Source organism: Thermosipho sp. 1074, from assembly GCF_001999655.1.
GTDB lineage: Bacteria > Thermotogota > Thermotogae > Thermotogales > Fervidobacteriaceae > Thermosipho > Thermosipho affectus.
The window spans coordinates 173,014-230,684 of sequence record NZ_LBEX01000003.1; the positions used below are offsets into that span (position 1 = coordinate 173,014).

Sequence of the window (57,671 nt, forward strand, 5' to 3'; positions counted from 1 at the left end):
TGTGCATCATTAACATCAATAGGAAAAGGTGGAATTTTATTTTTTGCAATTTCCTGTTGGATTAGCAAATTTCCAACTTGTGGTCCATTTCCGTGAGTAATCGCAATATCATACTCATCAAGCATATTAACTATATAACTTGCAGTTTCAGAAAGATTTTTTATCATATTTTGTGCAGTGGGTTTTTCTCCTGGCCTATTAACTGCATTCCCACCAATTGCAACAACAGCTAATTTTTTCATTATTTTCCCTCCTTTTGTACACTAATAGCCGCTGCAATAGCAAGTGAATTTTTCTTTGATTCACTTGTATCAGCACGTGAAACTATAACAATAGGTGCCTTTGCCCCCATCACTATACCGGCAATCTTACCATTGGCAAGATAAATTGCAGATTTTCCTAAAAAATTTCCGCTATGTATATCTGGCACAACCAATATATCCGCCTTTCCCGCTACATCACCTGAAACTTTTTTTATTTTAGCCGCAAATTCACTTAAAGCATTATCCAATCCCAACGGTCCATCTACTACACAACCTTTTATTTGACCTCTCTGCGCCATCTTTGCAATAATTGCCGCTTCCATAGTTTCAGGCATATCTGGATTTACAACCTCAACTGCTGCAATAAGGCCTACCTTCGGTTCTTTATATCCCAATTTATGTGCAAGTTCAACAGCATTTTTAATAATTTGAACCTTTTGTTCCAATGTTGGCTTTATTACCATTCCGCCATCTGTAACAAACACAATCCTATCCATGCCCGGTGTCTCTAATAATGCAACGTGAGATAACAAACCATTTCCTCTCAATCCCCATTCTTTGTTTAAAACTGCTTTTAATAAAGTGGAAGTTTTAATAAGGCCTTTCATTAGAATATTGGCATCACCAGATGAAACTAATTTCACTGCTTTTTCCGCTATCTCATTTTCAGATTTTGCATCAACAACTGGCAAATCCATGCCTAATCCATTTAAATTTCTTCTCACAATTTCCTCATTTCCAACCAAAATAGCTTTTATTCCATAATCTTTGACATCTTTTATAGCTTTTAAAGCCTCTATATCCTCTGCACCAGCTAATGAAACAACCGCATCTTTGGTCTTTGCAATATCTACAATTTCTTCAAAACTCTTTAGCATTCCTTCACCTCCCAAGATATTTGACAATTGATGCCATAAATGTCATACTGAGTATTGTATCAAAAACCACCCTATAGTCATCATGCACTAATTTAACTTTCCTTCCATCAATTCTTTTAACAAGTGGCAACATTTCCACCAAATCAGCACGAGCTGTATCTGAAAGTTCAACGACTAATTCTATAGGTTTCTCAAATTTTACAATTTCAAATTCCTCTCTTGGTACCCCTATCATTTGCTTTGTCTTATTCTCAATATCCAAAAGAACTTTTTTCATAGATTTGTGCTTTGCAGAAAATCTTCCCAAAGAAGTTTTTGTCTCCACATAAAACAAATTTTTAAAATTAACCTGTGTTTTTAGTTTATCATCCCCTATAATCATTGCAACAGGTACATTGTAAAGTCCTGCATAAGCAGCGTTAATGATTGCTTCATTCATTATCTTTCCATTTATCCAAATATTATGTATAGAAGATGAAGAATATGTATGATCCATTACTGCATATCTTGTGCCAATTCCAGCATGATAACCAAAAAACACAACTCTATCAAAAGTTTCATCAAGACCTGTCATCATGTAATCCTTTCTCAACCCACCGGATATTATTTCCACATTATCAAATTTCTTTGTAATTTCCCACAACACGTTATCTCCCATGGCGTGAGAATCGGAAATCAACACATAATTATTTCCAACAGCTTCCAAAAATTTTTCTAGTTGTTCCATAAGCAGATGTTGTTTGAATTTAATACCATATTCCACATCAGACCACTGCGTTATCCCCCCTAATCCTTCAAAATCTAATGAGACATAAATTTTCATATTTTTCACCTCCATGTTACAAATTTATTTTATCTTAAATCCCCAAAAAATCTAAGCTTCGCATACTTGTGTAAAAATTAGAAAATCAAAAATTCTCATCAATACTTAATTTTCTTTGTTCTTAAAAAAGAAATTTAATAACCCTGCCACATTGTTTCACATTATTGGGAATTTATTCAGAACATTGACACATTTTTCCCTTGAATTTTTACATTGAGGTATGAGATAATAGATTCTGCCCCACCAAAAAATATTCAAAAATAATCCTTGAGGTGTTTCCTATGAAAAAAGAGATAATAGTTGCACTAAAAGAAAAAATTAGCCGCCAAAATTGGGAAAGTTGGTTCTTGGATTTTGATATTAGGGAAATTAAAGATAAACATGTCATTTTCGAAGTTGGAAATATCTTTATAAAAGATAGGCTAGAAAAAAAGTTTAATAAAATTATTTCAAAAATAGTCAAAGATATTTTGGGAAAAGATAGTACATTTGAAATTACATACAAAGAGGTCAAAAACGTTAAAAGTGAAGCTGGTCCATTAATCAAAAAAAGACCTCTTTTAATCACACCACTTAACCCAAAATATACTTTCGAAAATTTAGTTGTAGGTGAATTTAATAAGTTTGCATACAACGTATTTATTGAAGCAAGCAAAAAACCAGGCTTTTACAACCCAATATTTCTATACAGTGGTGTTGGGCTTGGTAAAACACACCTTGCTCAAGCACTTGGAAATTATCTACTTGAAAGTAACCCAGATATGAAAGTTGCTTATCTTACAAGCGAAGAATTTATGAACGAAATGTTTTCGGCCATAAAAAACGGAAATATTGAAGATTTTAGGGAAAAATACAGAAAAAAAGCGGATATCCTAATAATAGACGATATCCAATTTTTAATAGGAATAAAATCGGCTCAAACAGAACTCTTTCATACATTCAATACTATACACGAAGCTGGAAAACAAATTATAATCTGTTCAGATAGAACCCCTCAAGAATTAAAAGATTTTCATTCAAGAATGATTTCTAGATTTCAAATGGGGTTGCTAGTAAAGATCGAAAAACCAAACAAAGAGGATTTATTTAAAATCGGCAAAAAAATCTGTCAAATGAAACACATAGAAATTGAAGACAAAATTATTGATTATATCAGTAATGTATACGATAATCCCAGACTCATACACGGGGCAATTCTAAAATTAATCGCATATAAAAATCTATACGGAAAACTAAACCTTTCTATTGCCGAAAGTATACTAACAAATGTCTCCAAACCTCCAAAATCATTTGAACAAAGACTCCTTGAAATCTTAGCAGATATTTTTGATTGTTCACCAGAGGATATAATATCATCTAAAAGGACAAAAAATATTTCATACGCAAGAAAAGTAGGAATGTACTACGCCGTCAAAAAATTAAATCTTTCAACTAGAGATGTTGGAACTATCTTTAAAAAGTCACATTCATCTGTAGTACAAAACGTAAAACAAGTGGAAAAATTGATAAATGATGGAAATATTATAGTAAAAAATTACTTAAAACAAATAGATAAAACATCAAAAACCTTTGCACATGGTGAAAGCATGTGATATAATCTTAATAGTAACTTTAATATCAGGAGGTGTCTAGGATGAAAGTTAGAGTAGACGAAGCAACATGTATCGGTTGTGGTGTATGTGAAAATCTTTGTCCAGATGTTTTCAAAATAGGCGACGATATGAAAGCAAAAGTTCTTCAACCAGAAACAGATCTCGAATGCGCAAAAGATGCAGCAGATAGCTGTCCAACATCTGCAATTACAGTTGAAGAGTAGTTAGAAAAAAAAGAAAAAACACCCTCAACTATGAGGGTGTTTTTTTATACTGCTATTTTCCTTCAAATTTAATATAATCGAATTTATTAAAAAAAACTTAAATAAAAGTGAAAAAATTAATTTTATTGTAATTTTTTACAGAATTTATGCTATAATTCTTTGTAGATAAACTTTTAAATTCATGATAGAATTAGAATCCAAAAAACAACAAAGTGGAGGTGCTAATTTGATGAAACGGGCTTTATTTTTTTCTTTTTTAATAATCTTCTCAATAATGGTATTTACGATTAATCTGGAAAAATCAAAGGAGCTGTTCTTGTATTATATCCAAAATTTTGATAATCCCAGCGATGAATTTCTTTTGACTGTCAAAAAATCTATTGACAAAGATTTACCTTTATATAGATTTTACAAAATAGCACTAGTAGGTAGTGTTGAAAAGACAGATGTAACGAAAAAGGTTGGGGATTATCTTAATGTTATATACAAGCAAACAATATCTAAAGATTACAATGAACAGCTTGCACGTGCAATGTTTTTTTCGTACCTTGAATCCTCCCTTGAAAGAAAAAAGTTTGAACCCAGCTTTATTAAATCTTCCCCAAATTTCAATCAATTTTTTAACAAATACCAGTCAAAAGTAATTTTTGCTTCCAGAAACTTCATTTCAGATCTCTTTGCAAAACATTTAGGTGCAAAAATAGATCTCCCTCATGACATCGCCGCACCATATTATACATATGAATTTAAATATACACCAAAATTCAACCAACCTGAGTTTTCAGATGAAATAAAAATTTTGCTTAATAATGAAGAAATAAAGAGTAAATTTAATGAATACCTTGGAGAAATAAAAAAACACCCAGATAGATTATCCTATTACATAAATAGGTACACCAGCCTTATGCAAAGAAACATTATAAAAGATATTTCCAATTTAAAAAATCATTTCTCTGAGTATTTCGCAAAGCTTCCTCCCAAAAAAACAAATTTTTGGTGGATAAGGTGGATCATATATGTTTTAATCATACTAATTTTCTTTAAATCAAGAAAATGGAATTATGTTATTTTAACAATTTCTATTGTTGAAATACTATATTTGTTCTTAGCATTTGATGTACTTTCAAACACAGACGCAACTATATATGGGTTAATAGCCTTCTTTGCACTGATTGCTTCCATATTTATAACACTAAAAAACAAAAAAATATTTGATATTATCATTGTTTCATTATTAGTTCTTTCATTTTTCATTCCAGCGTTTTCTACAAAAGATCTACTCATGAAAAATCAAAAAGATTTTCAGAATTCCATATATTTTGATGAACTTACAAGCGACGTCTTAAAGGATAAATATTCTAGATTTTCAAATATTATTACCAATTTGTTGACAATTGTTAATTCAAGTATTAATAATACAGAAAGTATAGTAAATAGAATAAAAATTAACCTAAACGAAATTGATAAAAACGTAAAAACAGCTGAATACAAAAGCATTGAAAACTTTGATAATAGAATTAAAGATTTTAAAAGCCTAAAAGATGAACTATCAAACTATGTAATTGAAGAAGATATAAACAAAAGCCAATTTAAAAGAGCGGAAAAAGACCTAGAAAAGTTTTCAAACAAAATAGCAAAACTCTCTTCCGAAAAATTTGAAAAATTATTTGTATCAGAACTTAAAAGAAGACTAAATTTAGAAGAAATCGCTCCATCTGTTCGTAAATTAGAAAAAATTATATCAAATACAAAAGACAAAAATAGCTTAAAAATATACTTCTATAAAACAAAATTCGGCATAATAACTTTCGTTCTTATAACAATTGGTCTATTTTTATACACTTTAAAAAACAAAAATTATTTTATTTGGATAATAGCATCGATATTGTCATCAATATTAATGCTTATAACCCCCATTAATTACATTGTCCAATTCGGTGTACCAATGTTGAAACTAAATTATACATTTACTATTCCAACATTATTTATAATTTCCATTTTAATCTTATTTAACTCATTAAAATCTTTACCCAAAAAGGGTTAAACTCTTAAAAGGAGGGATATTTCATGAAGAAATTACTTGTTTTCATTTTAGCAATGTTTTTTGTGGTAAGTGCCTTTTCATTTAAAGCAATTATGGTAACAGACACTGGAGGTCTTGGCGATAAGTCATTTAACGATGGAACTTGGGCAGGTATTCAAAGAGCCGGTAAAGATTTAGGAATAGAAACACAAGTTATTCAATCGTACGAACAAGCAGATTATATCTCAAACCTTACAAAAGCCGCTCAAGAAATACAAAAGGAACCAGATGGTGGTATCGTATATGCTGTAGGATTTATGATGACTGATGCTCTTTTCCAAGTTGCTCAACAATTTCCAGATGTATACTTTGCAGGAATAGACATTGCACCTCCAACAGAAGATGTTCCACCAAATGTAATATGTTTCTTATTCAAAGAACAAGAATCTGCGTTCTTGGTTGGATATATAGCAGCCGCAACTACAAGAACGGGAAAAGTTGGATTTATAGGTGGAATTCCTATTCCTCCTGTTGAAAGATTCAGATACGGTTTTGAAATTGGTGTGAAGGTATACAACGATTTACACGGAAGAAATGTAGAAATTTTAAAGGGTTATACAAATGCATTTAGTGATCCAAAAAAAGGTAAAGACCTTGCACTTTCACAATTTGCAGGAGGCGTAGATATTATATTCCACGCAAGTGGTGCTTGTGGTAATGGTATTATTGAAGCTGCAAAAGAAAAAATGGTATCACTCGTTGGAAAAGAAGATCTCGCAACAATTTTGGATTACGCATACTCAAACGGCGGATATTTTGCAATTGGTGTAGACGTTGATCAAGACTATATGGCACCTGGTATAGTACTTGCAAGTGCGATGAAAGGTGTAGATACAGCATCATATCTCGGTGTAAAATGGGCATACGAAGGAAATTGGATGCCAGGTATACACAAACTTGGTCTTAAAGAAAACGGTGTAAGAATGAGTCCAATGAAATACACAAAAGGGTTAGTTACTAATGATACACTTGCAGAACTTGCATACCTTGTTACACTCATTAAAAATGGCATACTTGTAATCCCAGAAACAGAAGAATCACTTAAATCCTTTAAAACCCCAAAAATAGCATTCCCATTCTAAAAGCTAAGGGGGGCTCTCCCCCTAGCTTTGTTATTTTACCAAGGTAATAAAACTTTGGTAAAGTAACAAAGCAGAAAGGAGGATTACATTGTGTATGCAGTAGAAATGGTAAACATTGTAAAAAGGTTCCCCGGAGTTTTGGCAAATGATCACGTCACCATTAGAATAAAAAAAGGCGAAATACACGCCATTGTCGGTGAAAATGGTGCTGGAAAGTCTACGCTAATGAATCAACTTTACGGATTATATCATCCAGATGAAGGTGATATCTTTATCAACGGACAAAAAGCACAAATCAAAGGGCCAAAAGATGCTATTAAAAACGGGATCGGTATGGTCCACCAGCATTTTATGCTTGTTGATACATTAACCGTTGCAGAAAATATAGTTTTAGGTAGTGAACCTACTAAAGGCATGAACTTTGATTTAACAAAAGCAAAAAAAGATGTAAAAGAACTATCTGAAAAGTATGGATTGCTAGTTGATGTAGACGCAAAAATAGAAGATATTTCCGTAGGAATGCAACAAAGAGTGGAAATTTTAAAAACATTGTACAGAGGAGCAAACATAATAATACTTGATGAACCTACAGCAGTATTAACACCTCAAGAAGTAGAAGAACTATTTGAAATAATGAGAAAGTTAAAAAAAGATGGAAAAACTATTTTGTTTATCTCGCACAAACTTCATGAAGTTATGGAAATAAGTGAAAGAATAACGGTTATGAGACTTGGAAAAGTAACTGGTGAACTTGAAACTTCAAAAACAAATCCACGAGAAATTGCAAGGCATATGGTGGGAAGGGATGTTGTATTAAGAGTTGAAAAAAAACCTCATGAACCAAAAGATGTAGTATTTGAAATAAAAAACCTTGTTGTAAATGACAATAGAGGGTTAACAGCGGTAAATAACGTCTCTTTTTCAATAAGGAAAGGTGAAATTGTAGGAATCGCAGGTGTTGCAGGAAATGGTCAAACCGAACTTGTTGAGGCTATAACAGGTTTAAGAAAAGTTAAAAGTGGTCAAATATTGTTTGAAGGTAAAGATGTTACAGGTGCAACTCCAAAGCAACTTAGGGAATTGGGACTTTCACATATCCCTGAAGATAGATTAAAACATGGAATCATTGAAGAATTTGAAGCATATTACAATGTTATTTTAGGTCAACACTATAAATCCCCATTTTCAAATGGGACATTTTTAAATCACAAAAACATATTTGAATATACAAAAAATCTTATGGAAGAATTCGATGTTCGTCCAAGGAGAATAGAACATTTAGGTGGGAATTTTTCAGGTGGTAACCAACAAAAATTAGTTGTGGGACGTGAAATTAGAATGGATCCAAAGTTTCTTGTAGTTGCACAACCCACCCGTGGTCTTGATGTAGGTGCTATTGAATTCATTCACAATCAAATATTGAATATGAGAGAAAAAGATGTTGGAATTTTGCTAATTTCAATGGAACTTGAGGAAATATTCTCGTTAAGTGATCGCATTTTGGTAATGTATGAGGGAGAAATAATGGGTGAAGTAAAGCCAAAGGAGACTACTGTTGAAGAAGTAGGTTTAATGATGATAGGCCAAAGATTAGAAGAGGTACGGAGGGGATAAGATGAATAAAAAAGTATCAGCAATACTCATTCCAATAATTTCTGTTTTAATTGCATTGTTAATTTCAACGATAATAATACTTCTTATTGGAAAAAATCCTTTAGTTGCATACTCTGCTTTAATTAGAGGATCATTTGGTTCAAAACAAGCAATTGCAGATACAATAATTAAAACCACTCCTCTAATATTAACGGGTCTTGCGGTTGGTTTTGGTTTTAGAGCTGGTGTATTTAACATTGGTGCTGAAGGTCAAATGGTTATGGGAGCGTTAATTGCTGCAACTTTTGCAGGAAATTTTGGGTCACTTCCCCCGATAATCTCCATTCCATTAACAATATTAATTGCGATGTTAGTAGGTGCAGGTTATGCTGCAATAGCTGGTTTTCTTAAGGCAAAAACTGGGGCACACGAGGTAGTTACAACAATAATGTTAAACTGGATAGCCACATACTTTGCTTCTTATATGGTTACAGGTCCTTTGAAAGTTGGATCTGGTACACCTAAAAGTCCGGAAATTGCAGATTCCGCTCAACTTCCTATCTTAATGAAAGTTGGTGCTATTGAACTGAGCGCTGGAATAATCATCGCAGTTGTCGCTGCAATATTTATGTATATTCTTCTAAACAAATCAACAACAGGTTATGAAATAAAAGCTGTAGGTTTTAATCCATATGCAGCAGAATACGGGGGAATCTCCGTTGCAAAGAATATCGTACTTGCAATGGCAATAAGTGGCGCACTTGCAGGTCTTGCAGGCGCAACTGAATTAATGGGAGTACACCATAGATTTCTCGGTGAACTTTCCGGTGGTAAGGGATTTGACGGTATCAGTATCGCATTAATTGGTCAAAATAATCCGATAGGAATAATCTTTGCAGCACTTTTAATAGGTGCATTAAGAACGGGAAGTAATGAAATGCAATTTGTCGGGGTTCCAAAACATATGGTTATGATAATACAAGGTATAGTTATCTTTCTTGTAGCTGCCGATAGAATAGTACGCACTATTATGATCAGAAAGAAGGTGGAAAAATGAGAATATTAGAGGCAATATTTCTAGTATTTGCAAACCCTCTTTTTTATAAAATTACATTAACAGCTTCAACTCCTTTAATATTTGCTTCACTTGGTGGTGTTTACAGTGAAATTACCGGCGTTGTCAACATTGCATTAGAAGGTATTATGCTCCTTGGAGCGTTTACATCTGTAGTATTTACATATTTTACTGGTAGTGTGTGGATTGGAATATTAATGGCAGTAGTCTCTGGTGTTGCCTTTGCATGGTTGCATGCTTGGGGAAGTATTAAATGGGCTGGAAACCAGGTAGTTTTGGGAACTGCATTAATACTAATTGCACAAGGTGTAACCGGATTTTTAATGGTACCAATTTTTGGAAAACCAGGACAAACTGATTTTGTTGGAAAAGTTAAAGAAATAAAGATTCCAGGTCTTTCAGATATACCTTTTATTGGAAAGATATTTGGAGAGTTAAGTCCATTTATATACATAGCGTTCATATCAGTTGCATTTTCATGGTGGCTTATATACAAAACCAAATTGGGACTTAGAATGAGAGCTGTAGGTGAAAACCCAGAAGCTGCAGATACTCTAGGTGTTAATGTCTACGGTATAAGATACTTTGGAGTTTTAATGAGTGGTGTTTGGGCAAGTCTTGCAGGTGCGTATCTTAGTATCGGTGAAGTAGGACATTTTAGAGAATTAATGTCAGGTGGAAGAGGTTTTATTGCACTTGCAGCTATGATTTTGGGAAAATATAATCCAGTTGGTGCAATGCTTGCAAGTTTGTTATTTGGTGCATCAAGTGCTTTTGCTAATCAAATGCAAAGTAGTTCTCTAATCCATGTTTCAGCTACAGTTAAACCATTATTTGATATGATACCATTTGTCCTTACAATAATCGTTGTTGCAGGATTCGTTGGAAAATCACGTCCACCAAAAGCTGATGGAGTACCATATGAAAAAGTATCATAATGAAAAAGTATCAAAAAAAGGCTTCGGATAATCCGAAGCCTTTGATCTATTTATATACAAAATAAAAAAGACGAAGCTTGGGCTTCGTCTTTTTAATTGGCGGGGACGACGGGATTTGAACCCGCGGCCACCGGTGTGACAGACCGGCGTGATAACCAGGCTTCACCACGTCCCCAACTCTGGTAAGGAAATTCTATCACGATATTTTAAACTTGTCAATTATCTTCTATCAAAGGCAAAGCACAATGCTTTGCCTTATCTGGCGGGGACGACGGGATTTGAACCCGCGGCCACCGGTGTGACAGACCGGCGTGATAACCAGGCTTCACCACGTCCCCAACTCATCTTTTTCACAAAGACCATTATTTATTTTGCCATATACTCTTTGTTTTGTCAACATATCTTTTAGTAAAATTTTAGTTAATTTATCCTTCGTTTTTTACTAATTCATTAATCTTTCCTTTATCAAATAAAAACTTTGCTATATATAGAAAAGGAGTGTCAGCAGCTGCTACTATCCATTTGAAAAAATATGTTGTCCACAAAATACTCCAAAACACATTTAACTCATAAACACCCCAAAACGCTATAAAACAAAACACAAAACTATCAATAAGCTGTGAAATCATTGTTGATAAATTATTTCTTATCCATAGATATTTTGTTTGAGGAAATTTCTTTTTCCATATATGAAAGGCCCAGATATCGTGCATTTGCGAAAGCCAATATGCAGAAAGTGATGCAATAACTATTCTTGGCATAAAAGAAAAAATAGTAACCAACGCTTCCTGTGAAAAATCAGATGCATCTGGTTTAAACAACAATGCAATTTGCATCATTATTGTCATGGTAATTAAACTCAAAAAACCAACCAAAACTGCCTTTCTTGCTTCCTTTTTCCCATAATTTTCGGAAAGGATATCAGTAACCAAAAATGTAGTTCCGTAAACTATATTCCCCAATGTTGCAACAAATCCAAATAACTCTACCGTCTTAATAACTTGGATATTTGCAATAATAGTTGCCAAAGTAGTCCAAATAAACAATCCAGTCTTACCAAAATACTTGTAAAAAATTAATATACCGGAAAAGTTAGCAACCATCAATACTATCCAAAGGATTTCGTTACTCACCAAAATACCTCCTTATTCTAATATTTCTATCCCAAAACCAGCCATTCCAATTCCCACATGTGTCGAAATTACCTTTCCAGTACTCGACTTATCAAAATAAACTACTTGGTATCTTTCTTTTATTAATTTGTACATTTCATCAACATGTTCTCCTCCATTGCAATGTATACCCGTTAAACCAATCTTTTTTCCTATTTTTACTCCTTCTTCCTCCATCTTAGTCAAAATCATATTATAAGCCTTTTTATACCCTCTAACCTTATCAAAAGGTATTAATTCACCCTCATCATTAATATAAATACCAACTTTTATCTTCAGTAAATTCCCGACAAATCCAGAAAATCTACTAACTCTTCCACCTTTAACCAATGAATTAAAATCAGATACAAAAAAGATCGCATGAAACTTCTTCTTTTTTCTTGCATCAATAATTTTCTTTTCAACTTCTTCTAAATCCAGACCAGCATCTAGCAACTCCCTTGCATATCTTGCCATGTTGGAAATAATTGAAGATGCCATTCTTGTATCTATAACCTTTATTGGTATATCAAATTCTTGAGATGCAAGTAATGCTGAATTGTATGTACCTGATATTTTTGTAGATATTGTTAAAACCAAAATCCCTTCATATCCTTCTTCTATAGCTCTCATATATGCATTTTGAAACTGCACAATTGATGGCTGAGATGTTTTTGGCAATTCTTGTGCGTTTAAAAGTTTTTCGTAAAATTTTTCCAATTCTTTTTCATTTCTTGTATCATCTGGTTCGCTTTCACCACTTATCCAATTAATATGTAGCGGTACAATTTCAATATCATACTTTTCAAGCCAACTTTCCGGAATATCAGATGTACTATCTAAGATAATCTTTGTCTTCATATTTACCCCTCCTCTAAAATCTTTCTATGCAATTCTTTAATATTTCTAACCTTTAATATTTTATCACCTTTAATATTTTCATCATAAGGAATTATAAATCTTTCAAATCCAGCTTTTTTCGCATTTTCAATTCTTTTTGCCAAATCCCGTACTTTTCTAACACTACCATCCAAACCTACCTCTCCAATAACCACCATTTTACCCAAATACTTATTAAATAACGAAGATAGTATAGAAGCAGCAATTGCAAGATCACTTGCCGGATCTGTAATTTTAATACCACCTGATACATTTAAATAAATATCATGTGCATCTATTGGCAAATTTAAATGTTTTGAAATTACTGCACTTAATATTATCAACTTTCTTACATCAACTCCATGTGAAATCCTTCTTGAAGTAGCTATTTTATCTCTTGATACAAGACTTTGAATCTGAACCAAAATAGGTTTTGTTCCCTCATACAAACAAGAAATAATATTTCCCGGCATTTCACTCTCTTCGATAAAAACCTTATTTTTCAATTCTTCAAGCCCCGTACTCTTCATTTGAAAAACGGCTATTTCCCCACTAGGTCCAAATCTATTTTTTAAAACTCTTAATATACGAAAATCCGTTGTTTTTTCCCCCTCAAAATAAATAACGGTATCCACTATATGCTCAACTAATTTAGGACCAGCTATATTACCTTCTTTGTTTACATGCGCAATCAATAAAACGGAAATTTTTCTTTCCTTTGAGTACTTTCTGATTTTCTCTACAACGGTCCTTAACTGCAAAATTCCACCTGGAACACCTTCAACTTTATTTGAAAAAATAGTTTGTATAGAATCAAACACGATAAATATAGGAGAAATTTTTTCTATATTCACAAAAATAGATTCTAGTTCATTATCAGTAGTAACATACAAACTTTCATTTTTCACATTTAATCTTTTAGATCTTAGGGCAATTTGTTCTATGCTTTCTTCACCACTAACATACAAAACCTTTCCAACTTTTGAAATTAAATAACTAATTTGAAGTGCAAGCGTACTTTTTCCAACACCAGGCTCCCCACCTAAGAGAATAACTTGTCCTGGTACAATTCCCCCACCAAACAATCCATCCAATTCTTCTTTACTTGTTTTAATCCTTTCAATCTTCAAAATATTTAAATCATCACTAAGCAAAAAAATGCGGGACCCTTTCCCCGCATTTATTTTCTCTTTCACTTCAAATTCCTTTGCACTATCCCAAGCATTACAAACGGGACATCTACCAAACCATTTTGGTGATTCATACCCACAACTGTCGCAAACATATACTTTTTTGGCTTTACTCATTCTTTACCTTTACCTTCTTTTCTCTCTTTTTCTTAAATACAATTTTTCCTCTTTCATATGAACATAAAATAATGTCATTTTCTTTAAATTTTCCCTTTAACAATTCCTCTGATAGAGGATCCTCTATATATCTTTGAATAGTTCTCTTCAAAGGTCTTGCACCATATGCCGGTTCATATCCTTCCTGTACCAAAAAGTCTTTTGCACTTTTTGTTAATTCAAGTTTCAATCCTTTTGATTCTAACCTACTTCTAATATCTTTCAACAAAATATCTATAATTTCTCTAATGTGCTTTTCAGTTAGCTTGTGGAATACTACAATTTCATCTATTCTATTTAAAAATTCCGGTCTAAATGTTTTCTTTACTTCTTCAATAACCTTGGATTTCATTTCACTAAATTCCGCATTTAAATCTTCACTGTCGACAAATCCTAAAGATTTTTTACCTGAAACTATTTGGGCTCCTCCAATATTACTAGTCATTATAATTATTGCGTTTCTAAAATCTACGATGTGCCCCTGAGAATCTGTTAGTCTTCCATCATCCATTATTTGCAGTAACAAATTAAATACATCTGGATGTGCTTTCTCAATCTCGTCAAATAAAATAACCGAAAATGGTCTTCTTCTTACCTTCTCCGTAAGAGTACCTCCTTCTTCGTAACCCACATAACCAGGAGGCGCACCTATTAACCTAGAAACTGAGAACTTTTCCATATACTCACTCATATCAAACCTTATTAACGCCTTTTCATCCCCAAACAAATATTCAGCTAACGTCTTTGCAAGTTCAGTTTTTCCTACCCCAGTAGGTCCAAGAAACAAGAAAACGCCAACTGGTCTTCTTGGATCTTTCAAACCACTGCGAGCACGTCTTATAGATCTAGCAATTGCCTTTACAGCTTCATCTTGACCTACCACTCTATTGTGAAGTGCTTCTTCAAGCTTTAATAACTTTTCGCTTTCTTCTTCTTCAAGTTTCTTTAAAGGAATACCTGTCCAATTTGCCACAACCTCTTCAATATCTTGAACATCTACTACTATGACACTGGTTTCTACTTTTTCCTTCCACTCTTCGTACTTTCTAGTATACTCTGATTTCAATTGCTGTTCTTCCTCTTTTAATTTTGCCGCTTCCTCGTAATTTTGGTTTGCCACTGCTATTTCCTTTTGAAGTTTAATATTCTCAATTTTATTTTTATAAATATACAAATCATTCGGCATAACAAACGCCTTTAACCTTGCACGTGCTCCCGCTTCATCTATAACATCTATAGCCTTATCAGGCAAGAAGTGATCACTAATATATCTTTGTGATAAATACACCGCCGCTTCTAGTGCTTCATCAGTGTATTTTACTTTGTGATGCAACTCATATTTTGGCTTTAACCCTCTTAATATTTCAATTGTCATCTGTGCAGATGGTTCTTGAACGTAAATCTTTTGAAATCTTCTTTCAAGAGCCGCATCTTTTTCAATAAACATTCTGTACTCATCTGGAGTAGTTGCCCCGATACACTTTACCTCACCTCTTGCAAGTGCAGGTTTTAATATATTTGCCGCATCAACGGCCCCTTCTGCAGAGCCTGCACCTACAATCATATGAATCTCATCTATAAACAATATTATATCCTTTTCATTTTTCAAAACTTGCAAAAGTTTTTTCATCCTCTTTTCAAACTCACCACGATATTTTGTACCTGCAACAAGAGATGCCACATCCAAAGAAAAAATAGTTTTTCCCTTTAAAGGTTCTGGAACCTCACCTGCAACTATTCTTTGAGCAAGTCCCTCAACAATTGCCGATTTTCCAACACCTGGTTCTCCAATCAATACGGGATTGTTTTTCTTCCTCCTAACAAGTACTTGCATAACCCTCTCAATTTCCAAATCTCTACCTATTACCGGATCAAGTTCTCCTTTCAACGCCAAAGCTGTAAGATTAACACCAAACCCTTCAAGTTGTCTTGTTCTTTTAACAATTTCATTTTCCAAATCCAAATAATCTGATTCCTCATCCGTCATATTTCCAGATAACTCCCTTCTTAATTGTTGAATATTAATTCCCATTTTTCTTAAAATATGCACCGCTATACCTTCTCCTTCTTTTAAAATACCCAAAAAGAGATGAAAAGGTCTTATCTTATCATCACCCATATCTTTTGCTTCTTCATAAGCTATCTCGGTAACTCTCTTTGCTCTAGGAGTCATCTGAGGAGACATTATAAATCCCCTCATTCCCATACCAACTATTGAAATTATTTCATTTCTAATCTTTGAATAAGAAATTCCATATCCTTCTAATATTTTCCTTAATCTTTTATCATTCAATTTTAAAATTGCAAGCAACAAATGTTCCGTCCCAACATATGAATGTCCTAATTCTTTTGCTTCTTCTTGAGCTGTTACAAAAACCTCGGCGGACTCTTCCGAAAACTTATCAAACATATATTTCACCTTCCTTTCTGTCCGCACCTTATTTAAATTATACCTTAAATAAACGAAAATATCAATTTTTATTAATTTGATAATATATTTTCAATAAATACCTTATCGTACTCAAAATCATAGTCTGAAAAAATGGATTTTCCCAAAACAATTACTTCTCCATTCCCAATTACTTCTTTTGCAGCAAGTACAATTTTTTTCACAACTTTTGCATCACCATTTCCATCACTATCTTCATTATACGCCGTATCTGAAGAAATTAATACTATGGCATTATCACCTACTATTAAAGAACAAGGACTATAAAATCTTACACCATTTACCAAGATTTTATACTTTGCTCCATAGTTATTAACATCATCGAGAACTTGATCATCATTAAATCTTATACTTGAACCCAAATATTCTAAAATTTCGTTTAAAGTTCCAGTATTTCCACCATTTCTAAAATCACTCTTTGAAGTTATAATAACTTTTCCACCGTTTTGAATAAACATTTTTATGTTATAAATCTCATCTTGTGTATAGCTTTTACCATTTTGAATTATTAAAATATCACCACTTTTATTAATCTTTTGGATATATTCTACTTCAAAACCTTTCTCCTTTAAAAAAGATTCAAATTTTGTCAATTTTTCTTTCCCATAATCATTTCCATGCCCAATATCTATTAAAACCCTTTTAGAAACATTCGAAAAAACACCAAAATATTTATCTAAATCCTCTAAGTTCATTACCGTAGCATTTAAAAGTTTTCTGTATATTTCAAAATAATTTTCATCGCTTCCCTTTATTAAAATTATCTTCCCTTTAAATTCCTTTAAAGCTTTTAGTTCTGGACTTAAAAGATCTTTTGAAAAATCGAATCCGTCAATTTTGGGCGTAGAAATAATCAATATATCAACATTTTCAAGATTATTCAAAAATCTCTTTGGGTATAAAACCTTGTATCCATTTCTTCTAAGTATTTCTGCAAATTTTTTCAAATAATCCAAATGATCATTTTCATGCAAAGTATCTATTACAACAGTCTTTTTATAACTTTTTATAAATACTTTAAGTGATTGAACAAAGATCCCATCCACATAAAACTCTACTTTATTGCTTCCAGATGATAATTCTAAATCTAAAATTTTATGTCTATTCTCATAAGCATTTAGTAAAACATCTTCAGAATACAATAATTTATTATTCACCTTGATTCCCAAATGTACATCCTTTTCTTTAGGAATTATATTGTAAATATCAAAAGATAATTTTCCATTAAAATAATTACAATTGTTTACGTAGACATCGCTACTCTTTTGAAAAAATATTGGTGCAGTTACAATTTCATCACCATCAGACTGTTTTACATAAACATAATACCATTCATAACCATCTGGTATCTTAATTTTAACATCCGTTGCATAATCATTTAAATTTGGAAATGCACTAACGATTGTGCCACTTTGTGATACAATCGCAAAATAAGTTAATATATCATCATCTTTATACTTGAAATGTAAAATCGCTTCATCTGGGCTTTCTACAATATCTCCCATAATATAATTTTTATAACTAAACGAAAGCTTCACGTTTTTATCCTCAGTACCAAATGTGTGTCTACTCCAAAGTGCTCCCATTACATCTTCATATGTTAAAGTATTCGAAATAATACCTGTTCTTCCTTCATTTGCACTTCCCCAATTTGCCTTGTGATTATCTTGACCAACAGTTGCACCTAAATGCCATCCCTTATTTAACGCCAAATTATAATTTTTTAACATTTCATTACTAATAACATCTCCTTGTTTCCAATTTCCATTTCCCACTTCAATTAAATTCATATATTTATCCGCTTCTGGATAATATTCAAAATCATTAAAGTTCCCGAAAATCTTGATAGGATGGTTAAACTGCCCTAACTTCTTGTGCTTGATTATCCACTTGTAAAAATCTTCTGCAGAAGGCACATTATTTCTGTCAACCCATTCTAAAGATTCATAAACATTAATATGGCCTATTCCAGAAGTCCATTCAAAACCTTGTAGTGCAATAAACTTTCCTTCTATTGTTGCATTTTCAGCCGCTTTTTTCGTTAAAAAAGGTTTAGTCTTCCCATCTATTAACTGAGTAAAATAATACGCATGATCAGTTACAGCCTGAACATCAACATAACTTTTCGCATAATTATACGCATCTTCAGGCAATAACTTTCCATCTGAATAAGAAGTATGTGCATGTAAATTACCGTAATATATATTTGCAAATGAAAAAAACGTAGCTAAAACCAAAAACAATACTACTATCTTTTTCATAGTCTCACCTCAAAATTTTATTTTTCCTTGCCAAATAATTATAACCTAATTTTGGAATGTAAAAAAAAAAATTATGCTACAATATTGTAAAGGGGGGATAATATGTGGCTTATCTTAAGTGATTCACATGATAATTTAACAAAGGCAAAGGAAATAGAGAAGATTATTTCCAAATATTCAATTGAAGCAGTCTTTCACTGTGGCGATTTTGTTGCACCATTTATACTACCGTACTTTTTAAAAGAACAATTTTACGGTGTTTTTGGGAATAACGATGGGGAAAAATTACTGTTATCTCAAAAGTCAAATTATAGAATAAAACCAGGACCATATGAAATAACACTTAATAATTTTAAAATATTGATAATGCACGAGCCATACGCGTTAAATGCGGCAAAAAATAGCGATTTATATGATTTTGTATTCTTTGGCCATACTCATGAATTACTAGCGGAAAAACACAACAACACACTTATAATCAATCCCGGCGAATCATCTGGTTGGCTCACAGGAAAGGCAACTGCTGTTATTTTAGAACCTTTGACAAAAAAATATGAAATTCTAAACATTTGAGATACTAAAATACAAATGCTTTAAAATTGATAAAATAATTTTTCAAGATTAAATTCACTTATGAAAAGAAATCTTTTAATTTTTTAAATTTTGAAAACAACAAATTAAGTTTTAAAGAAAAAATAATACAGATTAATGAAAAGTGATATAATTTAGAAAGGCCAATATATAGGAGGTGAAAAGGTAATGAGTAGTGATAGTTTCAGTTGCAGTTACTCAGACGAACCTTTGCCACGACCACCGTAAAAAATATATAGAGGAGGTAATAAAAATGGTAAAATTTTACACCACAAAAGAAAACAAAATTGTGGAAGTTGAAAAATTTGTTGAGAACTCTCTAATCAAAGTTATTGATCCTTCCGCTGATGAAATTCATATGCTTTCAAGTTTATTGCAATTTGACCCGGATTTTGTATACGACTCACTTGATGATGACGAAAGGGCACGTATTGAAGTAGATGAAGATACCGTATTAATAATCCTAAAAATTCCTAAAAAGTTCGATAGTAGCTCAAAGATTCCTTATCGAACTGTATCAGTTGGTATAATTATTGGAAAAAATTATACCATTTTTTCCTCAAAAGAACCCGTAGAATTTATAGAACATATGATCAAAAATAGTAAATTTGATATCAACAAAAAGAGCCGCATGATCTTTCAAATTTTTCTCATAAATGCGAAGGTTTTTCTTGCATATTTAAAGGAAATAAATAAAACCATTAGCATTATTGAAGAAGAATTACATAGATCAATGAAAAATAAAGAGCTTGAAGAAATGATGTACCTTGAAAAAAGTTTAGTATATTTTACTACTTCACTAAGATCAAATGAAATAATGATGGAAAAATTACTTAGGGGAAATATTATAAAAATTTATGAAGAGGATAAAGATGTTTTAGAAGATGCCATTATCGAAAACAGGCAAGCAATAGAGGTTTCAAATATATACAGTGACATTTTGGCAGGGATGATGGATTCATATGCCTCTGTTATTTCAAATAATTTAAATATCGTCATGAAAATATTAACAGTTGTTACTATATTAATGCAGATTCCGACAATAATAACTAGTTTCTACGGCATGAACGTGAAATTACCAATCCAGCATAATTCCTTGGCTTATTTATATATAATCATATGGTCCATTGGAACTGTGGCACTCACACTTGTTTGGTTTAAAAAGAAAAAATGGTTATAATCTCCTTTCAGCCAAGCTGAAAGGAGATTAATTGAAAAACTTTGCCATGGTTTCTACAACATAATCAATATCCTCTCTTTTTATCCAATAATGTGTAACAAACCTAAACACTCCGTCCTCTGGCGGATTTATTTTTATGTTGTTTTTTAAAAGATACTCAATAAATTCATTTGTGGAAAAATTCTTATCGATCTTGAAAAATACCATGTTTATTTCAACCTTTTCGACAATTTCTATAAAGGCAAAATTACTCAACCTTTTTGCCAAATATCTTGCATTTTCATGATCTTCTTCCAATCTAAAACGCATTTTTTCTAATGCAACAATGCCCGCCGCAGCTAATATTCCCACTTGCCGCATACCACCGCCCATTATTTTACGCTTTTTTCTCGCCCTTTCAATAAACTCCTTGTTTCCAACCAAAAGTGAACCAACAGGTGCACATAACCCTTTTGAAAGACAGATATTTATAGAATCAGCATATTTTGCAATTTCTTTTGGTTCCACCTTTAGAAAGGTTGACGCATTAAACAATCTTGCTCCATCTAGATGAATAGGAATATTTCCTGCTATTTCTCTTATTTTTTTAAAGTTATCCAAAGGTATTACATTCCCATTTGAATGGGCATTTTCAAGACAAATCAATCCTGTTCTGGGATAGTGTATATCTTCAACTTTCCTTATCTTACTCTCTAAAACTTCAGGAATCATCGCACCTTTTTTTGTCTCAACTGTTCTTAGCTGCACACCTGCAATTACAGCAGCAGCACCTGCTTCATGCTGGACTATATGATAGTTGTCACCGATAATAACCTCATCTCCTCTTTGACAATGGGTAAACAAAGCAAGTTGATTTGCAAAAGTACCACTTGGAACAAACAAGGAAGCTTCTTTTCCCAATATATCTGCACATAACTTTTCAAGCTTGTTTACCGTTGGATCATCCATATATACATCATCTCCAACTTCTGCGTATGCCATTGCCTTTCTCATCTCTTCTGTAGGTTTTGTTACTGTATCACTTCTTAAATCTATGTACATTAGAACACCTCCTTATCAAAAAAGGCCGAGGATTTCCTCGGCCATATAAACATTTAATTTAAAATTATTCTCCTTCCAATGGGGTACCTTTTGATGCCTCATCAAGAACAGAATTCAACGCTTTGAAGAAGTCTACTCCTTGTTTTCCCAATTTTCCCACTGTTTGACTTACAAGTGCTTGAGATTCAAGGATTGATAACAGATTTGTTGGATCGTAGAAATACAAAACGTGTAATTCAACAATATTTCCCTTTCTTACTTCCCAACTTGCATATTTTAAAGCTCCACTCACAATAGCATTCGCCATAACCTTAGTAATTCCTTTATAAGCACTAACGGCTGCCTCAACAAGCTGTTGACTTGCTTTTTCTTCGTTGTTATTTGTCTGTACACTTTGTAATTGTCCTTCAACAACTTTTCTAAAGGTTTCAACTTTTGCATTTAAAAATTCCGCAATTTTACCTAAAGCTTGCGTCCTTGCTGCATTCTCTGCAATTGACATATTTACTCCGCCACCAACATTTACTCCTTCAAAAAGGAAAAGTCTCCCTTCACGTGCAAGTTGCGCAACTTTTGCTTCGTACGAATAACTTACTTGCACATTTTCTGCTTCTTTAGGTAATTTCCATATCCTAATCCCTTGCGCTTCAATATACCTATCCTTTGGTAATAAAAAGAATATAGCTCCAACAACCAACGCAGCAGCTAAAACACCCACACCTATCCACAATAACATGTTGTTTTCCATGGTATCACCTCCTCAGGAAATATTATAACATTAAGTTATTTAATTACAAAATTATATCCATATTTTAATTGCTCATTTTCCATCAAATGTTTTTGTACATACTGCCCACAATTACTACCTATTTTATTTTCCTCCAACTCTCCAATACTTATTATAACATCATACCCATTACTCTTTAGTTTATCCACAAAATATTTGTGATTAACTGGCATAAAAGTCTCAAGATCAATATCTGACTCTAATCCATTCTTTGTAGCAGAATAAGTGGGATTTACAGGCGTGATTTTTATTAAAAACTTATCCTTATCAAAATACTTAATTATCACATCTGGATCAACTATATTCTGCTTTGCAAGTGCAAAATTCAATGTGACTTTTCTATCTTTTTCCTTCACAAACATTTCTCCATATTCTGCAATTTTTCCAAAATCCCACTTTCTAATGGGAATAATTTTATCGCGTTGTTTTAAATCTGTCGAATGAATAGAAAACTGCAACTGAAAACGACCTCTATAGTGTTTTTCTTTTAATCTAAATAATCTTTCAAAAAATTCATCAGTCCCCACTGGTGCAACTGTTGAAATAGATGGCATTAATCCAGGTGCGTTTAAAATACCAGGAAGTTCTTCTAAGACATCCAATACACCTTCATTTAAAGCGGGCTCTCCCATCCTTGCAAATTGAATTTTAAATTTTTTAACGGGCACATTTCTACCATACCTTGTATCTACCAAAAATAATATTTGCTCAATTATTTCTTCCTTTGACAACTTTCCATTGTAAAATCCCCCAGCATCGCACATTAAACAACCCACTGGACAACCGTTCAACGTGGAAACTATCAACACCCACTTTTCATCCCTTGGTATTGGAGGTTGTATAGATTCCACAAATTCCACAATGTTTCCCTTTGAAGTCTTTGCAAGGTATACATATGCAACTTTTTCATTACCAAATCTCTTTAATATTTTCAACACCCATCCCTCCTCAAAATCTTCATTCCTACCATAATACCATCACCTACTGCAATTGATGCTTGTCTGTAATTTGGATGCGCAACATCACCTATCAGATGGACATTCTTTGCTCTTAAAAAAGATAAATCTATCTTTCGCCCTATAGCAAGTAAAAGTGCATCAAAACGATAAATATTTTCTTTTGTCCTTATTTTAATAAAGTCATTAAAATTTAAAACTTCTTCAATTTTTTCACCCAAACGCATCTTAATTTTAAGAGATTTTGCTATATTATAAAGTCTTGGCAATGCCTTAATTTTTTTACTTCTAGAAAATAAAACAACATTTTTTCCTTGAAGTCTTGCCCTAATTGCGCCATCAAATGCCACATCACCTGCTCCATAGATTGCCAAATTTTTAGACCTTGGAAGATCTCTATACTCATACACAACCTTATCATTTTCAAATTCCTTTATTCTATTTGGTACAGTTCCAGTGGCAATTATTATTTCATCGAAAAAATAATTGTCTTTTTTGGTAATTATCTTGTTCTCTTCTACTATAACGACTTCATCTTTAATAACTTCAACATTGTATAAATTCAAAAATGACACCATATTTTTCACAACATCTTTTCCAGATGCTGGCTTAAAAATGGGAATATTTTCCACTCTCCAAGCATTGATTAACATTCCGCCAAGTTGTTTCTTTTCAAAAATTGTACAATCTATTCCATACCTTTTTAAAAAAACTGCAGCAGAAATCCCTGCAGGGCCTCCCCCCACTATTCCAACGCGCATAAAATTTCCTCCGTTGAGGAAATAATTGCAAATCCATGAGCTAGTGATTTCAACGACGAAAAATGATAAAATTCATTTTTATCCCAAAGCGCATCTTCTACCATAACAATATTAAATCCCCTTACAAATCCGCTTCTAGCCGTTGTTTCACAACAAAGATGAGTCATAACTCCAGTTATTATCAAATCAGTTATACTTTCTTTTTTTAAATAATCCTCCAAATCCGTTTTATAGAATGCATCATATGTATCTTTTTTTACTATTTTTTCCACAACAAAATATGGGTCTATACTCTCCACTACATTTCCCCACCATCTTCTCATATTCTCCGAAGCTCCCACGTGCAATGTCGAAACAATGGGATATCCTTTTTCTTTAAATTTATCTACTAACTTCTCTATATTTTCAAAAATGTTTTCAATCCCACTCAAATAAGCTGGGCTTTTTTCATCAAAAAAATAGCTTTGAACATCTATAATTAACAAAGAAGGTCTATTTAAAATGAGGGGATGTTTTTTTCGCTCTCTATAAAAATTCATTCTAATAACTCCTTTACCATATTTTCCAAATCTTTATTATACTCAAAGAAATTATATGGGATATCTCCAGGTTTTTCGTTATAATAAGGCCTTGTGCAATGTTTACATCCAGATGTTAAAAAGGCCCTTCCCAAATTTTCTTCGTATCTATAATTTATCTTTTCCAACATATTTCCTTTAAACACAAAAGTATCCATTGAAACTTCCTTTTCAAAAATTAAATACCTTGCCAACTGAATCTTTCTATACCTATTTCTATCTGGAGGTATTTTATCTTCTAATTTAGTCCCTTTTATCGGAGTAAACGCAAATAATGCAACATTTACACCAAAATTTTTCATGTTATAAAAGAAATCAATCAATTCTTTATCACTTTCTCCCATTCCAACAATAACATGAGTGGTTATTCTACCAGGATATTTTTCTGCAGCACTCTTTATCAAATTCATTAACTTCTTAAAATCTCCTCCTCTAATCTTACTAAATAATCTTTCATTAACCACGTCAACTGATAAACCAATTGAATCAATTCCAAGCGAAAAATAACTATCTATTTCTTCTAAAGTTAGTGCCCTTACTGAAACAGAAATTACCTTTCCCTTTAAAATTTTTAAAACTTCTTCTAAATCCCTTCTATATCCTCTATAACTTACAACCTGCAAACATATTCGCTTTACATTTATATTTTTTAAATCATTACTTGAAACCTTTTTCCAAACAACTCTAGATAAAAACTTATTATCCACATCCACACTTCTTGCATGGGAACAAAATCCACAATCAAAAACACACCTACCATCAAGCATAAAATAGGCTGTATCCATCTCAATTTTTTTCTTTACATGACCCAAAAGACCTAGTGTCCCATAAGATGCTCTCAATACCATATTATTCACCTCAACTAACATCTAAAAATTTTATTCTTTCCTTATACAATGTCTTTACATGCTCTATCAATTTTCTGTATGCATCCATATTTTCCACTATATACTTTGCATCTTCCCTTGCCTTTACAATAATATCTATATCATTTACTATATCTGCTACTTTAAATTCAGGAAGCCCATGTTGTTTTACTCCTAAAAACTCTCCCGGCCCCCTTAATTTTAAATCATATTCAGAAATTTTAAAACCATTGTTTGTCGATGCGAAAAAGTTCAACCTTTCCAAAGTTTCTCTTGAAACATTTCCCACAGTAAGAAAACAATAAGATTGTTTATCTCCCCTTCCCACTCTTCCTCGAAGTTGGTGAAGTTGCGCAAGTCCAAACCTTTCTGCGTTTTCAATTACAATCACAGTAGCTTGAGGTACATCTATTCCTACTTCAATAACACTTGTCGAAACAAGGATTTTTATCTCACCTTTTGAAAATCTATACATCGTCTCATCTTTTTCAAAATCACTCATTTTACCATGAATCAATGCAATAGGAATATTCTTAAAGATTTCATCCTTTAATTTTTCATACATAGTAACCGCTGCTTTTACGGAAAGCTTTTCCGATTCATCGATTAAAGGATATACTATATACGCCTGTCCACCATTTTCAATTTCTTGCACAACAAATTTATACACATCTTCTATTTTTGTTTGATGAACCACAAATGTCTTTATAGGTTTTCTTCCTTTTGGCATTTCATCAATTATAGATACATCTAAATCTCCATAAACAGAAAGGGAAAGGGTTCTTGGAATAGGCGTTGCAGTCATAACTAACGTATCCACCAATTTTCCTTTGGTAATAAGTTCTTTTCTTTGTCTTACACCAAATCTATGTTGCTCATCAATTACCACTAATCCTAGATTTTTAAAATGTACATCCTCTTGTATAAGTGCATGTGTTCCAACTATTACATCTATATCTTCATCTTTTAACATTTGTTTTATTCTATTTTTTTCAGAACTAGAAGTTGCTCCTAAAAGCAATGCTACTTTTATTTTAAATCTTGATAGATGGTCATATATCTTTTTGTAATTTTGTATAGCTAAAATCGATGTTGGCACCATTACCGCAGATTGAAACCCTGCTTCATGGTTATCCAAAATTGCAAGCTCTGAAACTATAGTTTTTCCAGAACCTACATCTCCCTGCAACAATCTATTCATAGGTTTATTAGATTTCAAATCCTCTTGTATCTCTTTATACGCTTTTAATTGCGCACTTGTTAATTTAAACGGGAGCTTTTTTAATAATTTTGAAGAATAAATTCCGTCAAAATTCTTTGAAATTCCTCCAACAAATTCACTTTCCTTTTTTGTTAATAAAAAAGCAATCTGTAAATACAACAACTCTTCGTATGCCAGTCTAAATCGTGCCATTTTTTGATGGTATACACTCCTTGGAATGTGCATACCTGTATATGCTTGATGTATATCCAATAACTCCCTTTTTTCCCTTATATCTTCAGGTATAACTTCTTTATAATTATAAATGTTATAAAGGTTTTCTTTAACAACCTTTCGAATGACATGTTGCTTTATCCCTTCGGTAAGCGAATAAATAGGAATAATTTCCCTTTTTGAACTTTTTACCATCTCAATTTCTGGATTGTGTATTTCAAGAGCACCGTAAAAGCCCTTTTTTACAGTTCCAAAGACAAACACTTTTTTGCGCAAAAAAGTCTTTAAGATATTTTCCATAAAATCTTGATTAAACCATTTTAAAAGAATTTGATACATTCCATCTGCCAAAACAGCACTAACTATTGAAACACCACTTTTTTTTATTTTTTCAACTGAAGTTAAAACCCCGGTAGTAACTACTTTTTCATCTTCTTTAATTATGGAAAGTGGAATTATTTTTCTTCTATCTTCATAATCACGTGGAAAGTAATTTAGCAAATCTTCTACCGTATTTATTCCCAATTTTTTTAATTTTTCAGCCCTCTTTGGACCTACACCTTTTAAATATTTCACAGACATTTTAAGTGATTTTAAATTTTCAAACTTTTCCACCTTATATACCAAATACATTTTCCTAAATCTTTTTACCATACCCGGAATATAACTCATGCGTTTTTCTATTCGCTCTTTTGGCAATTTTTTCATAGCAATTATATAATCATAAAAATCCTGAAGTTTATTTGAAACTTCAGGAATACTCACAAGAGGATCATCTATTTTTTTCATGTTTTCTTCAAAAAACTCAATTAATTCTTCAAAATCTTTTATATTTTCCACATAATCCAAAAATTCTTCGATTAAAAATGGAATATACAATTTTACCCTCCTGTTGATACTATCTTTCCACTATCCATCCTAATTATCCTATGAGCTTTTTTGGCAACGTTTGGATCGTGAGTTACTATAACAAAAGTTGTACCTAACTGTCTATTCATATCCAATATGATTTCCATAATTTCTTCACTGTTCTTTGTATCTAACGCCCCTGTAGGCTCATCTGCCCACACTATTTTGGGATTATTTATCAGTGCACGTGCAATTGCAATCCTCTGTTGCTCGCCACCAGACATCTCATTAGGATATGCATATGCCCTGTGGCTAATATGCAATCTTTCAAGCCACTCAAGCGCTTTTTTTCTTATCTCCCGTATACCAAATTTTTTTGAGATCAAAAGTGGAAGCTCAACGTTTTCAACCGCATTTAATACTGGAATTAAATTAAAAAATTGGAATATAAATCCCATATATTTGGAACGAAAAATAGTTTTCTCATCTTCTTTCATTTTCACAAGATCTTTTCCAAGAACTTTTATACTTCCTGAGGTAGGTTCATCAAGCCCTGAAAGACAATTTAAAAGTGTAGTTTTTCCACATCCAGAAGGCCCTAAAACCGCAACTATTTCTCCTTCTTCTATCTCCAAATCTACACCCTTTAAGGCTTCTATTTTTTCATTTTTTCCATATAATTTTGTTAATTTTTTTGCTTTAACAATCATTTTCTTCACTCCATGTTATAATTTCTCATGTAATATTATAACATGGGAGGGATAACGTGAAAGCAACAATAATATTAAATGGAAACGCAAAAGAAACATTGTACATTAACTCGGACATAATAATTGCAGCAGATGGAGGAGCAAAAGTTTTAAAGGAAAGGGGTATTCTTCCAAATGTCATTATAGGAGACTTAGATTCTTTGGATAATGATACTTTGGAATATTTCAAAAAAAATAACGTTGAAATCATTGAATACCCGAAAGAAAAAGATGAAACGGACTGTGAAATAGCAATTAAATACGCATTTGAAAATGGATACGACGAAATCGAAATATTAAATTTTTTTGGAGAAAGACTTGATATGATACTTGCTTTATTTGGATTGATGAAAAAATTTGACACAAAAATTTTGTTAAGATCTGAAAAATTAGAATGTTCCATTATCAAAAATACATTTGAAAAAAATGTGAAAATAGGAGAAATCTGGTCTTTTATTCCAATTTGTAATGCAAAATTCAAACTAGATGGTTTCAAATACACATTTAACGGGGAAATGAACATAAAAAATCCCATTGGAATTAGTAATGAAACTAATTCTAAAAATATAAAAGTACAAGTTTTTGAAGGAGAGGTGATTTATTTTAGATGGTTGAAAAAACCGTTGTGATTTTAGGTGCTACAGGTTCAATTGGCACTCAAACATTAGACGTAATAAAAAAACTAAAAGGATATAAGGTAACTGGAGTTGTATTTGGGCAAAATAAAAAACTTGGGGAAAAAATTGTAAAAGAATACAATGTAAATTTTTATTACTCACAAGTATTATCAAATGTCTCTTCCATAGAGGAACTTTTGGAAAAAACAACCCCAGATATAGTTGTTGCGGCAATTCCTGGGTTTAATGGTGTTATATCCACATTCCAAGCAATTAAATTCACAAAAAGACTTGCCCTTGCCACAAAAGAGGCCTTAGTTTGTGCAGGACCATTGTTAAAAAAAGCTTGTAAAGATGTAGAATTAATACCAGTTGATAGCGAGCATTCTGCCATCTTTCAGATTTTTGATGAAAACGTAGAAAAAATATTAATAACCGCATCAGGTGGCGCAATAAGAGAATATGATAACATAGAAAACCTCACTCCAAAAGAAATATTAAAACACCCTGTATGGAATATGGGACAAAAAATAACAGTCGACTCATCAACTATGATAAATAAAGCCTTTGAAGTAATTGAAGCATATGAATTATTTGAATTAGACACAATAGATGTATTAATACACCCCACGGGCACAGTTCATGGTGCAGTTTTCTTGAAAGACGGTACAGTAAAAATACACTTTGGATTCCCTGATATGAAAATACCAATTTCATATGCACTGACTTATCCAAAGAGAATGTATATAAACCTAAATTGGCCAGAGTTTAAAGAGGAAAATTTTATTTTTACAGAGGTAAGTGAAGAAAAATACCCCGCTTTTTTTTATGGTAAAAAAATTATTAAAGATCTTGCAAAAAGAGTAGCTTTTAACGCAGCAGATGAAGTTGCAGTAAATATGTTTTTGGAAAGTAAAATAAAGTTTCACAATATCTCAAAGATAGTTATAGACACATGTGAAAAAATAAATGGCAAAATAAGGGATTTAGAAGATGTTTTTGAAGTAGATAAACTTGCAAGGCAAATTGCAAATAATTTTTGATGTGTTATAATTTACGTGAGATACATTTCTTCTAAAAAAAGGGAAGCCGGTGAAAATCCGGCACGGGGACGCCACCGTAACCGGGGACGAAATCAGTACAAATGCCACTGGGGAAAACCTGGGAAGGCGCTGAAAGTAGGATGAACCGGGAGTCGGGATACCTTTTTTTAGAAGGAAAAAGCCACCTTTACGGTCCCTAAAGGTGGTCGATTTCTTTTAAATATAACCAGGAGGTGAAGATATGAAAAAACTAGGGGTTTTGTTTTTAGTTGTTCTTAGCTTTATTGCATTTTCAATTTCTATTGTAGATGATGCAGGAAGACTGGTTGTCTTTGAAAAAACGCCTGAAAAAGTCGTTTCTGCAGCACCAAGTTCAACTAAATTTTTATTAAAACTTGGATTAGACAAAAAAATAGTCGGAGTTACAGATTGGGATAGCTTTAACGCAGAAAAGATTGGAAATATGGTACCTTTAAACATTGAAAAAATTTTGTCTTTAAACCCAGATGTTGTGATTATCTTTGGCGGGTTTCAACTTCCAGAAGTTGAAAAATTAGAAAAATTTGGAATAAAAACATTGGTACTTAATCCCGTTTCCTTAAATGATGTAGCAAGAGACGTAATGTTACTTGGAAGTGTGTTTGGCAAGGAAAAAGAAGCAAAAATGATAAAAGATGAAATTTTATCAAAATTGAAAGATTATGGTACAAAAACTGCAAAAATTCCACTTAATGAAAGACCAAAGGTATTCTTTACAATTACAGTACCCAACGATGAAACAAAAGATTTATGGACTGCAGGAACGGGCTCCTACATAAACGAACTCATTACTATTGCTGGTGGAGTAAATATCTGTGCACCATACACAGGAAATAACGGTTGGTTCTCTGTAAATTGGGAATTCTTAACTATAAACAACCCAGATGTAATAATAATAGCAGGATATGGTGATCCAAATCAAATAAAAGAAAAGATAAAGGGAAATAAACTCTTTTCATCTTTAAAAGCCGTTAAAAATGACAAAGTATTAATTATTGATGGAAATGATATTAGCTCAATCTCACCCAATATAGTAAAATACCTTGATATATTCTATAATTTCTTTTACGGAGGAAATAAATGAAAAAATTTCTTAATCCTAAAACTGGGAGGATTATCCTTCCAGTTTTCTTTCTTTTAATTTTATTCTTAAATCTTTCAATAGGTAGTGTCAAATTACCAGTTTCTTATATATTCAATGCTCCAAATGAAAGAATTAAATTCTTAATATGGAATGTAAGATTCCCCAGAATTTTAATGGGAATAATTTCTGGTTCAATATTAGCTTTAGTAGGAAATATTTTTCAAACAATAATGAAAAATCCATTAGTTGATCCATACCTTATTGGTACATCTTCTGGCGCAGGATTTGGCGCAGTACTTGCAATATACGCTGCAGTTTCACTCAACAAAATATTCAGTGTAAACTTTTTCTCTTTTTTATTTTCCATAATAGCCTCACTTCTTGCCATCCTCCTTGCAAAAAGAAAAAATATAATCCCTATAACGCATCTTATTTTATCCGGTGTTTTAATAAGTACAATATTTTCTTCCGCTACTATATTGTTAATTAGTCTATCGAGAAAAACTCTTACAAGTGCCCATATTTGGTTGTTTGGAAGTCTTTCAGGGATAACATTGGATGATCTTATCCTTCCATTTTCTGCACTAATTATTCTTTTTTTATCTGGATATATAAAAAATAAAGAATTAGATGCTATAGCATTAGGTGAGGAAGAAGCAAAACTTCTTGGTGTTGAAACTGAAAAAATCAAGTGGTTTTTTTATCTACTAGGTTCTTTTTCAATTTCTGTCATAGTATCAAAAACTGGAATTATAGGTTTTGTAGGATTGATAATCCCTCATGCTGCAAGGATTTTAACAGGTCCCAAACATAAATACAGCTTAATGGGTAGTGCATTACTTGGTGGAATATTCCTCTCTATTTCAGATACAATCGCTAGAACAATTGCCTCACCTATTGAGATTCCAATAGGTGTTATCACTTCTTTTATTGGTGCACCACTTATGTTTATCCTTTTAAAAACTAAAAAATAATGTATAATTCTATTGAGGTGATTACATGAAATTAATGTCAAAAAATGCCTTAGAAAAACTAAAAAAGGTAAAGTTATTTGTTTTAGATATCGACGGTACATTTTCACTTAGTGGAAATTTATTACCAGGCTCAATATCTTTTGCAGAAAAAACAAAAAAACTAAATAAAAATTTTGTCTTTTTAACAAATAACTCAAACAAATCTACAGAGTCTTATCTAAAAGAATTTTCAAAAAATGGACTATCTATAACAGAAAATCAAATTTTCACAGCAGGTATTGAAACGGCAGAATATCTTTTTGATAAATTTGGTCCTAAAAAGGTTTTCATTGTCGGAAATAATGAAATAAAAAATATTTTTAAAAAAGTAGGACATACAATCGTGGAAACTTCAGAACCTGAAGTCGTAATTGTAACTTTTGATAACACACTTAATTATGAAAAACTTGCTAAAGCTTCTTCCTACGTCTCTAAAGGTAAACTCTTTGTATTAACAAACCCAGACTTAAACTGTCCATCAAGCATTGGCCCAATACCAGATACAGGGGCAATAGCAAGTGTAATAACCAAAGCAACAGGAAAAAAACCGGATATTGTTTTTGGAAAACCAGATCCTTTAATTTTAGAAATGATAATGAAAAAAAATAACGTAGTAAAGGAAGAAACTTGTGTTATCGGTGATAGATTATACACCGATATATTATTGGGAAAAAGAGCAGGTGTTCTAACTATTTTGGTTCTAACTGGAGAGGCTAAAGAAAGTGATATTACAAATATAAAACCTGATATAATTGCAAAGGATATCGGTGAAATTTCACAAAACATCAGGTGATAAAAAGTGATAAAATACAATCTTAGGATGAAAAGAGTTGAAAAATTAGTTGAACTTGCACAAAGCGGATTAATTGAAGCATTAGAATTGATAATTGAAAAGTATTATCCAATGGTCGTAAAAATATCATCAAAATATTATGCTCCATGGGCAGAATTTGAAGACATAATCCAAAATGGTCTTATCGGACTTATCAAAGCCGTTTTTTACTTTGACTTTGAAAAAAGTTCTTTTAATTCCTTTGCATGGAGAAGCATAGAAAGCGAAATTAAAACTTTTATAACATATCTAAATAGAAGAAAAAATAAAATCCTTTCAGAATCATCGAGCATAGATAGTCTAAATGAAGCAGAGGGATCAGAACAAGCAGATTATTCACTAGAAGATAAGAACTCAAGTGTTATAAAAAACGCATTCATTCAAATAATAAAAGAAAAAATCATGAACTATCTCAAAGATATAGAAATAGATATTTTTGAAATGTGGTTGGAAGGCTACACATACAAAGAAATCGAAAAAAAGCTAAACATAAATTTAAAAAAAATAGATAACACTGTACAAAAAATTAAAAGGATCGGAAAAACAAAAATTGACAAATTCATACTGGATCAAATTTTCTCTAATTAACCCTCATTCCCCCCTAAATATAGACATTTCATAAAATTATTTTCACAACTAATAAAAAAATAAAGAGACCGGAAAATAACCGGTCTTATCTGGTGGAGGCGGCGGGAATCGAACCCGCGTCCGAAAGCAGAACCCTCCGAGCTTCTCCGAGCGCAGTCCGTGTTTTTTATTCGGAGCCAAGATGCCCACGGACAGGCTTCTTGACTCCTATCCTCCCTCTAATTTCGCGGCTTTGAGTGGAAGGAAGACTCAAAGCCACTAGACCGGTTATGTCACGCCCTATCCAGAACCCCGGTCAAATCCTGGTAGGACGGCAGCTTTTTAAATTAAGCTGCTAATGCTAATTCTTCATTGGCATTTATCTTTTCCCCGTGCTTTTTTACGAGAAGCACGGAAAACTCGGCTCGCTTCTCGGAGGATTCCACCCCCGTCGAAACCAGTTCGCCCCCTCAATATGGGACCTTAAACGTAATTTTTTGTTCAAAAAAAGGTCCCATTCTGGGGACCTGGTGCCGAGGGCGGGACTTGAACCCGCACGGGCTATACGCCCACATGGCCCTCAACCATGCGTGTCTGCCTATTCCACCACCTCGGCTCACAATTCCTATTATATCATTAAACATTAATTCCGTCAACATTATTTTATGATTTTTTCGCGTGTGTTCTTCACACAATTCATAAAATTTTACCAATCACTTTAAAAAAAATAAATATATCTCAAATACTTTCAAAAAATATATTAAAACAAAAAATCAAAAATTTTTTCTAAAATATTCTAACTAAAATAATAAAAAACAAAAATGGGGTATAAAAAATCCATTTCCATCCTTTTCAGAAAAAATATCTTTCCAACTACATGGGGAAAGAAGGTGCCAATTTACATAAAATGGAAAAATCCAAATAGTTTTTTGACTTCCATACAAGCAAAAAAAACACAGAAAAAGACACAAAAGATAAAAAAAGGCAATTGAAAATTGAATTTACTAGCCAATATGAAACTAATCAGCTACCCAAATGTTAAAAAATGTTCTATAAATCACAACTATCATTTTACAACCCTTGGTCAAAATTTAGGAGTTGTTGGAGTAAATAGTGAATATACCTAAGCTCATAAAAAGTAAAAGAAAAAGCATAAATTGAAAAACTTTTTTCTGAAATATTGTTTATTAATAACGCATGTCTTGGTTAATATTAGCAATATAAACAATACCATTAAATATGAATTATATAAACCAGCACTCCTATTCCAAAAAACACAAAACCGTAAAAGTGGAATTTTAACAGGAATGATTTTGTTCTTCCATATTTCATTTTGTAAAGCCTGTACGTTATCAGGTTTGCGATAGAACTGATCAAAGTTCCACATCCCCCAACATTTACACCCCATAACAACGCTTTCCAATCTTTGGTAAAATCTGCAAAAAGTAATGCACTAGGAACATTACTCACTACTTGACTTCCCAACGCTGAGAAAAAAAATACTTCAAGTGATCCGTTAAGTTCGAATTTTAAAATATGCATTAGATTGTCCGTAAAACCAAAAAATGCGAAGAACGTAGCTAACAAGAGATAATCAACCATTAAACTTCTTCTATCATACAAAATAGCATAGAGAACAGGCACTCCTCCAACTTCTATAGGCAAAATCTTTAATACAGAAAGGGCAAATAACAGAAAAGAAATCAAATAAACATACGCCTTGGTACTATGTTTTTTTATCTCCAATGCTTTACTTCTCTTTGCTCTACATTTTCCCACAAAGCTGAACAGCAGTATCACAATAAGTGTTATACCGCTGAACGGTGCGATAGTTTTAACAAACTCCAGAGGATGAAGATTGTAATAGTAATAAATGAATATGTTCTGAGGGTTTCCAAAAGGTGTAAGTGAAGATGCGACGTTGGCTGTAATAGTTTCTAAAACTACAATAAGTTCCTTCCTTTCAATTTTCATTGATAAGGTTAGAGGTATCACTACAAAAAGTGCAACATCATTCGTTACAAACATAGAAAGCAGCGCTGCAAAAAATATCAATTTCTGTGGCAAATAACGTTTCTGCGAAAGTTTTAAAGAAACATTGTGAAAAAAACCACTCTTTTCAAGACCTTTGACCATCACGAGAAATACAAAAAGAACGTAAAGGACCTTGAAATCGGCAAGATTGTACATTGGAAAACGCTTCAGCCAGAGACTTGTCACGACCAATCCCGAAAGAGTAAGTATAAAAAACCACTCATCCAACAAGTTTGATACAAATATCTTTATGTTCATACATCGCCTCCATTATCCATCCGTTACCATACACCTCTTCCAGTAAACCACAAAACTACTTTTCTTCATCCCTCTTTCCCATTACAGATTTTGAAAAAGATAGTTAGATCCTCCTATCAAATTGTCGAAATGGCAGAAAAGACCATAATCTCGAATAAATACAAGAAATCCCAAAGAATTTTCATCTCTTTCAGGAAAGAGTATCTTTCCAACTCTTATGTTCTTCAACCCGCATGAATACTTTTATTTCAACTCATTTTTTCCGTACCTATTCCCACCCTATCATTTTTTTGCAAAATGTCCCTCTTTTTTCTTTCACTTTCCATTTATTTATGCGGTTCCCAGACCTTTTTTCGGTTTTCATTTATTCATACGGTTTCACAAAATTCTTAATTCAGACCAAATAAATATGGATTAAATATTATTTGCTATTGTGTTATTGTTTTGTTTTCATCTATGCATCCACATAATTATATAATACTTCTTACTTTTTTCAAGTTTTTTACACTTAATATTCTTGGATTCTATAATTAAAATTCTTTCTTTAATTTTCTTATTAGATATGATAAAACAACCACATCTAAAAGTCATGTTCATTTATAAAACTTTATTTAACTTTGCCATTTCTAATGCTACCATAGCAGCCTCAAATCCTTTATTTCCCAGTTTTGCCCCAGATCTATTTATTGCTTGTTCTAAAGTATCCGCAGTTATTATACCAAATGATATTGGTACTTTTCCTTCCAAGTTTAATTGCATCACTGCCTTTGAAATTTCATTTGCCACAACATCAAAATGATACGTTTCACCCCTTATTATTGCCCCCAAAGCTATTATTGCATCATAATTCTTGTTAATCATTTTTTTTAACACAAATCCTATTTCCATACTACCTGGTACCTTTATGATATCAATATTATTTACTCCATGCCTTTTTAAACAATCTAGTGCACCTTCCAATAACATTTTGGTGATTTGTGAATTAAATCTTGAAACAACTACACCAATTTTTAATCCCTCACATCTTTCAAAATTACCTTCAATCATACTTTCTCTCCTTTCAATTTTATTTTATGACCCATTTTATTAACCTTAGTTTTCAAATATTTTTCATTGTATTTATTTATATTCCCATAAATTGAAACCGTTTCAACTTTAATACCATATTTTTCCAACTCAATCTCTTTTCTTGGGTTATTAGTAAGCAACTTTATCCTCTTTACACCAAGTTTTTCCAAAATTAAATATGCTATGTAATAATCTCTTTCATCTTCTCTAAAACCTAAAATTAAATTGGCATCAACTGTATCAAAACCTCTATCTTGTAATTCATAAGATTTAATTTTATTGTTTAATCCTATACCTCTTCCTTCTTGCCTTAAATAAATTAAAATTCCGCCATTTTTTGAAATTATCTTCAAAGATTTTTCAAGTTGATCACCACAATCACACCTAAGTGAATGAAAAATATCTCCTGTTGCACATTCAGAATGAATCCTAACAAATGGAATATCAAAAAATGGTCTTTTTACAATTGCAACGTGTTCTTTTTTATCATAATTGTTTTTAAAAGTATAAATTTCAAAATTTTCATCAAATTTTGTGGGAAGTTTTACTTTAGTTTCAATTTGGAATACTTCTTTGTTATATTCTTTGTATAAATCTTTAATATCTACAATTTCTAAATTGTACTTCTTTGAAAATGCCATAATATATTTAAAATCGTGTGAATTTCCATCATTATTAAGCATTTCTATTATTACCCCATATGGTGAAAAACCCAATTTCTTTGATAAAAATGTAGCAGCTTCAGTGTGTCCCCATCTTTCTTCCTTTGCACCAAGTAAAAACACATGCCCGGGATAAAAAAAGTGTGAAACATCAACCCCCTCACTTACTTTTTTTATTGTCCTACACCTCTCAACAGCAGAAATACCCGTTCCTTTTCCATAATCAACTGGTATAAAAAAATTAGTTTTTGCTCCATTATTTGGTAGTCTAAAAAAACCTTTACTTAATAAATTTTCTTCATCTGTGGCAAGGCAAAGTAATCCCCTACCTTCTTTTAAGAAAAAATTTATTACCTTCTCATCACATACTTGCGCTGGAATAAATAAATCCCCCTCTAATTCCCTTTCACTATCAATTAATATGAATGGTTTCAATTCTCTCCCCTCCCATATCTTGCAAAAATATCTATTTCATAGTTTACAAACTCACCAACTCTTAAATATTTTAAATTTGTATTTTCAAAAGTATGGTATATTACTTGTACTTCAAAAACATCTAAACTTACATTTGAAATAGTTAAACTTACACCATTTAAAGCTATTGACCCCTTTCTTACAATTGCATACTTTTCTTTTGGAAGAGAAAAATACATATAAATACTTGAATTTTTCCTAATGCTTTTCACAAATCTTATCATTCCATCAACATGTCCCAACACAAAATGACCATTCACCCTATCACCAATTTTTAATGCGCGCTCAATATTTAAATATCTTGAAAAGGAAATATTTGTAACTTTTTTAGTTTCGTCTCCTATATCAAAATAATATTTATTTCCAACACTTTTTTTGACAGTCAAACAAGCGCCATTAACACTTACACTTTCACCAATCTTACATTCAAATGGTAATTCTATCTCAATAACACTTTCTTTAAATATAAATCTATCAGTACAAAATTCGACAATTCCACTAAACATTTCTTACTACCTCCAAATAAATTTCATTGTTTAATTTTAAAACCTTTCTAATATTAAAAGCACTTTTCTCATCAACAAATTTTTTCACACCTTTAAACGGTGAAAGCCCATTTCCAAAAAATTTTGTGGAATAAAATAGATGCATTTCATCCACATAATCAAAAAATTGAGATAAAACATCTGCTCCACCTTCAATTAAAACTGAATCAATTCCCAAACTGTACAACCTTTTTAAAATACTTTCTGGATCTGTTTCAGGGTAACATTCCATTTTATTTATACAATTTTTCGAAAAAACTATGGTCCTTGCGGTTTCATCATATATATTAAGTTCTTTTCCAAAGGTAATTCCATTTTTATCTAATACAACTCTTACAGGGTTTCTCCCTCCATTTCTACAAGTTAATCTAGGGTTATCCTTTAATACTGTATTAGCCCCAACCATAATACTTGAGAAAAAATTTCTCAAAGAATGCGAAATTTCAAAATTTTCTTTTGTAATCCACTTTGAATTTCCCAAAGAATCTGTTATAAACCCATCTAAAGTCATTGCTACCTTTAAAGCAACATACGGAATTTTTTGAGTAATATACTTTAAAAAAACCCTATTAAGATATCTTGCTTCATCTTTAAGAAGCCCAATATGTACTTCTATACCGTTTTCCCTCAATTTTTTTACACCTTTTCCATTAACTAGTGGATTTGGATCAAGGATGGAAATATAAACCTTTGAAATTCCAGAAGAAATTATTAAATCAGTACATGGAGGTGTTTTTCCATGGTGGGAACAAGGTTCAAGGTTAACGTATAATTCACTATTCCTAAGACCCTCTTTCGCATTTAAAATGGCATTTCTTTCCGCATGAAAACCTCCGTATTTTTCATGATAACCCGTACTTATAACTTTCCCATTTTTTACAATTACCGCACCTACTAGTGGATTTGGTGAAACTCTTCCAATACCTTTCTTTGCAAGCTCAATGGCAAGCTTCATGTATTCTTCCAAGAAAAATCCCTCCTTTACTAGGAGGGAGAGGTAAATGCATACTATTGCATTGTCCTCTCCCATCCGGACTTTAACCGTCGGCTCCGGAATTTCACCGGATCAACCCTTAACGGGCTCGCGGGCTTTCACCGCCGGTCGGGACTCTCACCCTGCCCCGAGGACTCTAAATATATTATACAACAAATTACTTAGAATTCAAATTTATTTACTTGTTCTCTTAAGCTTAATACTTCATTGGACAATACTTTTATACTTTCTAAAAGTTCTTTTGCTATATCCAAACTCTTATTTGCTACATTGTACACATCATCTGATTTTCTTTCCACATCTTGTGTTTGTTTTAAAATTTCAGTTGCAGCACTATTCATTTCTTCAACTGACGCATTTTGTTCCTGTGAATGTGCTGCAAGTACATCTACAACGGAAGATAATTTGTTAAACGACTCAAAAATATCATTAAAGACCTTAGAAAGTTGCTTCATACTCTCTTGAGATACATTAAACTCCTTATTCATTTCTTCTGTCTCTACATTTATTCCATTTGTTTTTTTATCTAAATTTTTAATTGTTTCAGAAATAGTATTTGTTGCTTCTTTAGTTTCTTCGGCTAATTTTCTAATTTCATCTGCAACAACGGCAAATCCCTTCCCTGCTTCCCCGGCACGGGCTGCTTCAATGGCGGCATTTAGCGCAAGTAAATTTGTTTGTTCTGCAATCTCTCTAATTGTTATTACTATCTTTTCTATATCTTTTGTTAAGTTAAGAAAATCTTCTATCTTTGTGTTTAACATTTTATATCTTTTCACAACACTTTTATTGATATTCTTTACTTTATCTAAACTTTCAACACCCATTTTAGAATTTTCCACCAACTTATTGTTAATCTCCAATGTTTCAGAAGCCGTACTATTCAATACAGTCGCTTGATTTGCTAACTCCTCCAAACTTGCGGTAATTTCCTGAACCGCCGCACTTATCTTTTCAACTGAAACCTTTTGTATCCTCGCACTTTTCTCTGTATTTTTAATAAAATCCAACAATTTTTCAAATCCATCACTTGCAGACCCTGAAACTTCACTTGATTTTTCAGAAGCATTGTTAACATCAACCAATATTTCTTTTAATCCTCTAATCATATTAGACAACTGCAATGATATATCTTTAAACTCATCATTCGAATTGATATTAAACCTGTAATTAAGTTTACCTTTCGAATAATATCTCATAGCATCCTTTATAATATCAACAGGCTTTAAAATAATTTTATTTAAAACATACAAAAACACGGCAAGTAATATATTCAAGATAATACTAATAGTTGAAACCCTCCAACTATTTTGGCTTGTGAGAACTCCTTTAAAATACAAATATCTAATCATAATAGGTCCAATCCACAGTGAAACAGAAAGAACTGAAATTAAAACTTTCGTAGAAATACCTATTTTAAATTTATCAAAATTTTCCTTAATTTCTTCAAAATTTAAAACTCTTGAATACAACAACAAAAACAAAGCAACAATATTAACATTAATTGCTATTGCCCCACTTAATCTTAACGCTAAAGCCTCAGAAGGAAGCTCTCTAATCTTCTCTGCAAATAATCCAACAAATGTTGCTGCTAAAAAGTTAACTAAAAACAAAACAATAGATGAAAATACGGGAATATTAAATTTTGCATTTTTAGCATTCCAGTAAACTAAGAATACTGTTGGAAAACCAAAAATTACAAGTGAAATCAAATAACCTGTAAGAAAAATCGATACAGGATAATTTCTAAGCCCAGAAAAAACATAGTAAGAAAACATCAAAAAAGGAAAATCAAGCACCAACAAAATAAAAAGGGTTAAATTTGCAACTTTTCTTTCCATTTTTTCACCCTCTTAGATAGATTTTTTTATTTTATTTTAACAATTTACAAAAATTCTTAAGTTGCTTTTGTATAAAAAAGAAAATCACAGAAATGTAACAATATATTTTACACTTGTTTTTTTAATGCAAGTTCTAATGTCTTCCAAGAAAGCAAAAAGCATTTTATTCTCATAGGATAGTTTCTTATATCTTCAAGTTCTTTTACAATCCCCAATTTTTCTTTTTCAAAATCTTCACCTTTTACCATCGCATAGACATTTTTCAAAATATCTAATGCTTCATCTTTATCTTTTCCAATTACACTTTCAAGCATTATATTTGCCGATGCCTGGCTTATTGCACAACCTATACCTTCAAATTTTCCATCAACAATCTTTCCATTTTCAAACTTTAGATAAAGTGTTATTTCATCACCACAAGATAAATTTTTTCCTTCCTCTACAACATCGGCATCTTTAAGCTTTCCTTTGTATTTTTTTAATTTAGAATAATCCATAATAAGTTCAGAATACATCAAACCACTCCTTTATCTTATTGATTGCCATCGCCAATATATCAATTTCTTCTAGAGTGTTGTATGCATAAAAGCTTGCCCTACAAGTACTATTTGGAAATACATCTAAACAACTTTGAGTCTTTAATATTTTCATAAGTGGTTGTGCACAATGGTGGCCACTTCTAACTGCTATACCAAATTTTTCATCTAACAAATGTGCAACATCATGCGGATGTACACCGTTAATATTAAAGCTTACAATTCCCAACTGATTTTCATTTAATGGTCCGTATAATTCTACATCTTTTATCTTACTTAACTTTTCAATTGCATATTGCGTTAATTTTTTTATGTGCTCTTCTAAATTCTCAAAACCAACACCTTCTAAATACTCCAAAGCAAATAATAATCCAGCAATTCCCCCAATATTTGGAGTTCCCGCTTCAAATTTGTATGGAAGCACATTAAACGTTACATTATCTAATCCCACTTTATCAATCATTTCACCACCGTATAAAAATGGTTCCATCTTTTCTAAAAATCCCTTTTTTCCCCACAAAACCCCAACACCACTTGGTCCCAACATTTTATGGGCTGAAAAGGCCAAAAAATCTATACCTAACTTTTTAACATCTATTTTTTTGTGAGGAATGTACTGAGCACCATCTACCAACAATATTGCATTTGGAAATTTTTCCCTAATTTTTTCTATATCTATAACCTGTCCTGTGACATTTGATTGGAAAGTTACAGCAATTATTTTTGGTTCTTTTTTTACATTAAAATCTTCAATCTTTAACTCGCCAAATCTTCCCGTTGGAGCGACCACATCTACATGAAAGTTGTGTAATTTTGAAAGTCTAATCCAAGGCACAAAATTTGCATGATGTTCGACCAGAGTAACCAACACACTATCACTACTACTTAACATACCTGATCTTACAAAACTTTCTACAACAAGATTTATAGACATTGTAGTTCCAGAAGTAAATATTATTTCCTCTTCTCTTGCGTTAAGAAACTTTGCAAGCTTTTCTCTCGTATACTCTAGCATCTGAGTTGACTCAGATGCTAAAGTATGTACCGCTCTATGAACATTTGCATAATTGTTTAAATAAAAATTTGATAACCTTTCAATAACAAGTTTTGGTTTCAAAGTGCTTGCAGCACTATCAAAGTAAATTAGTTTATTTCCATTTATTTTTCTATCCAAAGCAGGAAAATCATCCCGTATACTCCTCGAGAGCATCTTTTACCAGCCCCTCCACACTGAAATTAGATAACTCATTTATAAGTGTTTCAAAGATACCATTTAAAATATACTTTTTCGCCTCTTTCTCGCTAAATCCCCTACTCATTAAATAAAAAACAGCCATTTCATCTAGCGGCGAAGAACTTGCAGCATGTGAAGCCGTAACTTCATTTTCGTCTACTAACAAGCTTGGAATTGCCTCCATTTTTGAATTCTTTGAAAGAAGGATACACTTTTCAGATTCTTCTGCTTCACTATTTTTGGCACCTTTTTTCAAATCAAGTATACCACGAAAGACAACTTTTGCATTATCCATTAAAGCTCCTTCAGCATTTACAGAACCTTTATTCTCCATACCAACAAATCTTAAAAGATACAACAAATCAAATATTGCATTATTTTTACCCAAAAAGTAAGGTTTTACTTCTACATTTGCCTTTTCACCATTCATCTTTATTCCTAAATATCCAGCAACTTTTCCTGAACCAATATATATGTCCCTAACAACCACACTTGAATTATTTCCCGTCCAAATAAACATGTTATCCACACTAAAAGACAATTTTTGAGTAACATGTATATTGTACAAAGTAAGACTTGCTCCATCATTTACAATAAACCTTGCCGTGTTGTTAGAAAATTTATCCGTATTAATTATTCTAACAAGGCTAAATTTTCCATCTATATTATAAACATCGTTTGTAATTTCATTATTATATTCCTTTTTCAATTCAAGTTTGTCATTTACCGTTAAATAATCTCCTTTTGAAGAAAACACATCTGAAAGAAGCACAAACTTTCTGTGTGTTCCCTCAAAATCACTTACATTTATATCAAAATTCACATCTTTAAAATAATCTACGTACTTATACTCTGGCAAATTTACCCTATTGAGTTTTAACCTTCTCCATTTTGGAAAACCAATTTTCTTATATTCTCTGTATTTATTCTCTATATACCTTCTCAAATATTCATTGTCAATATTTTTCAATACCGCGGATATATCTTTATAATCTTCGTTGAAAAATTCCTCTGGTTTTGATACAACGGTAATTTCATCTTTTAAAATTAATTCTAATGTTTTTTCCATATATAACACCTCACCCTATAGATGATTCTATTTCCATTTCTATTAACCTATTTAACTCGACTGCATACTCAAATGGCAAACTACTTACAATAGGTTCAATAAATCCCTTGACTATCATGCTCTTTGCCTCTGTTTCACTTAATCCCCTAGACATTAGATAAAAAATTTGTTCATCTTTTATTCTACCTATCCTTGCTTCATGCCCTATATCCGCATCATTGTTGTAAACCTCAATAATCGGAACTGTATCACTCTTTGAATTATTATCAAGCATCAGAGCTGTACATTGTACGTGTGACTTACTCTTCCTTGCATCTTTTGCAACCCTTAAAAGACCTCTATAAAACGCCCAGCCACCACCTACGCTAATACTTCTTGCATCAATGGTAGAGCTTGTATACGGTGCAAGGTGAACTACTTTCGAACCAGTATCCATGTGTTGCCCTGGGCCTGCATAGGTAATACCTAAACTTTCTGCTTTTGCACCTTTTCCTTTTAAAATAGTCATAGGATATAGCATTGTCTTCATACTACCTAAAGATCCAGAAACCCAAGACATAACTCCATCTTCTTCTACAATTGAGCGTTTTGTATTTAAGTTATAAGTATTTTTACTCCAATTTTGTATTGTCATATACTTAACCTTTGCATGTTTTTTTACATAAATTTCCACCATACCCGTATGCAAATTAATTACGTTATATCTTGGTGCAGAACAACCTTCTATAAAGGTAACTTCAGAACCTTCATCTGCAACAATTATTGTATGCTCAAGCTGGCTCATCCCTGGATTACTCATGAGAAAATATGCCTGAAGAGGCATAGGTACTTTTACTCCTTTTGGAACATACAAAAATGTTCCACCACTCCAAATAGCACCGTGCAATGCCGCAAATTTATGATCATGTGCTGGGACTAGTTTCATAAAATATTCTTTTACAAGATCAGGATACTTTTTTACAGCACTTTCCATATCGAGAAAAATAATACCCAAACCTTCCAACTCTTTCTTTATATTCTGATACACTATTTCAGAATCAAATTGGGCTCCCACACCAGCAAAATATTTTCTTTCAGCTTCTGGAATACCCAACTTATCAAATGCCTTTTTAATTTCTTCTGGAACTTCATCCCAAGTTGTATTTTTAGAAGCTTTAGGTTTTATATAAGGAATTATCTTATTCAAATCAAGTCTTGAAATATCCACACCAAACCTAGGATTATGCCATTTTTGAAAAATCTCCAACGACCTTAATCTATGTTCTCTCATCCATTTTGGTTCTTCCTTAATATCTGAAATTTCCTCAATTATCTCAGAAGTTAATCCGGGTAAACTTACATATTCTGGTTCAATCTCGGCAATATAGTTAAACTTTTCTTCATTACTCTTCATATCAAACATAATTTCACCCCACTATTGTTGTATAACCTTTTTTCTCAATCTCGTCTGCCAAAGAAAAGTTTCCACTTCTCACTATCTGTCCATTTGTGTATACGTGCACCCTATCTACATCTAAATAATTTAAAATTCTCTTGTAATGTGTAATGATTAATACACTTGTCCCCATTTTTCTAATTTTATTTATTTGAGAAGCAACTATCCTTAATGCATCCACATCAAGTCCAGAATCAATTTCATCTAAGATTAAAAGCCTTGGTTTTAAAAATCTTGCCTGTAAAATCTCTCCCTTTTTCTTTTCACCACCAGAAAATCCCACATTCAAAAACCTATTTAAAAAATTATCAGATACCACAAGCTCGCTTAAAATAGATTGTATTCTTTCATTTAAAACTTTGTATGACTCGCTATCACCGTGAATTTTTCTATAAGCTGTTAAAAGGAAATTGTTAAATTTTACCCCATCAATTTCATATGGGTTTTGAAAAGTCATAAAAATACCCTTTTTAGCACGTTCATCTGTTGTAAGATCTTTAATACTTTCACCATCAAAGAGTATATCTCCTTTATCTACTTTATATTTTGGATTTCCCATAATAACATTTGCAAGTGTAGACTTTCCCGAACCGTTTGGCCCCATTATAGCGTGTAACTCTCCAGTAGAAATCTCAAGATTTACACCATTTAATATCTTTACATCTTCATCTCTAACAGATACGTGTAAATTTTTAACCTCTAATATTTTTTTCATAAGTATATACCTCCTTAATTAGTCTTTCCTAATTAAAGTATAACATATTAATTTTTTTAGGTCAACAAAAAAATAAAGAAACATCAAAAACACCTAAATTATTTAAAAATTTTTTACATTCCATAAAACTTAAAGCAAGGAGGGAATCCGCATGAAACTAACCGGAAAAATTCTTATATTAATAACAACATTAGTTCTAGGAAGTTTTTTAGTATTAACACTTATAACAAATAAAACTGTGAGTAAATCCTTAATTCAAAGTTATGACGAAAAATTAACAGCTGTAGTTAAAAAAACAAATTTTGTCCTTAGTAAATATTTTGAATCAATTCATATAACATCATACAATTTGTCAGTTATGAATTTAGAACCTTTCATACGTATTAAAAAAGTCTATTAATTAAAACAACTTCACATCTAACTTTTTTTATTCCTTTTACAATAACATCTTGAAGTTTAGTACAAATAAAAGTCTCCAAGTAATTGTTGAAAAATTTTTTAAACATCTTTATTCTCACCTTTTATTTGAAGAAATAAAAAAATGGCTTCGGCAAAATACCGAAGCCATTTTATTTGAAAAATCAATAATTTCTTAATTTTCAAAATTCTTATTAATATTCTGGCATTTCTGGTACTGGTGGGTTATTTTTTGGTTCTGGTTTTTCAACTACCAATACTTCTGTTGTCAAGAGCATACCTGCTATAGATGCTGCGTTTTGCAATGCACTTCTTGTAACTTTTGCAGGATCTATAATTCCGCGTTCAAACATATCACAGTATTCGCCATGTAATGCGTCAAATCCATATGCTGGATCATCATTTTCAAGAACTTTGTGAATGATGATTGCACCATCGTAACCTGCATTCTTTGCAATCTGTTTAATAGGAGCAACTAATGCTTCATATACTATTTTTGCACCTATCTTTTCGTCTCCATCAAGTTCATCTACTACTTTTTCAACTGGTTTTCTTGCTCTTAATAAGGTAATTCCTCCACCAGGAACTATACCTTCTTCAACAGCAGCTCTTGTTGCACTTAATGCGTCTTCTATTCTGTGTTTCTTTTCTTTTAATTCTGTTTCTGTTGCAGCTCCTACCTTGATTACTGCTACTCCACCAGCGAGCTTTGCCATTCTTTCTTGTAATGTTTCCTTTTCATATTCTGAAGTTGTTTGTTCAATTTGTGCCTTTATTTGAGCAATTCTTTTCTTAATTTCTTCTTGATCACCATGTCCACCAACTATTATAGTTTCATCTTTCTTAACCCTTACTACGTCTGCTCTACCAAGATCATTTAATGTGAGATCTTCAAGGTTAATTCCAACTTCTTCACTTGCAACAATACCACCGGTAAGAATTGCAATATCTTGAAGCATTGCCTTCCTTCTGTCACCAAATCCAGGTGCTTTTACAGCTACTGTATTCAATGTGCCTTTAAGTTTGTTTAAGACCAATGTTGTTAATGCTTCTCCTTCAACATCTTCAGCAATAATTACTAATGGTTTACCAGTTTGAGCAACCTTTTCAAGGATTGGAATCAATGGCTTAATATTGGAAAGTTTCCTGTCCGTAATGAGAATAAATGGTTCATTGTAAACAACTTCCATCTTCTCAGGGTCTGTAACAAAATATGGAGAGACGTAACCTCTATCAAATTGCATACCTTCTGTAAACTCAACAAATGTTTCAATTGATTTGCTATCTTCAACTGTAATTACTCCATCTTCTCCCACTTTTTCCATTGCCTCTGCAATCAATTTTCCAATTTCTTCACTATTTGCACTAATGGATGCAACATGTGCTATATCATTAGAACTAGACAAGCTCTTTGAAATCTTTTTAATTTCTTCAACTGCTGCTGTAACCGCTTTATCAATACCCCTTTTCACAAGAATTGGATTTGCACCAGCTGTTACATTTTTAATTCCCTCTTTAATCATTGCTTGAGCCAATACAGTAGCTGTTGTTGTACCGTCACCTGCTACATCGTTTGTTTTACTTGCAACCTCTTTAACAAGTTGTGCTCCAAGATTTTCAAATTTATCCTCAAGTTCTATTTCTTTTGCTATTGAAACACCATCATTCGTAATAGTTGGACTTCCCCAAGATTTTTCAATAACTACGTTTCTTCCTTTTGGACCTAATGTAATTTTTACTGCATCTGCAACAGCATCAACACCTCTTTCAAGAGCTCTTCTTGCTTCTTCACTAAATCTTAACATTTTTGCCATTCGTGTCACCTCCTCATTAGTCTTCTATTTTTGCTAAAATATCTTCAACATCGATGATAATGTACTCTTCGTCCTCAATTTTTATTTCTGTTCCGGAATACTTAGAAAAGATTACCTTATCACCAACTACAATATCAACATCCGAATCTTCCAAATTACCCACAGCAACAACCTCTGCTTTCATGGGTTTTTCCTTAGCTGTGTCAGGAAGTACAATTCCTCCTTCTGTTCTTTTCTCCTCTTGAATTGGCTTTATCAAAAGTCTTGAACCAAGTGGTTTAACTTTCATATCCTTACCCCCTTTCAAAATTTTATTGTCACTCTTAAGCGTTGACTGCTAATTTTAGTTTACCAAAAATATCGAAAATGTTAAGCTTTATTTTGGACAAATATAAGAAATTAACAAATATTATTTTTAAATAAGTACATATTTCTTTGTATTTCTCACTTTTACATAACAAAAAAAAAGGAAGGGAGGCATCTAGCCTCCCTTCTGGTGGAGCCGATGGGATTCGAACCCACTGCCTCTACCGTGCCATGGTAGCGCTCTCCCAATTGAGCTACGGCCCCTAACCAAGTATAATTTATCATATTTTAAACATTTAGTCAATATGCTTAATTTTTAAATGAATAGCATTTACCGGACAAACTTTTTCACATTCAAAACACATTAAACATTCCTTGGCAATAATTTTTCTTTTATTATTTTCCAACGTAATTATCGTATTTGTAGGACAAACCTTTTGACACATTCCACAACTTACACATTTTTTCTCATCTATTGTTAATTTTAAAGGTGCTACCTTTCCACCTACAGTTAGTAAAGTACCGTACGGGCACAACTTTTTGTGCCAAAATTCTTCTTCAAAAAACAAGGTAATAAGCGTGGCAAATCCAATAACGTACAACAAAATGTTTAATTTTACTTTTAAAAGCCTTGTTCCAACAAATAACATAATAAAAGCAACAAGCATAACATACCTTAATACATTGATCTTAGGCGCTTTGAATCTTTTTATATTCAATTTCTTATAAATAAAGTTTATAGGCTTAAATATTGTGTTAATTGGGCATATAAAGCCACAATAGAATCTTCCGAAGAAAAGTGATAAAAACAAACTAATTCCAAATATAAAAATCCATTTTAGTAAAATATTATTTTTCAACAACCAAAAAAACAAAACAAAAAATACGATCTCCATAATATACATAAATTTTCTTATTATAAACACCACCTTCTTAATTTTTGATTGCACTTTTTGCATCTCAAGTATTATACCATACTAAAATTCTGTGTTAGAATAGTAATAAGGGGGAGAAAACTTGGATATCTTTTCAAGAATTAAACCTAATGTAAACACAAACGAACTTTCTACAGACACACTTGCGTATATTGGTGATGCAGTGTTTAATTTGTATGTTAAATTACACTATTTTAAAAAAACCTCTGTAAAAAAACTACACAAAAATACACAATCTGTAGTAAACAGAAATTATCAATCAATACTCCTTGACAAAATCCTTCCCAACCTAAGTGACGAAGAATTTTCCTATGTAAAAAGAGGGATTAATAGCAAAGGTGCTGGAAAATACGGTAATGATCCCGCATATCGTAAAAGCACAGGTTTTGAAGTATTAATTGGCTTTCTTTATCTCAAAGATGAAGAAAGACTTTACAAATTACTTTCGGAGGTGTTAGAATGAGCCGCTCAATCATTATCGATGGTTCTGTTATTTACACCAATTACAGTCAAATTATGGGACATAAAAAATTCGAGGCACTTTTAAAAGAATTCATTGAAATTCTCGTCGAAAAAAATAGTCCCCTACTACAAGCCCTTTCCCCTTTTAAATTTGGAGATGAGTATGATACAAAAAGAATAGCTGAATACTTTAATCTTCTTACTATGAGAAATTTAAAAGAATTATCCCATATTTTAAGTTACACTAATCCCGTACAATTGGAAAAATTTATAGAAGCGTTTTATACTTTCTGGCGCTCAAAACACAGATTTATGATTCGTAATGAAAAATATGTAAATGATTACAACAGAAGGGCAAGCGTAGAATATACTATGACAATGGTCGCTGATCAATTTAAGGCTGTTATTAAAAATTTATACCGGCAATTATTATCCAATATAACCAATGAATTTCCCAAAGTTATGAGACAACTTCCAAGTGGAGCTCAAGCAATGTTTTTATACGACTATGTCAAATGTGAAAACTTCAATTTGAACTGGATGGAGAAAATTCCCACAATTTGGGGAGCAATTTTTGACCCACCTGCAATATTCTACACGAAATCCAACAAAAGAAAGGGAATTATACCCGTAGTTGAAAAAAATATAATAGATAAAATTGAGTTATCTTCCAATGAATGGTTTAGAATACCGATATTTGTAGGAAAACTACTATTTTTTAACTTTGTTCACAAAGATTTTCTTGCTCACGGTGCAGGATTGGCAAATCTATTTGAAATTGCCTCCCCGAAAGATATCAAAAACAGAAAACCCGATGGCATAATTATTTTTGGAATTTCACCAGACAAAATACCAGATTACACAGACGAATGGAAAAATGCTGTAGTCTTCAAAGAAAAAAATCTATACGTTGGAGTTATCCCAAATTTAGATGAAAACGATTATTTTGGATATATGAAAAAAACAACACTTACTGTTCACAACCTCATTATGATAGACAATGGAAAACTTCCAATACATGGTTCCATGGCAAAAATTACCCTGAAATCCGGGAAAAGTGCTGTTGCAATGTTCTTAGGAGACAGTGGAGCAGGAAAGAGTGAAACTTTAGAAGCACTAAATAGGTTAGATGAAGTAGCAGATGTAAATATTATCATCGATGATATGGGAAGTCTAAGTATAGAAAACAACAAAGTCGTGGCATATGGAACTGAAACAGGAGCATTTGTAAGACTTGATGACCTTCCACCAGGTTATGCATACCACACTATGGACAGAAGTATATTTATGAATCCAGATAAAATAAATGCAAGAGTCATTGTTCCTTTTAACAATTACAAAGAAATAGTTACACCAACAAAAATCGATTTCTTGTTTTATGCTAACAACTACACAGAAGTTAAAAATAACGAGGAAAGAATAAAATTTTTTGACTCGTATGAAGAAGCACTAAAAGTCTTTTCTGAAGGGAAAAGGATGGCAAAAGGCACAACCGCTGAAATTGGAATCACCACTTCTTATTTTTCAAATCCATTTGGTGCAATTCAGATGCGGGAAAAACATGAAAAGATAGCTGAGAAATTCTTTAAAAAACTATTTGAAACGGAGGTGAAAGTAGGTGAAATAAGGACGATGCTTGGGATAAAAGGATATGAAAAGAAAGGTACTATCCTTGCTGCAAAAGCATTACTAAAATTAATTGAAAAGAAGGGGTGAAATAGTGTTAAGTAAAGATCTGATAAAAGACATTATAGGCACAGTTTTAAAATACGGCGGTGACTTTGCAGAAGTATTTATTGAAAACAAATACGAAAACAGAATAGAACTTGCAGATGGTTTTATTCAAAAAGCAAATACAAATAACATTTCGGGAATAGGTATACGGGGGTTTTTGGGAAATAAAGCTATATACGCATACACAAACATCTTTGAAAGGGACAATCTTTTATCTGTAGCCAAAAGAGTTGGAGAGGCACTTTCCGAAACAAAAGTTTCCAACTTAAAGTTGGACTTTGATGACAAAAAAATAAAAAACAGACATCTAATACATTTTTATCCAATGGAAATTGATAAAACAGAAAAGGCTAAAATAATGAAAACGGCATACCATGCAGCCAAAAATTTCTCGAATTTAATAAAGCAAGTACTTGTTTGGTACTGGGAGTATGATCAAGAAATTTTAGTTGCAAATTCAGAAGGTACCTGGGCAGAAGATAGAAGAATAAAAACAAGGTTAATGATAAACACCGTCGCAGAACATAATGGAAATATGGAGCGTGGATTCTATGGACCAGGGGCTGGTATGGGATTTGAATTTTTTAATACTATCGATGTAGAAGAAGCCGCAAAAAGAGCGGCAAGAATAGCCGTTAGAATGGTAGATGCCGAACCCGCACCAGCTGGGAAAATGCCTGTAGTTATCTCAAATGAATTCGGTGGAGTTATCTTCCACGAAGCGGTAGGACATGCACTTGAAGCAACTTCTGTAGCAAAAGGTGCTTCAGTATTTGCTGGAAAGTTAGGACAAAAAGTTGCGGCAGAATGTGTATCTGCAGTTGATGATGCAACAATTCCAAATGGATGGGGTTCTGCAAATGTGGATGATGAGGGAACAGCAACAAGAAGAAATCTTTTAATCGATAAAGGTATACTTGTTGGATATCTAATAGATAAACTTGGAGCAAGAAGAATGAATATGGAAAGTACCGGTAGTGCTAGAAGACAAGACTATACATTTGCACCTACTTCAAGAATGAGCAACACATTTATACTCCCTGGAAAATACTATCCCGAAGAGATTATAGCTGCTACCGAGTATGGACTTTATGCGAAAACAATGGGAGGAGGCTCTGTAATGCCTGGTACAGGTGAGTTCAACTTTGCTGTAATGGAGGCCTATTTGATAGAAAATGGAAAAATTACAAAACCTGTGAAAGGTGCAACCCTTATTGGAAAAGGCTATGAAATTATACAAAAAATAGATATGGTAGGTAACGATATAGCAAGAGGTCAAGGGGTTTGTGGTTCAATATCCGGCGCTGTACCCGCAGATGTGGGACAACCTACAATCAGAGTTTCAGAAATACTTGTCGGGGGGCGAAATAAATGAATTTAAAAGAATTTAAAGATAAACTTTTTGCGCTTGCAAAGAAAAATGGTTTCGAAGCACAAGTGGAATTTTCTGAAAAAATGGAATTTATGGTTTCATATGCAAACGATGATATTGATCAGTATAAAGATGCATCAAATTCTAGAGTAACTATAAAAATACTAAAAGATGGAAAGATAGGAAAGAGCTTTTCCGAAAGATTTGACGATCCAGAAGCTCTATTCAACGAAGCACTTTCTAATTGGAAAATAACAGATACAGAAGATGAAAATTTCTTTTACGATGGAAAAGGAAAATACCTTGAAATGAAAACTTATGATGGAAATTTCGAAAAAACTCCTGTTAAGGAAAAACTTGACTTTGTAAAAAAACTTTACAACAGCGCAAAATGTGATGAAAGAATTGTAACAGTACCAAATGCCGTATTTCAAAATTTAAAAATTTCAAAGTCAATTTCAAATACTCTTGGATTAGATATTTCATCCACAATGGATGGTGGATTTTCATATGCTATATCAATATCAAAAGATGATAACACACATTCTGGATTTTGGTTTGAAATAGGTAAAAGATTTGAAGATTTATCTCCAGAACAAATTGGTAAAAAAGCTTGTAAAGAAGCTTTAAGCCTTTTAGGGGCAAAACCTGTAAAATCTGGCAAATATAGAGTAATAATCAGAAATACCGCATTTGAAGAGCTTTTAGGACTTTTAAAGAGTATGATTTCCGCCGAAAATGTCCAAAAAAATATATCTCCATTAAAGGGAAAAATAAATGAAAAGATTGGAAACACTATTTTAAACATTAAAGATCTGCCATATGTTGAAGGAAGTATAAATAACAGACCATTTGATGATGAAGGTGTTCCAACAAAAGAAACAGTTATAATTGAAAATGGTGTTTTAAAAAGCTACCTATACGATTTAAAAACTGCAAAAAAGGATAACGTTGAATCTACTGGAAATAGTTTAAATGGATCAATTGAACCAATAAATTTGGTAATAGAAAGTGGTAATTATTCATTTAATGAACTTGTAAACAAACTAGATAACGGCATTATAATAATCAGCATTGATGGTATGCATTCAGGTGCAAATCCCGTATCCGGAAATTTCTCATTAGGTGCAAGAGGATACAAAGTTGAAAACGGAGAAATTGTACATGCAGTTGAACAAATCACTATATCTGGTAACTTCATAGATTTACTAAATAAAATTGAAGATGTGGGAAACGATTCTAAAGATTTCGGTGGTGTAATAACCCCCAGTATCTTAATTAGTGAACTCGATATTGCAGGAGAATAAGGTCCACGACAAAGTCGTGGACTTTTTTTTATTTACAAAATTTAAGTTTTAGATTAAAATAAATATAGCAAATACAAGGGGGGAAAGCTGTGAAATTTCCCAGATTGGTTATTAGCTTAGAAAAAATAAAAGAAAATGCAAAAAAAGTATTAGACATGTTAAACAAACACGATATAGAACTTGTCGCTGTTACGAAATTGGTATTGGGTGATCCAAAAATTGCTAAAACACTTAAAGATGTGGGAATACAAAAAATTGGTGAATCAAGACTTGATAATATTGAAAAAATGATCAAAAACAAAATTTCAGGTCCATTTCAACTTCTTAGAATACCCATGCTTTCAGAACTTGAGAAAGCAGTCCTTTTGGTTGATGAAATATTAATTTCCGATAAAATAACTGCATTAAAAATTGATGAAATAGCACAAAAATATGATAAAAATATTGAATTGATATACATGATAGATGTGGGAGATTTAAGAGAAGGTGTATGGTTTGAAAATGCATGTAAAACAATTGAAAATATAGCCAAAAAGCTTAAAATGGCAAAATTAAGTGGCATTGGAACAAATGTAGGATGTTTTGGTGGTGTACTTCCAACAAAAGATAATTTAAACACACTCGTTGAAATTAAAAAATATTTAGATGATAAATTAAACACTAATTTAAAAATTTCCGGTGGAAGTACCGTGACACTAAAATTAATTGAAAATGGAGAACTTCCCGAAAAAATCAACCAATTTAGAATTGGTGAAGGCATACTACTTGGAACAGATGCAACCGGTCATAGAGACATTCCATATTTATCTCAAAACACGGTCATATTAGAAGCGGAAGTAATTGAAGTTGATTACAAACCATCTGTACCAGTAGGAAAAATAGGAAGAGATTCAATGGGAAGAATCCCAGAATTCGAAGACAAAGGATGGCGAAAAAGAATTATTCTTGCAATAGGAGAACAAGATATAGATCCAAGTGGATTAAAATCATTAAACAAAAACCTTGAAATTTTACACGCCTCAAGTGACCACACGATAATAGATTACACCGAATCTGAAGTTAATTATAAAATTGGAGATATATTAAAATTCAAATTATCATATGGAGCAGCACTACGTGCATTTACAAGCCCTTTTGTAAAAAAAATATACCAATAAAAGAACCTCTCTGGCCAACAGAGAGGTTTATATTTCGTCTAATTCCAAAAATGCAACCCTTAATTTTCCAACCAAAAATATGAAAAAGTTCTCCTTATTTCTCCTTTTTACCTCATAACCTAAGTTTTCTATAAATTCTTGCCACTTATCAAGATTTCTAACTAAAAACAATGTATTTAATCTTGAAAATTTTTCTCCTCTTTTAATATAAGCTGTTCTGGAAACTATATAGGCACTCCCAACTTTTCTTACGGGAATGGATAATTTATTAAAAAATTCCAAAACAGGATTTAAGTTATCCACCACCTCAATAGAAAGGATAGTTCTTAGATCACCACTTTCTGATATGTAGCGTGCTATATCCTCAATTGTTTTAGTAGAACTATATTTAAATAAATCCATAACATATGGCAAGGAAGGTTGTGCTATTACTTGCCTTGCAACTGCAACGTTTCTAAGTATTTCCACAGAAAGAGGTTTTTTCAATCTTAAATCTACCTTTTTCTGAAGACCTCTTAACATTAAAGCAAGATAAGAGGGTTTAACAGGTAAACCTTCCGATGTTGAAATCAAATATTCATCTTTTCCCTCATACTTTTTTAACCATTTATCAATAGGCGGGACAATCTCAACAACAAAATTTCCATTTTCCAAATAAATCTCATTTCCTTTAATATCCGTACCCTTTAATTTTACAATCTCACCGGATTTTAACCCTAGTAAACCTGCAAGCCCAACTAGCAAAACATACTTTTCATTACCTTTTTTTGCCATCTTCTCTGCTTCTTTATACAACTTCCAAAAATCCAAATAATTTATCATCTCATATTCTGCTTTCTTATAAGGCACTTTCAAATCTTCAACTACTTCGGAATAAACAAGCGGGTAAAATCTTTGCAAAAAAGATCTCAATGGCACAAAATACTGTCTCCAAGCCGTCGGTTTATAACTTTCCTTTATTTTCTTTAACCACTTCTTTACAGAATCTGTATTTACATTCCCCTCAACAAATTCCAGAAAAGATTCGACCATTGTCATATAATTTCTTTTCGTACTTTCAGATATATTTTGTTTTTCTATGTATTCTATAAATTTATCAAGTTCATATTTTACTTTCAATTCTGGCACCTCCAGAAAAATTTATTAACATTTTGATTATATCATATCAATATTGCGAAATTATTATGTTTTATTTTTCAAAAGTTACAATTCGTTTTGCTAATCTTTCTCTAAGGTAACATTTTAGTAAATAAAACATGCATCACCCAACGAAAAAAATCTATATTTCATTTTTACAGCAATATTATACGCATCTAAAATGAACTCTCTACCTGCAAATGCGGAAACAAGCATAAGTAAAGTAGACTTTGGTAAATGAAAATTTGTAATTATAGCATCTGTTAATTTAAATTCAAATGGCGGATATATGAAAATATCGGTTTTACCATGATAACTTTCTTTTTTATCCAACCTTGCAATAGTTTCTAGGGTCCTAACACTAGTTGTTCCAACTGCAATAATTCTTCCGCCGTTTTTTCTGGTATCGTTAATCTTTTTCACGGTTTCCTTTGGTACGTAATACCTTTCAGAATGCATCTTATGCTCTCTAACATCCTCAACTTTAACAGGTCTAAAAGTTCCCAACCCAACATGTAAAACTAAATCCGCAAACTCTAC

The 57,671-nt window shown here is 32.2% G+C and carries 53 protein-coding genes, 4 tRNA genes, 1 other RNA gene, 1 pseudogene and 2 riboswitches (2 of these 61 only partly in view); of the genes and pseudogenes, 21 read left to right on the forward strand and 38 right to left on the reverse strand.

Annotated elements, in window-relative coordinates; translation table 11 throughout:
• The 3 genes in view from arcC to XO08_RS01190 are tightly spaced (at most 4 nt apart) and all read right to left on the reverse strand, a layout consistent with a single transcriptional unit that may run on beyond the window.
• Window positions 1–242: the 5' portion of a carbamate kinase gene (gene arcC / locus XO08_RS01180; protein WP_075665256.1), read on the reverse strand. It extends 697 nt beyond the left edge of the window; 242 of the gene's 939 nt are visible here — the first part of the coding sequence; it begins with the start codon at window positions 240–242; its stop codon lies beyond the left edge, outside the window.
• Window positions 242–1,141, reverse strand: a complete 900-nt coding sequence (locus XO08_RS01185; RefSeq protein ID WP_077287101.1) for a bifunctional enoyl-CoA hydratase/phosphate acetyltransferase — start codon at window positions 1,139–1,141, stop codon at window positions 242–244. Before XO08_RS01185 ends, arcC begins: the two co-directional genes overlap by 1 nt.
• A 4-nt stretch (window positions 1,142–1,145) precedes the next feature.
• Window positions 1,146–1,964 carry a M55 family metallopeptidase gene (locus tag XO08_RS01190; protein WP_075665258.1) on the reverse strand — a complete coding sequence of 273 codons (819 nt, stop codon included), beginning with the start codon at window positions 1,962–1,964 and terminating at the stop codon, window positions 1,146–1,148.
• Window positions 1,965–2,245: 281 nt separating this feature from the next.
• Here XO08_RS01190 and dnaA point away from each other — a divergent pair, with 281 nt between their 5' ends.
• The 7 genes from dnaA to XO08_RS01225 all read left to right on the forward strand — a co-directional run bounded on the left by dnaA (window position 2,246) and on the right by XO08_RS01225 (window position 10,551).
• Entirely contained in the window at window positions 2,246–3,556 is a 1,311-nt protein-coding gene (dnaA, locus tag XO08_RS01195) for a chromosomal replication initiator protein DnaA (RefSeq protein ID WP_075665259.1), read from the forward strand.
• 41 nt (window positions 3,557–3,597) lie between these two features.
• Window positions 3,598–3,780 (forward strand): ferredoxin, encoded by a 183-nt coding sequence (locus tag XO08_RS01200; protein ID WP_075665260.1) that lies wholly within the window; start codon window positions 3,598–3,600, stop codon window positions 3,778–3,780.
• Between the two features lie 229 nt (window positions 3,781–4,009).
• Window positions 4,010–5,824 (forward strand): hypothetical protein, encoded by a 1,815-nt coding sequence (locus XO08_RS01205; protein WP_075666672.1) that lies wholly within the window; start codon window positions 4,010–4,012, stop codon window positions 5,822–5,824.
• Between the two features lie 23 nt (window positions 5,825–5,847).
• A complete protein-coding gene (locus tag XO08_RS01210; RefSeq protein ID WP_075665261.1) occupies window positions 5,848–6,945 on the forward strand; it encodes a BMP family protein in 1,098 nt (365 codons plus the stop codon).
• Between the two features lie 105 nt (window positions 6,946–7,050).
• The gene (locus XO08_RS01215) at window positions 7,051–8,559 is read left to right on the forward strand and encodes an ABC transporter ATP-binding protein (protein ID WP_269465626.1); all 1,509 of its coding nucleotides are present in this window, start codon (window positions 7,051–7,053) and stop codon (window positions 8,557–8,559) included.
• 1 nt (window position 8,560) lies between these two features.
• The gene (locus tag XO08_RS01220; protein ID WP_075665263.1) at window positions 8,561–9,595 is read left to right on the forward strand and encodes an ABC transporter permease; all 1,035 of its coding nucleotides are present in this window, start codon (window positions 8,561–8,563) and stop codon (window positions 9,593–9,595) included.
• Complete coding sequence (locus XO08_RS01225) at window positions 9,592–10,551, forward strand: ABC transporter permease (protein ID WP_075665264.1); 960 nt, start codon at window positions 9,592–9,594, stop codon at window positions 10,549–10,551. The genes XO08_RS01220 and XO08_RS01225 overlap by 4 nt, the downstream gene beginning before the upstream one ends.
• 97 nt (window positions 10,552–10,648) lie before the next feature.
• On the opposite strand, the gene XO08_RS01230 is transcribed toward XO08_RS01225, so the two are convergent.
• The 7 genes from XO08_RS01230 to XO08_RS01260 all read right to left on the reverse strand — a co-directional run bounded on the left by XO08_RS01230 (window position 10,649) and on the right by XO08_RS01260 (window position 18,637).
• Window positions 10,649–10,726, reverse strand: a tRNA-Asp gene (locus tag XO08_RS01230).
• 85 nt (window positions 10,727–10,811) lie between these two features.
• Window positions 10,812–10,889: transfer RNA gene (locus XO08_RS01235), tRNA-Asp, on the reverse strand.
• A gap of 87 nt (window positions 10,890–10,976) precedes the next feature.
• On the reverse strand, window positions 10,977–11,684 hold the full coding sequence (locus XO08_RS01240) for a queuosine precursor transporter (protein ID WP_077287119.1): 708 nt from the start codon (window positions 11,682–11,684) through the stop codon (window positions 10,977–10,979).
• 12 nt (window positions 11,685–11,696) lie between these two features.
• Window positions 11,697–12,563: a DegV family protein gene (locus tag XO08_RS01245; protein WP_075665265.1), complete on the reverse strand. Its 867-nt coding sequence runs from the start codon at window positions 12,561–12,563 to the stop codon at window positions 11,697–11,699.
• A gap of 2 nt (window positions 12,564–12,565) precedes the next feature.
• Window positions 12,566–13,888 (reverse strand): DNA repair protein RadA, encoded by a 1,323-nt coding sequence (gene radA / locus XO08_RS01250; protein WP_075665266.1) that lies wholly within the window; start codon window positions 13,886–13,888, stop codon window positions 12,566–12,568.
• Window positions 13,881–16,337 (reverse strand): ATP-dependent Clp protease ATP-binding subunit, encoded by a 2,457-nt coding sequence (locus XO08_RS01255; RefSeq protein WP_075665267.1) that lies wholly within the window; start codon window positions 16,335–16,337, stop codon window positions 13,881–13,883. Before XO08_RS01255 ends, radA begins: the two co-directional genes overlap by 8 nt.
• 71 nt (window positions 16,338–16,408) lie before the next feature.
• On the reverse strand, window positions 16,409–18,637 hold the full coding sequence (locus tag XO08_RS01260) for a CehA/McbA family metallohydrolase (protein ID WP_075665268.1): 2,229 nt from the start codon (window positions 18,635–18,637) through the stop codon (window positions 16,409–16,411).
• Between the two features lie 102 nt (window positions 18,638–18,739).
• Between XO08_RS01260 and XO08_RS01265 the strand changes: the two genes are divergently transcribed.
• The gene (locus tag XO08_RS01265; RefSeq protein ID WP_075665269.1) at window positions 18,740–19,210 is read left to right on the forward strand and encodes a metallophosphoesterase; all 471 of its coding nucleotides are present in this window, start codon (window positions 18,740–18,742) and stop codon (window positions 19,208–19,210) included.
• A gap of 271 nt (window positions 19,211–19,481) precedes the next feature.
• Complete coding sequence (locus tag XO08_RS01270) at window positions 19,482–20,408, forward strand: magnesium transporter CorA family protein (RefSeq protein ID WP_075665270.1); 927 nt, start codon at window positions 19,482–19,484, stop codon at window positions 20,406–20,408.
• A 27-nt stretch (window positions 20,409–20,435) separates the two neighbouring features.
• Here XO08_RS01270 and ltaE read toward each other — a convergent pair whose 3' ends face one another.
• The 8 genes from ltaE to XO08_RS01310 all read right to left on the reverse strand — a co-directional run bounded on the left by ltaE (window position 20,436) and on the right by XO08_RS01310 (window position 28,391).
• On the reverse strand, window positions 20,436–21,449 hold the full coding sequence (gene ltaE / locus XO08_RS01275; RefSeq protein WP_075665271.1) for a low-specificity L-threonine aldolase: 1,014 nt from the start codon (window positions 21,447–21,449) through the stop codon (window positions 20,436–20,438).
• A 64-nt stretch (window positions 21,450–21,513) separates the two neighbouring features.
• The gene (locus XO08_RS01280; RefSeq protein WP_075665272.1) at window positions 21,514–22,197 is read right to left on the reverse strand and encodes a hypothetical protein; all 684 of its coding nucleotides are present in this window, start codon (window positions 22,195–22,197) and stop codon (window positions 21,514–21,516) included.
• A gap of 35 nt (window positions 22,198–22,232) precedes the next feature.
• Window positions 22,233–23,171 carry a radical SAM protein gene (locus XO08_RS01285; protein WP_075665273.1) on the reverse strand — a complete coding sequence of 313 codons (939 nt, stop codon included), beginning with the start codon at window positions 23,169–23,171 and terminating at the stop codon, window positions 22,233–22,235.
• Window positions 23,168–23,953 (reverse strand): NAD(P)/FAD-dependent oxidoreductase, encoded by a 786-nt coding sequence (locus XO08_RS01290; RefSeq protein WP_075665274.1) that lies wholly within the window; start codon window positions 23,951–23,953, stop codon window positions 23,168–23,170. Before XO08_RS01290 ends, XO08_RS01285 begins: the two co-directional genes overlap by 4 nt.
• On the reverse strand, window positions 23,938–24,492 hold the full coding sequence (locus XO08_RS01295) for a cysteine hydrolase (protein WP_075665275.1): 555 nt from the start codon (window positions 24,490–24,492) through the stop codon (window positions 23,938–23,940). Before XO08_RS01295 ends, XO08_RS01290 begins: the two co-directional genes overlap by 16 nt.
• Window positions 24,489–25,379 carry a radical SAM protein gene (locus XO08_RS01300; RefSeq protein WP_075665276.1) on the reverse strand — a complete coding sequence of 297 codons (891 nt, stop codon included), beginning with the start codon at window positions 25,377–25,379 and terminating at the stop codon, window positions 24,489–24,491. The genes XO08_RS01295 and XO08_RS01300 overlap by 4 nt, the downstream gene beginning before the upstream one ends.
• 10 nt (window positions 25,380–25,389) lie before the next feature.
• Window positions 25,390–27,711: an ATP-dependent DNA helicase RecG gene (gene recG / locus XO08_RS01305; protein WP_143609906.1), complete on the reverse strand. Its 2,322-nt coding sequence runs from the start codon at window positions 27,709–27,711 to the stop codon at window positions 25,390–25,392.
• 2 nt (window positions 27,712–27,713) lie between these two features.
• Window positions 27,714–28,391, reverse strand: a complete 678-nt coding sequence (locus XO08_RS01310) for an ABC transporter ATP-binding protein (RefSeq protein ID WP_075665277.1) — start codon at window positions 28,389–28,391, stop codon at window positions 27,714–27,716.
• A 56-nt stretch (window positions 28,392–28,447) separates the two neighbouring features.
• Between XO08_RS01310 and XO08_RS01315 the strand changes: the two genes are divergently transcribed.
• The 6 genes from XO08_RS01315 (at window position 28,448) to XO08_RS01340 (ending at window position 33,646) form a co-directional block, all read left to right on the forward strand.
• Window positions 28,448–29,059 carry a thiamine diphosphokinase gene (locus tag XO08_RS01315; protein ID WP_075665278.1) on the forward strand — a complete coding sequence of 204 codons (612 nt, stop codon included), beginning with the start codon at window positions 28,448–28,450 and terminating at the stop codon, window positions 29,057–29,059.
• A complete protein-coding gene (locus XO08_RS01320; protein ID WP_075665279.1) occupies window positions 29,038–30,090 on the forward strand; it encodes a 1-deoxy-D-xylulose-5-phosphate reductoisomerase in 1,053 nt (350 codons plus the stop codon). Before XO08_RS01315 ends, XO08_RS01320 begins: the two co-directional genes overlap by 22 nt.
• Window positions 30,081–30,274: riboswitch (cobalamin riboswitch) on the forward strand. (Overlaps the previous gene by 10 nt.)
• A gap of 57 nt (window positions 30,275–30,331) precedes the next feature.
• Complete coding sequence (locus tag XO08_RS01325) at window positions 30,332–31,213, forward strand: ABC transporter substrate-binding protein (RefSeq protein ID WP_075665280.1); 882 nt, start codon at window positions 30,332–30,334, stop codon at window positions 31,211–31,213.
• Window positions 31,210–32,187, forward strand: a complete 978-nt coding sequence (locus XO08_RS01330; RefSeq protein WP_075665281.1) for an iron ABC transporter permease — start codon at window positions 31,210–31,212, stop codon at window positions 32,185–32,187. The genes XO08_RS01325 and XO08_RS01330 overlap by 4 nt, the downstream gene beginning before the upstream one ends.
• A gap of 25 nt (window positions 32,188–32,212) precedes the next feature.
• Window positions 32,213–33,019: an HAD-IIA family hydrolase gene (locus XO08_RS01335; RefSeq protein WP_075665282.1), complete on the forward strand. Its 807-nt coding sequence runs from the start codon at window positions 32,213–32,215 to the stop codon at window positions 33,017–33,019.
• 6 nt (window positions 33,020–33,025) lie between these two features.
• Window positions 33,026–33,646 carry a sigma-70 family RNA polymerase sigma factor gene (locus XO08_RS01340; RefSeq protein WP_075665283.1) on the forward strand — a complete coding sequence of 207 codons (621 nt, stop codon included), beginning with the start codon at window positions 33,026–33,028 and terminating at the stop codon, window positions 33,644–33,646.
• Between the two features lie 90 nt (window positions 33,647–33,736).
• On the opposite strand, the gene ssrA is transcribed toward XO08_RS01340, so the two are convergent.
• The 13 genes from ssrA to sufC all read right to left on the reverse strand — a co-directional run bounded on the left by ssrA (window position 33,737) and on the right by sufC (window position 46,490).
• Window positions 33,737–34,095: a transfer-messenger RNA gene (ssrA, locus tag XO08_RS01345) on the reverse strand.
• A 58-nt stretch (window positions 34,096–34,153) separates the two neighbouring features.
• A tRNA-Leu gene (locus XO08_RS01350) sits at window positions 34,154–34,241 on the reverse strand.
• Window positions 34,242–34,858: 617 nt separating this feature from the next.
• Complete coding sequence (locus tag XO08_RS01355; RefSeq protein ID WP_075665284.1) at window positions 34,859–35,917, reverse strand: SLC13 family permease; 1,059 nt, start codon at window positions 35,915–35,917, stop codon at window positions 34,859–34,861.
• A 597-nt stretch (window positions 35,918–36,514) separates the two neighbouring features.
• Window positions 36,515–36,964: a 6,7-dimethyl-8-ribityllumazine synthase gene (gene ribH / locus XO08_RS01360; RefSeq protein WP_075665285.1), complete on the reverse strand. Its 450-nt coding sequence runs from the start codon at window positions 36,962–36,964 to the stop codon at window positions 36,515–36,517.
• A complete protein-coding gene (locus XO08_RS01365) occupies window positions 36,961–38,082 on the reverse strand; it encodes a bifunctional 3,4-dihydroxy-2-butanone-4-phosphate synthase/GTP cyclohydrolase II (protein ID WP_077287121.1) in 1,122 nt (373 codons plus the stop codon). The genes ribH and XO08_RS01365 overlap by 4 nt, the downstream gene beginning before the upstream one ends.
• Complete coding sequence (locus XO08_RS01370; RefSeq protein WP_075665287.1) at window positions 38,079–38,627, reverse strand: riboflavin synthase; 549 nt, start codon at window positions 38,625–38,627, stop codon at window positions 38,079–38,081. The genes XO08_RS01365 and XO08_RS01370 overlap by 4 nt, the downstream gene beginning before the upstream one ends.
• On the reverse strand, window positions 38,620–39,633 hold the full coding sequence (gene ribD / locus XO08_RS01375; protein WP_077287133.1) for a bifunctional diaminohydroxyphosphoribosylaminopyrimidine deaminase/5-amino-6-(5-phosphoribosylamino)uracil reductase RibD: 1,014 nt from the start codon (window positions 39,631–39,633) through the stop codon (window positions 38,620–38,622). Before ribD ends, XO08_RS01370 begins: the two co-directional genes overlap by 8 nt.
• Before the next feature lie 47 nt (window positions 39,634–39,680).
• A riboswitch (FMN riboswitch) is annotated at window positions 39,681–39,799 on the reverse strand.
• Between the two features lie 22 nt (window positions 39,800–39,821).
• Window positions 39,822–41,501 (reverse strand): methyl-accepting chemotaxis protein, encoded by a 1,680-nt coding sequence (locus XO08_RS01380; RefSeq protein ID WP_077287124.1) that lies wholly within the window; start codon window positions 41,499–41,501, stop codon window positions 39,822–39,824.
• A 107-nt stretch (window positions 41,502–41,608) separates the two neighbouring features.
• The gene (gene sufU, locus XO08_RS01385) at window positions 41,609–42,016 is read right to left on the reverse strand and encodes a Fe-S cluster assembly sulfur transfer protein SufU (protein ID WP_075665289.1); all 408 of its coding nucleotides are present in this window, start codon (window positions 42,014–42,016) and stop codon (window positions 41,609–41,611) included.
• Window positions 42,006–43,247: a SufS family cysteine desulfurase gene (locus XO08_RS01390; protein WP_075665290.1), complete on the reverse strand. Its 1,242-nt coding sequence runs from the start codon at window positions 43,245–43,247 to the stop codon at window positions 42,006–42,008. The genes sufU and XO08_RS01390 overlap by 11 nt, the downstream gene beginning before the upstream one ends.
• Entirely contained in the window at window positions 43,222–44,340 is a 1,119-nt protein-coding gene (locus XO08_RS01395; protein ID WP_075665291.1) for a SufD family Fe-S cluster assembly protein, read from the reverse strand. Before XO08_RS01395 ends, XO08_RS01390 begins: the two co-directional genes overlap by 26 nt.
• Window positions 44,341–44,350: 10 nt before the next feature.
• On the reverse strand, window positions 44,351–45,733 hold the full coding sequence (sufB, locus tag XO08_RS01400) for a Fe-S cluster assembly protein SufB (RefSeq protein ID WP_369799921.1): 1,383 nt from the start codon (window positions 45,731–45,733) through the stop codon (window positions 44,351–44,353).
• Between the two features lie 13 nt (window positions 45,734–45,746).
• Window positions 45,747–46,490 (reverse strand): Fe-S cluster assembly ATPase SufC, encoded by a 744-nt coding sequence (sufC, locus tag XO08_RS01405; RefSeq protein ID WP_088368834.1) that lies wholly within the window; start codon window positions 46,488–46,490, stop codon window positions 45,747–45,749.
• A gap of 151 nt (window positions 46,491–46,641) precedes the next feature.
• Here sufC and XO08_RS01410 point away from each other — a divergent pair, with 151 nt between their 5' ends.
• Entirely contained in the window at window positions 46,642–46,890 is a 249-nt protein-coding gene (locus tag XO08_RS01410) for a hypothetical protein (protein WP_075665293.1), read from the forward strand.
• A 211-nt stretch (window positions 46,891–47,101) separates the two neighbouring features.
• On the opposite strand, the gene groL is transcribed toward XO08_RS01410, so the two are convergent.
• The 5 genes and pseudogenes from groL to XO08_RS09490 all read right to left on the reverse strand — a co-directional run.
• The gene (gene groL / locus XO08_RS01415) at window positions 47,102–48,721 is read right to left on the reverse strand and encodes a chaperonin GroEL (protein ID WP_075665294.1); all 1,620 of its coding nucleotides are present in this window, start codon (window positions 48,719–48,721) and stop codon (window positions 47,102–47,104) included.
• A 16-nt stretch (window positions 48,722–48,737) separates the two neighbouring features.
• Window positions 48,738–49,010 (reverse strand): co-chaperone GroES, encoded by a 273-nt coding sequence (gene groES, locus XO08_RS01420; protein WP_075665295.1) that lies wholly within the window; start codon window positions 49,008–49,010, stop codon window positions 48,738–48,740.
• Between the two features lie 205 nt (window positions 49,011–49,215).
• Window positions 49,216–49,291, reverse strand: a tRNA-Ala gene (locus tag XO08_RS01425).
• 32 nt (window positions 49,292–49,323) lie between these two features.
• Entirely contained in the window at window positions 49,324–49,695 is a 372-nt protein-coding gene (locus XO08_RS09375) for a 4Fe-4S binding protein (RefSeq protein WP_233120217.1), read from the reverse strand.
• Window positions 49,696–49,749: 54 nt separating this feature from the next.
• Window positions 49,750–49,986, reverse strand: a pseudogene (locus XO08_RS09490) (4Fe-4S binding protein); the annotation flags it as partial.
• A 58-nt stretch (window positions 49,987–50,044) separates the two neighbouring features.
• Between XO08_RS09490 and XO08_RS01435 the strand changes: the two are divergent.
• From XO08_RS01435 to XO08_RS01455, 5 genes are all read left to right on the forward strand, one after another.
• Window positions 50,045–50,425 (forward strand): Mini-ribonuclease 3, encoded by a 381-nt coding sequence (locus tag XO08_RS01435; protein ID WP_075665296.1) that lies wholly within the window; start codon window positions 50,045–50,047, stop codon window positions 50,423–50,425.
• Window positions 50,422–52,140 carry a phosphoenolpyruvate carboxykinase (ATP) gene (locus XO08_RS01440; RefSeq protein WP_075665297.1) on the forward strand — a complete coding sequence of 573 codons (1,719 nt, stop codon included), beginning with the start codon at window positions 50,422–50,424 and terminating at the stop codon, window positions 52,138–52,140. Before XO08_RS01435 ends, XO08_RS01440 begins: the two co-directional genes overlap by 4 nt.
• Window positions 52,141–52,144: 4 nt before the next feature.
• Entirely contained in the window at window positions 52,145–53,533 is a 1,389-nt protein-coding gene (locus XO08_RS01445) for a TldD/PmbA family protein (RefSeq protein ID WP_075665298.1), read from the forward strand.
• On the forward strand, window positions 53,530–54,837 hold the full coding sequence (locus XO08_RS01450) for a TldD/PmbA family protein (protein ID WP_077287127.1): 1,308 nt from the start codon (window positions 53,530–53,532) through the stop codon (window positions 54,835–54,837). The genes XO08_RS01445 and XO08_RS01450 overlap by 4 nt, the downstream gene beginning before the upstream one ends.
• Before the next feature lie 89 nt (window positions 54,838–54,926).
• A complete protein-coding gene (locus XO08_RS01455) occupies window positions 54,927–55,994 on the forward strand; it encodes an alanine/ornithine racemase family PLP-dependent enzyme (RefSeq protein WP_075665300.1) in 1,068 nt (355 codons plus the stop codon).
• 27 nt (window positions 55,995–56,021) lie between these two features.
• On the opposite strand, the gene XO08_RS01460 is transcribed toward XO08_RS01455, so the two are convergent.
• Entirely contained in the window at window positions 56,022–57,113 is a 1,092-nt protein-coding gene (locus tag XO08_RS01460) for a site-specific integrase (protein ID WP_075665301.1), read from the reverse strand.
• A gap of 123 nt (window positions 57,114–57,236) precedes the next feature.
• Window positions 57,237–57,671, reverse strand: the 3' end of a protein-coding gene (gene queA / locus XO08_RS01465) for a tRNA preQ1(34) S-adenosylmethionine ribosyltransferase-isomerase QueA (protein ID WP_075665302.1). Its footprint extends 570 nt past the window's final position; 435 of the gene's 1,005 nt are visible here — the last part of the coding sequence; its start codon lies off the right edge, out of view; it ends in the stop codon at window positions 57,237–57,239.

Excerpts from the sequence above, each read along its gene's own strand:
- XO08_RS01265 (WP_075665269.1), top strand. The coding sequence starts at position 18,740 with ATGTGGCTTATCTTAAGTGATTCACATGATAATTTAACAAAGGCAAAG.
- XO08_RS01390 (WP_075665290.1), bottom strand. The coding sequence starts at position 43,247 with ATGCTCTCGAGGAGTATACGGGATGATTTTCCTGCTTTGGATAGAAAA.
- XO08_RS01270 (WP_075665270.1), top strand. The coding sequence starts at position 19,482 with ATGGTAAAATTTTACACCACAAAAGAAAACAAAATTGTGGAAGTTGAA.
- XO08_RS01200 (WP_075665260.1), top strand. The coding sequence starts at position 3,598 with ATGAAAGTTAGAGTAGACGAAGCAACATGTATCGGTTGTGGTGTATGT.
- ltaE (WP_075665271.1), bottom strand. The coding sequence starts at position 21,449 with ATGTACATAGATTTAAGAAGTGATACAGTAACAAAACCTACAGAAGAG.
- XO08_RS01260 (WP_075665268.1), bottom strand. The coding sequence starts at position 18,637 with ATGAAAAAGATAGTAGTATTGTTTTTGGTTTTAGCTACGTTTTTTTCA.
- groL (WP_075665294.1), bottom strand. The coding sequence starts at position 48,721 with ATGGCAAAAATGTTAAGATTTAGTGAAGAAGCAAGAAGAGCTCTTGAA.
- XO08_RS01410 (WP_075665293.1), top strand. The coding sequence starts at position 46,642 with ATGAAACTAACCGGAAAAATTCTTATATTAATAACAACATTAGTTCTA.
- sufB (WP_369799921.1), bottom strand. The coding sequence starts at position 45,733 with ATGAAGAGTAATGAAGAAAAGTTTAACTATATTGCCGAGATTGAACCA.
- XO08_RS01280 (WP_075665272.1), bottom strand. The coding sequence starts at position 22,197 with ATGGAAAACAACATGTTATTGTGGATAGGTGTGGGTGTTTTAGCTGCT.
- XO08_RS01290 (WP_075665274.1), bottom strand. The coding sequence starts at position 23,953 with ATGCGCGTTGGAATAGTGGGGGGAGGCCCTGCAGGGATTTCTGCTGCA.
- ribH (WP_075665285.1), bottom strand. The coding sequence starts at position 36,964 with ATGATTGAAGGTAATTTTGAAAGATGTGAGGGATTAAAAATTGGTGTA.
- XO08_RS01355 (WP_075665284.1), bottom strand. The coding sequence starts at position 35,917 with ATGAACATAAAGATATTTGTATCAAACTTGTTGGATGAGTGGTTTTTT.
- radA (WP_075665266.1), bottom strand. The coding sequence starts at position 13,888 with ATGAGTAAAGCCAAAAAAGTATATGTTTGCGACAGTTGTGGGTATGAA.
- XO08_RS01255 (WP_075665267.1), bottom strand. The coding sequence starts at position 16,337 with ATGTTTGATAAGTTTTCGGAAGAGTCCGCCGAGGTTTTTGTAACAGCT.
- XO08_RS01335 (WP_075665282.1), top strand. The coding sequence starts at position 32,213 with ATGAAATTAATGTCAAAAAATGCCTTAGAAAAACTAAAAAAGGTAAAG.
- XO08_RS09375 (WP_233120217.1), bottom strand. The coding sequence starts at position 49,695 with ATGCTTGTTGCTTTTATTATGTTATTTGTTGGAACAAGGCTTTTAAAA.
- XO08_RS01380 (WP_077287124.1), bottom strand. The coding sequence starts at position 41,501 with ATGGAAAGAAAAGTTGCAAATTTAACCCTTTTTATTTTGTTGGTGCTT.
- sufC (WP_088368834.1), bottom strand. The coding sequence starts at position 46,490 with ATGAAAAAAATATTAGAGGTTAAAAATTTACACGTATCTGTTAGAGAT.
- XO08_RS01205 (WP_075666672.1), top strand. The coding sequence starts at position 4,010 with ATGAAACGGGCTTTATTTTTTTCTTTTTTAATAATCTTCTCAATAATG.
- XO08_RS01440 (WP_075665297.1), top strand. The coding sequence starts at position 50,422 with ATGAGCCGCTCAATCATTATCGATGGTTCTGTTATTTACACCAATTAC.
- XO08_RS01370 (WP_075665287.1), bottom strand. The coding sequence starts at position 38,627 with ATGTTTAGTGGAATTGTCGAATTTTGTACTGATAGATTTATATTTAAA.
- XO08_RS01220 (WP_075665263.1), top strand. The coding sequence starts at position 8,561 with ATGAATAAAAAAGTATCAGCAATACTCATTCCAATAATTTCTGTTTTA.
- XO08_RS01325 (WP_075665280.1), top strand. The coding sequence starts at position 30,332 with ATGAAAAAACTAGGGGTTTTGTTTTTAGTTGTTCTTAGCTTTATTGCA.
- XO08_RS01295 (WP_075665275.1), bottom strand. The coding sequence starts at position 24,492 with ATGAATTTTTATAGAGAGCGAAAAAAACATCCCCTCATTTTAAATAGA.
- dnaA (WP_075665259.1), top strand. The coding sequence starts at position 2,246 with ATGAAAAAAGAGATAATAGTTGCACTAAAAGAAAAAATTAGCCGCCAA.
- XO08_RS01320 (WP_075665279.1), top strand. The coding sequence starts at position 29,038 with ATGGTTGAAAAAACCGTTGTGATTTTAGGTGCTACAGGTTCAATTGGC.
- XO08_RS01300 (WP_075665276.1), bottom strand. The coding sequence starts at position 25,379 with ATGGTATTGAGAGCATCTTATGGGACACTAGGTCTTTTGGGTCATGTA.
- XO08_RS01225 (WP_075665264.1), top strand. The coding sequence starts at position 9,592 with ATGAGAATATTAGAGGCAATATTTCTAGTATTTGCAAACCCTCTTTTT.
- XO08_RS01245 (WP_075665265.1), bottom strand. The coding sequence starts at position 12,563 with ATGAAGACAAAGATTATCTTAGATAGTACATCTGATATTCCGGAAAGT.
- XO08_RS01450 (WP_077287127.1), top strand. The coding sequence starts at position 53,530 with ATGAATTTAAAAGAATTTAAAGATAAACTTTTTGCGCTTGCAAAGAAA.
- XO08_RS01330 (WP_075665281.1), top strand. The coding sequence starts at position 31,210 with ATGAAAAAATTTCTTAATCCTAAAACTGGGAGGATTATCCTTCCAGTT.
- groES (WP_075665295.1), bottom strand. The coding sequence starts at position 49,010 with ATGAAAGTTAAACCACTTGGTTCAAGACTTTTGATAAAGCCAATTCAA.
- XO08_RS01395 (WP_075665291.1), bottom strand. The coding sequence starts at position 44,340 with ATGGAAAAAACATTAGAATTAATTTTAAAAGATGAAATTACCGTTGTA.
- XO08_RS01215 (WP_269465626.1), top strand. The coding sequence starts at position 7,051 with ATGGTAAACATTGTAAAAAGGTTCCCCGGAGTTTTGGCAAATGATCAC.
- XO08_RS01310 (WP_075665277.1), bottom strand. The coding sequence starts at position 28,391 with ATGATTGTTAAAGCAAAAAAATTAACAAAATTATATGGAAAAAATGAA.
- sufU (WP_075665289.1), bottom strand. The coding sequence starts at position 42,016 with ATGTATTCTGAACTTATTATGGATTATTCTAAATTAAAAAAATACAAA.
- XO08_RS01210 (WP_075665261.1), top strand. The coding sequence starts at position 5,848 with ATGAAGAAATTACTTGTTTTCATTTTAGCAATGTTTTTTGTGGTAAGT.
- XO08_RS01190 (WP_075665258.1), bottom strand. The coding sequence starts at position 1,964 with ATGAAAATTTATGTCTCATTAGATTTTGAAGGATTAGGGGGGATAACG.
- XO08_RS01185 (WP_077287101.1), bottom strand. The coding sequence starts at position 1,141 with ATGCTAAAGAGTTTTGAAGAAATTGTAGATATTGCAAAGACCAAAGAT.